Origin of the sequence: Sciscionella sediminilitoris (genome assembly GCF_000737195.2) — a bacterium.
GTDB classification, from domain to species: domain Bacteria; phylum Actinomycetota; class Actinomycetes; order Mycobacteriales; family Pseudonocardiaceae; genus Sciscionella; species Sciscionella sediminilitoris.
In genome coordinates this window covers 109853-166033 of sequence record NZ_JALM01000036.1, presented here as the reverse complement: position 1 = coordinate 166033, position 56181 = coordinate 109853, and the positions used below count along the sequence as shown (strand labels likewise).

62 protein-coding genes and 1 riboswitch (2 of these 63 only partly in view) are annotated in these 56181 nt (G+C 67.4%); of the genes, 40 read left to right on the top strand and 22 right to left on the bottom strand.

Features of this window, described 5'->3' with window-relative positions; genetic code table 11:
* From AD72_RS17250 to AD72_RS38110, 4 genes are all read right to left on the bottom strand, one after another.
* Positions 1-25: the 5' portion of a TetR/AcrR family transcriptional regulator gene (locus AD72_RS17250; RefSeq protein ID WP_231644875.1), read on the bottom strand. Its footprint begins 548 nt before the window's first position; 25 of the gene's 573 nt are visible here — the first part of the coding sequence; the start codon lies at positions 23-25; the stop codon falls past the left edge of the window.
* Positions 26-115: 90 nt separating this feature from the next.
* Complete coding sequence (locus tag AD72_RS17245) at positions 116-4018, bottom strand: DNA-directed RNA polymerase subunit beta' (protein WP_031467547.1); 3903 nt, start codon at positions 4016-4018, stop codon at positions 116-118.
* Positions 4019-4100: 82 nt separating this feature from the next.
* The gene (gene rpoB / locus AD72_RS17240; protein ID WP_031467546.1) at positions 4101-7580 is read right to left on the bottom strand and encodes a DNA-directed RNA polymerase subunit beta; all 3480 of its coding nucleotides are present in this window, start codon (positions 7578-7580) and stop codon (positions 4101-4103) included.
* Between the two features lie 508 nt (positions 7581-8088).
* The gene (locus tag AD72_RS38110; protein WP_343123722.1) at positions 8089-8373 is read right to left on the bottom strand and encodes a hypothetical protein; all 285 of its coding nucleotides are present in this window, start codon (positions 8371-8373) and stop codon (positions 8089-8091) included.
* 246 nt (positions 8374-8619) lie between these two features.
* On the opposite strand from AD72_RS38110, the gene AD72_RS38105 reads away from it, so the two are divergent.
* Positions 8620-8886 carry a GNAT family N-acetyltransferase gene (locus AD72_RS38105; protein WP_343123721.1) on the top strand — a complete coding sequence of 89 codons (267 nt, stop codon included), beginning with the start codon at positions 8620-8622 and terminating at the stop codon, positions 8884-8886.
* Here AD72_RS38105 and tenA read toward each other — a convergent pair.
* The gene (gene tenA / locus AD72_RS17230) at positions 8883-9560 is read right to left on the bottom strand and encodes a thiaminase II (RefSeq protein WP_031467545.1); all 678 of its coding nucleotides are present in this window, start codon (positions 9558-9560) and stop codon (positions 8883-8885) included. The two genes, AD72_RS38105 and tenA, sit on opposite strands and share 4 nt — an antisense overlap.
* Positions 9561-9582: 22 nt before the next feature.
* Positions 9583-9689, top strand: a riboswitch (TPP riboswitch).
* Here tenA and AD72_RS17225 point away from each other — a divergent pair.
* Complete coding sequence (locus AD72_RS17225) at positions 9680-11002, top strand: purine-cytosine permease family protein (RefSeq protein WP_231644874.1); 1323 nt, start codon at positions 9680-9682, stop codon at positions 11000-11002. (Overlaps the previous riboswitch by 10 nt.)
* On the opposite strand, the gene AD72_RS17220 is transcribed toward AD72_RS17225, so the two are convergent.
* Together AD72_RS17220 and AD72_RS17215 are read right to left on the bottom strand one after the other, a co-directional pair.
* Positions 10985-12172, bottom strand: coding sequence for a cytochrome P450 (locus AD72_RS17220; protein ID WP_031467543.1), 1188 nt, complete (start codon positions 12170-12172; stop codon positions 10985-10987). The two genes, AD72_RS17225 and AD72_RS17220, sit on opposite strands and share 18 nt — an antisense overlap.
* Before the next feature lie 4 nt (positions 12173-12176).
* Complete coding sequence (locus tag AD72_RS17215) at positions 12177-13370, bottom strand: cytochrome P450 (RefSeq protein WP_031467542.1); 1194 nt, start codon at positions 13368-13370, stop codon at positions 12177-12179.
* 91 nt (positions 13371-13461) lie between these two features.
* On the opposite strand from AD72_RS17215, the gene AD72_RS17210 reads away from it, so the two are divergent.
* The gene (locus tag AD72_RS17210; protein ID WP_031467541.1) at positions 13462-14100 is read left to right on the top strand and encodes a TetR/AcrR family transcriptional regulator; all 639 of its coding nucleotides are present in this window, start codon (positions 13462-13464) and stop codon (positions 14098-14100) included.
* Here AD72_RS17210 and AD72_RS17205 read toward each other — a convergent pair.
* Together AD72_RS17205 and AD72_RS17200 are read right to left on the bottom strand one after the other, a co-directional pair.
* Positions 14084-14530 (bottom strand): SRPBCC family protein, encoded by a 447-nt coding sequence (locus tag AD72_RS17205; RefSeq protein ID WP_031467540.1) that lies wholly within the window; start codon positions 14528-14530, stop codon positions 14084-14086. The two genes, AD72_RS17210 and AD72_RS17205, sit on opposite strands and share 17 nt — an antisense overlap.
* Positions 14531-14549: 19 nt before the next feature.
* Positions 14550-15287 carry an SDR family oxidoreductase gene (locus AD72_RS17200; protein ID WP_031467539.1) on the bottom strand — a complete coding sequence of 246 codons (738 nt, stop codon included), beginning with the start codon at positions 15285-15287 and terminating at the stop codon, positions 14550-14552.
* A 24-nt stretch (positions 15288-15311) separates the two neighbouring features.
* Between AD72_RS17200 and AD72_RS17195 the strand changes: the two genes are divergently transcribed.
* From AD72_RS17195 to AD72_RS17180, 4 genes are all read left to right on the top strand, one after another.
* The gene (locus AD72_RS17195; protein WP_082468992.1) at positions 15312-16112 is read left to right on the top strand and encodes an alpha/beta fold hydrolase; all 801 of its coding nucleotides are present in this window, start codon (positions 15312-15314) and stop codon (positions 16110-16112) included.
* A complete protein-coding gene (gene mshA, locus AD72_RS17190; RefSeq protein ID WP_031467537.1) occupies positions 16109-17368 on the top strand; it encodes a D-inositol-3-phosphate glycosyltransferase in 1260 nt (419 codons plus the stop codon). The genes AD72_RS17195 and mshA overlap by 4 nt, the downstream gene beginning before the upstream one ends.
* A gap of 27 nt (positions 17369-17395) precedes the next feature.
* Positions 17396-17869: a type III secretion system chaperone family protein gene (locus AD72_RS17185; RefSeq protein ID WP_231644882.1), complete on the top strand. Its 474-nt coding sequence runs from the start codon at positions 17396-17398 to the stop codon at positions 17867-17869.
* Between the two features lie 453 nt (positions 17870-18322).
* Positions 18323-19069: a phosphoglyceromutase gene (locus tag AD72_RS17180; RefSeq protein ID WP_031467535.1), complete on the top strand. Its 747-nt coding sequence runs from the start codon at positions 18323-18325 to the stop codon at positions 19067-19069.
* 205 nt (positions 19070-19274) lie between these two features.
* Here the strand turns inward: AD72_RS17180 and AD72_RS17175 are convergent, their stop codons facing one another.
* Positions 19275-20273 (bottom strand): hypothetical protein, encoded by a 999-nt coding sequence (locus tag AD72_RS17175; RefSeq protein ID WP_156365237.1) that lies wholly within the window; start codon positions 20271-20273, stop codon positions 19275-19277.
* Positions 20274-20311: 38 nt separating this feature from the next.
* On the opposite strand from AD72_RS17175, the gene AD72_RS17170 reads away from it, so the two are divergent.
* The 14 genes from AD72_RS17170 to AD72_RS17115 all read left to right on the top strand — a co-directional run bounded on the left by AD72_RS17170 (position 20312) and on the right by AD72_RS17115 (position 32738).
* Positions 20312-21169 carry an aldo/keto reductase gene (locus AD72_RS17170; RefSeq protein ID WP_031467533.1) on the top strand — a complete coding sequence of 286 codons (858 nt, stop codon included), beginning with the start codon at positions 20312-20314 and terminating at the stop codon, positions 21167-21169.
* Positions 21170-21438: 269 nt separating this feature from the next.
* Positions 21439-22599: a sensor histidine kinase gene (locus tag AD72_RS17165; protein ID WP_037346165.1), complete on the top strand. Its 1161-nt coding sequence runs from the start codon at positions 21439-21441 to the stop codon at positions 22597-22599.
* A 70-nt stretch (positions 22600-22669) separates the two neighbouring features.
* Positions 22670-23350, top strand: coding sequence for a response regulator transcription factor (locus tag AD72_RS17160; protein WP_020501244.1), 681 nt, complete (start codon positions 22670-22672; stop codon positions 23348-23350).
* Between the two features lie 28 nt (positions 23351-23378).
* Complete coding sequence (locus tag AD72_RS17155) at positions 23379-24338, top strand: Ppx/GppA family phosphatase (protein ID WP_031467531.1); 960 nt, start codon at positions 23379-23381, stop codon at positions 24336-24338.
* A 74-nt stretch (positions 24339-24412) separates the two neighbouring features.
* On the top strand, positions 24413-25546 hold the full coding sequence (locus AD72_RS17150) for a glycosyltransferase family protein (RefSeq protein WP_156365236.1): 1134 nt from the start codon (positions 24413-24415) through the stop codon (positions 25544-25546).
* Between the two features lie 6 nt (positions 25547-25552).
* Entirely contained in the window at positions 25553-26332 is a 780-nt protein-coding gene (locus tag AD72_RS17145; RefSeq protein ID WP_031467530.1) for a sugar phosphate isomerase/epimerase family protein, read from the top strand.
* 255 nt (positions 26333-26587) lie between these two features.
* Positions 26588-27004 carry a hypothetical protein gene (locus tag AD72_RS36645; RefSeq protein WP_156365235.1) on the top strand — a complete coding sequence of 139 codons (417 nt, stop codon included), beginning with the start codon at positions 26588-26590 and terminating at the stop codon, positions 27002-27004.
* Between the two features lie 38 nt (positions 27005-27042).
* On the top strand, positions 27043-27594 hold the full coding sequence (locus tag AD72_RS38205) for a DUF3558 family protein (RefSeq protein ID WP_082468991.1): 552 nt from the start codon (positions 27043-27045) through the stop codon (positions 27592-27594).
* Between the two features lie 118 nt (positions 27595-27712).
* Positions 27713-28819 carry a hypothetical protein gene (locus AD72_RS17135; protein WP_031467528.1) on the top strand — a complete coding sequence of 369 codons (1107 nt, stop codon included), beginning with the start codon at positions 27713-27715 and terminating at the stop codon, positions 28817-28819.
* A 3-nt stretch (positions 28820-28822) separates the two neighbouring features.
* Entirely contained in the window at positions 28823-29557 is a 735-nt protein-coding gene (locus AD72_RS17130) for an ESX secretion-associated protein EspG (RefSeq protein WP_231644873.1), read from the top strand.
* Positions 29558-29644: 87 nt separating this feature from the next.
* Positions 29645-30061 (top strand): hypothetical protein, encoded by a 417-nt coding sequence (locus tag AD72_RS17125; RefSeq protein ID WP_031467526.1) that lies wholly within the window; start codon positions 29645-29647, stop codon positions 30059-30061.
* On the top strand, positions 30058-30690 hold the full coding sequence (locus tag AD72_RS35685) for a DUF3558 domain-containing protein (RefSeq protein ID WP_082468990.1): 633 nt from the start codon (positions 30058-30060) through the stop codon (positions 30688-30690). The genes AD72_RS17125 and AD72_RS35685 overlap by 4 nt, the downstream gene beginning before the upstream one ends.
* A 1-nt stretch (position 30691) precedes the next feature.
* Positions 30692-32014 carry a hypothetical protein gene (locus AD72_RS17120; protein WP_051898707.1) on the top strand — a complete coding sequence of 441 codons (1323 nt, stop codon included), beginning with the start codon at positions 30692-30694 and terminating at the stop codon, positions 32012-32014.
* A 1-nt stretch (position 32015) separates the two neighbouring features.
* Positions 32016-32738, top strand: coding sequence for an ESX secretion-associated protein EspG (locus tag AD72_RS17115; protein ID WP_255357162.1), 723 nt, complete (start codon positions 32016-32018; stop codon positions 32736-32738).
* A 6-nt stretch (positions 32739-32744) separates the two neighbouring features.
* On the opposite strand, the gene pstB is transcribed toward AD72_RS17115, so the two are convergent.
* From pstB to AD72_RS17085, 6 genes are all read right to left on the bottom strand, one after another.
* Positions 32745-33521 carry a phosphate ABC transporter ATP-binding protein PstB gene (pstB, locus tag AD72_RS17110; RefSeq protein ID WP_031467523.1) on the bottom strand — a complete coding sequence of 259 codons (777 nt, stop codon included), beginning with the start codon at positions 33519-33521 and terminating at the stop codon, positions 32745-32747.
* A 10-nt stretch (positions 33522-33531) separates the two neighbouring features.
* On the bottom strand, positions 33532-34437 hold the full coding sequence (gene pstA, locus AD72_RS17105) for a phosphate ABC transporter permease PstA (RefSeq protein WP_031467522.1): 906 nt from the start codon (positions 34435-34437) through the stop codon (positions 33532-33534).
* Positions 34434-35390: a phosphate ABC transporter permease subunit PstC gene (gene pstC / locus AD72_RS17100; protein ID WP_031467521.1), complete on the bottom strand. Its 957-nt coding sequence runs from the start codon at positions 35388-35390 to the stop codon at positions 34434-34436. The genes pstA and pstC overlap by 4 nt, the downstream gene beginning before the upstream one ends.
* Before the next feature lie 68 nt (positions 35391-35458).
* Positions 35459-36574 (bottom strand): phosphate ABC transporter substrate-binding protein PstS, encoded by a 1116-nt coding sequence (pstS, locus tag AD72_RS17095; RefSeq protein ID WP_031467520.1) that lies wholly within the window; start codon positions 36572-36574, stop codon positions 35459-35461.
* A gap of 167 nt (positions 36575-36741) precedes the next feature.
* Positions 36742-37665, bottom strand: a complete 924-nt coding sequence (gene mshD / locus AD72_RS17090) for a mycothiol synthase (protein ID WP_037346160.1) — start codon at positions 37663-37665, stop codon at positions 36742-36744.
* Between the two features lie 10 nt (positions 37666-37675).
* The gene (locus tag AD72_RS17085; protein ID WP_037346157.1) at positions 37676-38452 is read right to left on the bottom strand and encodes a winged helix-turn-helix transcriptional regulator; all 777 of its coding nucleotides are present in this window, start codon (positions 38450-38452) and stop codon (positions 37676-37678) included.
* Positions 38453-38605: 153 nt separating this feature from the next.
* Here AD72_RS17085 and AD72_RS17080 point away from each other — a divergent pair, with 153 nt between their 5' ends.
* From AD72_RS17080 to AD72_RS17045, 8 genes are all read left to right on the top strand, one after another.
* On the top strand, positions 38606-39460 hold the full coding sequence (locus AD72_RS17080) for an LmeA family phospholipid-binding protein (RefSeq protein ID WP_031467517.1): 855 nt from the start codon (positions 38606-38608) through the stop codon (positions 39458-39460).
* Positions 39461-39499: 39 nt separating this feature from the next.
* Entirely contained in the window at positions 39500-40000 is a 501-nt protein-coding gene (locus AD72_RS17075; RefSeq protein ID WP_031467516.1) for a hypothetical protein, read from the top strand.
* A gap of 371 nt (positions 40001-40371) precedes the next feature.
* On the top strand, positions 40372-41004 hold the full coding sequence (locus tag AD72_RS17070) for a maleylpyruvate isomerase family mycothiol-dependent enzyme (protein WP_051898706.1): 633 nt from the start codon (positions 40372-40374) through the stop codon (positions 41002-41004).
* Between the two features lie 40 nt (positions 41005-41044).
* The gene (locus AD72_RS17065) at positions 41045-41527 is read left to right on the top strand and encodes a Dps family protein (protein ID WP_031467514.1); all 483 of its coding nucleotides are present in this window, start codon (positions 41045-41047) and stop codon (positions 41525-41527) included.
* 57 nt (positions 41528-41584) lie between these two features.
* A complete protein-coding gene (locus AD72_RS17060; RefSeq protein WP_031467513.1) occupies positions 41585-41992 on the top strand; it encodes a thioredoxin family protein in 408 nt (135 codons plus the stop codon).
* 178 nt (positions 41993-42170) lie between these two features.
* Positions 42171-42611, top strand: coding sequence for a DUF4395 domain-containing protein (locus tag AD72_RS17055; protein ID WP_031467512.1), 441 nt, complete (start codon positions 42171-42173; stop codon positions 42609-42611).
* A gap of 43 nt (positions 42612-42654) precedes the next feature.
* Positions 42655-43494 carry a sulfurtransferase gene (locus AD72_RS17050; RefSeq protein ID WP_031467511.1) on the top strand — a complete coding sequence of 280 codons (840 nt, stop codon included), beginning with the start codon at positions 42655-42657 and terminating at the stop codon, positions 43492-43494.
* A complete protein-coding gene (locus AD72_RS17045; protein WP_020501221.1) occupies positions 43491-43778 on the top strand; it encodes a DUF1416 domain-containing protein in 288 nt (95 codons plus the stop codon). Before AD72_RS17050 ends, AD72_RS17045 begins: the two co-directional genes overlap by 4 nt.
* Before the next feature lie 36 nt (positions 43779-43814).
* On the opposite strand, the gene AD72_RS17040 is transcribed toward AD72_RS17045, so the two are convergent.
* Positions 43815-44255, bottom strand: a complete 441-nt coding sequence (locus AD72_RS17040; RefSeq protein ID WP_051898705.1) for a MerR family transcriptional regulator — start codon at positions 44253-44255, stop codon at positions 43815-43817.
* 27 nt (positions 44256-44282) lie between these two features.
* Between AD72_RS17040 and AD72_RS17035 the strand changes: the two genes are divergently transcribed.
* Entirely contained in the window at positions 44283-45680 is a 1398-nt protein-coding gene (locus AD72_RS17035) for an MFS transporter (RefSeq protein ID WP_051898704.1), read from the top strand.
* Between the two features lie 183 nt (positions 45681-45863).
* On the opposite strand, the gene AD72_RS17030 is transcribed toward AD72_RS17035, so the two are convergent.
* A complete protein-coding gene (locus AD72_RS17030) occupies positions 45864-46283 on the bottom strand; it encodes a hypothetical protein (protein WP_156365234.1) in 420 nt (139 codons plus the stop codon).
* Positions 46284-46459: 176 nt separating this feature from the next.
* On the opposite strand from AD72_RS17030, the gene AD72_RS17025 reads away from it, so the two are divergent.
* From AD72_RS17025 to AD72_RS17005, 5 genes are all read left to right on the top strand, one after another.
* The gene (locus tag AD72_RS17025) at positions 46460-47197 is read left to right on the top strand and encodes a GntR family transcriptional regulator (RefSeq protein ID WP_031467507.1); all 738 of its coding nucleotides are present in this window, start codon (positions 46460-46462) and stop codon (positions 47195-47197) included.
* A 129-nt stretch (positions 47198-47326) separates the two neighbouring features.
* Positions 47327-47947, top strand: coding sequence for a heme-binding beta-barrel domain-containing protein (locus tag AD72_RS17020; RefSeq protein WP_031467506.1), 621 nt, complete (start codon positions 47327-47329; stop codon positions 47945-47947).
* Positions 47947-48282 carry a DUF427 domain-containing protein gene (locus AD72_RS17015; protein ID WP_031467505.1) on the top strand — a complete coding sequence of 112 codons (336 nt, stop codon included), beginning with the start codon at positions 47947-47949 and terminating at the stop codon, positions 48280-48282. The genes AD72_RS17020 and AD72_RS17015 overlap by 1 nt, the downstream gene beginning before the upstream one ends.
* A complete protein-coding gene (locus AD72_RS17010) occupies positions 48279-48872 on the top strand; it encodes a 5-oxoprolinase subunit B family protein (RefSeq protein WP_031467504.1) in 594 nt (197 codons plus the stop codon). Before AD72_RS17015 ends, AD72_RS17010 begins: the two co-directional genes overlap by 4 nt.
* Positions 48860-49702 (top strand): 5-oxoprolinase subunit C family protein, encoded by an 843-nt coding sequence (locus AD72_RS17005; protein WP_031467503.1) that lies wholly within the window; start codon positions 48860-48862, stop codon positions 49700-49702. Before AD72_RS17010 ends, AD72_RS17005 begins: the two co-directional genes overlap by 13 nt.
* Here the strand turns inward: AD72_RS17005 and AD72_RS17000 are convergent.
* Both AD72_RS17000 and AD72_RS16995 read right to left on the bottom strand, forming a co-directional pair.
* Positions 49634-50770: a glycosyltransferase 87 family protein gene (locus AD72_RS17000; protein ID WP_051898703.1), complete on the bottom strand. Its 1137-nt coding sequence runs from the start codon at positions 50768-50770 to the stop codon at positions 49634-49636. The genes AD72_RS17005 and AD72_RS17000 overlap by 69 nt on opposite strands.
* 174 nt (positions 50771-50944) lie before the next feature.
* Positions 50945-51781 (bottom strand): aminodeoxychorismate lyase, encoded by an 837-nt coding sequence (locus AD72_RS16995; RefSeq protein ID WP_031467501.1) that lies wholly within the window; start codon positions 51779-51781, stop codon positions 50945-50947.
* 27 nt (positions 51782-51808) lie between these two features.
* Here AD72_RS16995 and AD72_RS16990 point away from each other — a divergent pair, with 27 nt between their 5' ends.
* The 4 genes from AD72_RS16990 to AD72_RS16975 all read left to right on the top strand — a co-directional run bounded on the left by AD72_RS16990 (position 51809) and on the right by AD72_RS16975 (position 54412).
* Positions 51809-52240 (top strand): Fur family transcriptional regulator, encoded by a 432-nt coding sequence (locus AD72_RS16990; protein WP_082468989.1) that lies wholly within the window; start codon positions 51809-51811, stop codon positions 52238-52240.
* Between the two features lie 2 nt (positions 52241-52242).
* Positions 52243-53340: a CAF17-like 4Fe-4S cluster assembly/insertion protein YgfZ gene (gene ygfZ / locus AD72_RS16985; protein WP_031467499.1), complete on the top strand. Its 1098-nt coding sequence runs from the start codon at positions 52243-52245 to the stop codon at positions 53338-53340.
* The gene (locus tag AD72_RS16980; protein WP_031467498.1) at positions 53337-53789 is read left to right on the top strand and encodes a hypothetical protein; all 453 of its coding nucleotides are present in this window, start codon (positions 53337-53339) and stop codon (positions 53787-53789) included. Before ygfZ ends, AD72_RS16980 begins: the two co-directional genes overlap by 4 nt.
* Positions 53790-53851: 62 nt before the next feature.
* Positions 53852-54412, top strand: a complete 561-nt coding sequence (locus tag AD72_RS16975) for an RsiG family protein (RefSeq protein ID WP_026197920.1) — start codon at positions 53852-53854, stop codon at positions 54410-54412.
* Positions 54413-54609: 197 nt separating this feature from the next.
* On the opposite strand, the gene AD72_RS16970 is transcribed toward AD72_RS16975, so the two are convergent.
* On the bottom strand, positions 54610-55530 hold the full coding sequence (locus AD72_RS16970; RefSeq protein WP_031467497.1) for a DUF8083 family protein: 921 nt from the start codon (positions 55528-55530) through the stop codon (positions 54610-54612).
* A gap of 282 nt (positions 55531-55812) precedes the next feature.
* Between AD72_RS16970 and AD72_RS16965 the strand changes: the two genes are divergently transcribed.
* The gene (locus AD72_RS16965; RefSeq protein WP_026197919.1) at positions 55813-55998 is read left to right on the top strand and encodes a DUF3073 domain-containing protein; all 186 of its coding nucleotides are present in this window, start codon (positions 55813-55815) and stop codon (positions 55996-55998) included.
* A 44-nt stretch (positions 55999-56042) separates the two neighbouring features.
* On the opposite strand, the gene purM is transcribed toward AD72_RS16965, so the two are convergent.
* Positions 56043-56181: the 3' end of a phosphoribosylformylglycinamidine cyclo-ligase gene (gene purM, locus AD72_RS16960; RefSeq protein WP_031467496.1), read on the bottom strand. It continues 950 nt past the right edge of the window; the window shows 139 of its 1089 coding nt (coding positions 951-1089); the start codon falls outside the window, past its right edge; its stop codon occupies positions 56043-56045.

Sequence of the window (56181 nt, the reverse complement as noted above, 5' to 3'; positions counted from 1 at the left end):
CCGCTCCACTCATCCGCGCAGCCATGGCCTCAGGTTACTGGTTACCAACTACCGGCCCGCACGAAAAAGCCCCGCCACCCGGAGTGGGTGGCGGGGCCTTTCGCGAACTAGTCGACTAACGGAAGTCGCGCCCGAAGTCGTAGTCGTCCAGCGGGACCGCGGCGCCGGTGCCACTGCCGAACATGTCCGGCGAGTAGTAGCCGTCGTCGTAGGACGGGATGGCGTAGGCGGCGGCGCGTGCCTCCTCGGTGGGCTGCACCTCGATGTTGCGGTACTTGTTGATACCGGTACCGGCCGGGATGAGCTTACCGATGATGACGTTCTCCTTGAGGCCGACGAGCCCGTCGGAGTGGCCCTGGATGGCGTTCTCGGTGAGCACCCGGGTCGTCTCCTGGAAGGAGGCGGCCGAGAGCCAGGAGTCCGTAGCCAGCGAGGCCTTGGTGATGCCCATGAGCACCGGACGACCCGAAGCCGGATCGGTGCCCTCGGCCACGACGCGCCGGTTCTCCGCCTCGAACGAGGACCGCTCGACGAGCGAGCCGGGCAGGAACTCGGTGGTACCGGAATCGATGATCGTGACGCGCCGCAGCATCTGCCGCACGATGACCTCGATGTGCTTGTCGTGGATGGACACACCCTGCGCCCGGTACACCTTCTGCACCTCGTCCACCAGGTGCAGCTGGGCCTCGCGCGGGCCCATCACGCGCAGCACCTCGTGCGGGTCGGGCGCACCTTCGAGCAGCTGCTGGCCGACGTCGACGTGGTCCCCGTCGGAGAGCTGCATCCCGGTCGGCATCTGGGCGAGCCGCTGCCGCTTGGACAGCTTCTCGAAGACGATCTCCTCGCTGCCGTCGTCCGGGATGAGGGTGATCTTCCAGTACCGGTCGCCGTCCTCGATGCGCACCCGGCCGTCGACCTCGGCGATCGGCGCCTTGCCCTTGGGCACCCGGGCCTCGAACAGCTCGGCCACACGCGGCAGACCCTGGGTGATGTCGTCACCGCCGAGACCACCCTGGTGGAAGGTACGCATGGTGAGCTGGGTACCCGGCTCACCGATGGACTGCGCGGCGACGATACCGACGGCCTCGCCGACGTCCACCAGCTGACCGGTGGCCATGGAGCGGCCGTAGCAGGTCGCGCACACCCCGACCGCGGACTCACAGGTGAGCACCGAGCGGACCTTGACCTTGGTGACACCGGCCTCGAGCAGCTTCTCGATCGCCGGGTCGCCCAGGTCGTCACCCCGGTTGAGGATGACGTTGCCGGACTCGTCGGTGATGTCCTCGGAGAGCGTGCGGGCGTAGACCGAGGTCTCCACCGTGGTCTGCCGCACCAGCTCGTCACCGATCTTCTCGGCGACCTTCATGTTGATGCCGCGGTTGGTGTCGCAGTCGCGCTCGCGCACGATCACGTCCTGCGAGACGTCCACCAGACGACGGGTCAGGTAACCCGAGTCCGCGGTACGCAGCGCGGTGTCGGCGAGACCCTTACGCGCACCGTGGGTGGCGATGAAGTACTCGAGGACGGTCAGGCCCTCGCGGTAGTTCGCCTTGATCGGGCGCGGGATGAACTCACCCTTCGGGTTGGTCACCAGACCGTTCATTCCGGCCAGCGACCGGATCTGGGTCATGTTCCCGGCCGCGCCGGACTTCACGATCGTCGGGATCGGGTTCTCGTCCGGGAAGTGCTCTTCCATGGCCTCGGCGACCTCTTCGGTCGCGTCGCCCCAGATCTTGACCAGCTCGTTGTTGCGCTCCACGTAGGAGAGCTGACCGCGCTGGTACCGCTTCTCGACCTGGCTGGACTTGTCCTCGTAGGAGTCGAGGATTTCCTTCTTGTTCGGCGGGACGACCACGTCGGACATGGCGACCGTGACCCCGGAGCGCGTCGCCCAGTGGAAACCGGCGTCCTTGAGCCGGTCCAGGGTCTGCGCGACATGGGTCATCGAGTAGCGCTCGGCGAGGTCGTTGACGATCGCGCCCTGGCGCTTCTTCGTCATCTCACCCTCGACGTACGGGTAGTCCGCGGGCAGCAGCTCGTTGAACAGGATCCGGCCGAGCGTGGTCGAAGCCGTCCACGGCATGCCCGGCTCCCAGCCCTCCGGCTCCTCGCCGCGCGGCGGGACCCGGTCGTGCAGCCGCACCTTGATCGGCGCCTGCAGGCTGACCTGGCCGAGGTCGTAGGCCATGATCGCCTCGGCAGGCGAGGAGAAGCTCTGCCCCTCGCCGACCGGATTGGCCACGTTGCGGGTCAGGTGGAACAGCCCGGTGACCATGTCCAGACGCGGCATCGCGAGCGGACGGCCGGATGCGGGCGAGAGGATGTTGTTCGCCGAGAGCATCAGCACCCGGGCCTCGGCCTGTGCCTCCGAGGACAGCGGCACGTGGACCGCCATCTGGTCACCGTCGAAGTCCGCGTTGAACGCCTCGCAGACCAGCGGGTGCAGCTGGATGGCCTTACCTTCGACCAGCTGCGGCTCGAAGGCCTGGATACCGAGGCGGTGCAGCGTCGGCGCACGGTTGAGCAGCACCGGGTGTTCGCTGATCGCCTCTTCGAGCACGTCCCACACGGCCGGACGGGTCCGCTCCACCATGCGCTTCGCGGACTTGATGTTCTGCGCGTGGTTGAGGTCCACCAGCCGCTTCATCACGAACGGCTTGAACAGCTCCAGCGCCATCTGCTTGGGCAGACCGCACTGGTGCAGTTTCAGCTGCGGGCCGACGATGATGACCGAACGACCGGAGTAGTCGACGCGCTTACCGAGCAGGTTCTGCCGGAACCGGCCCTGCTTGCCCTTGAGCAGGTCGGAGAGCGACTTGAGCGGGCGGTTGCCCGGGCCGGTGACCGGACGGCCGCGGCGGCCGTTGTCGAACAGCGCGTCCACGGACTCCTGGAGCATCCGCTTCTCGTTGTTCACGATGATCTCGGGAGCACCGAGGTCGATCAGCCGCTTGAGCCGGTTGTTCCGGTTGATCACGCGACGGTAGAGGTCGTTGAGGTCGCTGGTGGCGAACCGGCCACCGTCGAGCTGCACCATCGGGCGCAGATCCGGCGGAATGACCGGGATGCAGTCCAGCACCATGCCCTTCGGCGAGGAACCGGTCTCGCCCTGGAAGGCGGCGACGACCTTGAGCCGCTTGAGCGCGCGCAGCTTCTTCTGGCCCTTGCCGTTGCGGATCACGTCGCGCAGCGTCTCGGCCTCGGCCGCGATGTCGTAGACCTCGATCAGCTTCTGGATCGACTCGGCGCCCATCGCGCACTCGAAGTACTCGCCGTAGCGGTCGTAGAGCTCGCGGCAGAGCACCTCGTCGGAGATGAGCTGCTTGGGCTCGAGCTTGGTGAAGGTCTCCCAGATCTCCTCGAGCCGGTCGAGCTCGCGGTTGGCGCGGTCACGCAGCTGGCGCATCTCGCGCTCGCCGCCCTCCTTGACCTTGCGCCGCACGTCCGACTTCGCGCCCTCTTTCTCGAGCTCGGCGAGGTCGGCCTCGAGCTTCTGCTGACGCGCCTCGACGTCCGAGTCGCGCTGGTTCTCGACCTGCTTGCGCTCGACGTTCATCTCGTTCTCGAGCGTGGGCATGTCGTTGTGCCGCAGTTCGGTGTTCACACTGGTGACCACGTACGCCGCGAAGTAGATGATCTTCTCGAGATCCTTCGGCGCGAGGTCGAGCAGGTAACCGAGGCGGGACGGAACGCCCTTGAAGTACCAGATGTGCGTGACCGGGGCGGCGAGCTCGATGTGCCCCATCCGCTCACGGCGGACCTTGGCGCGGGTGACCTCGACGCCGCAGCGCTCGCAGATGATGCCCTTGAACCGGACGCGCTTGTACTTGCCGCAGTAGCATTCCCAGTCGCGGGTCGGACCGAAGATCTTCTCGCAGAAGAGCCCGTCCTTCTCCGGCTTCAGGGTTCGGTAGTTGATGGTCTCCGGCTTCTTCACCTCGCCGTACGACCACTGACGGATGTCCTCGACCGTGGCGAGACCGATGCGGAGCTCATCGAAGAAGTTGACGTCCAACACGTTGGTGCGTCTCCCTTTTACGTGTTCGGAAATTCTGCCGGGCGCCGGGCGCCCTCACACTCGAGTGCGCCCGGCGAACTCGTTAATTCACCACGTCGTCGACGGACGGCGACTCATTGCGGGACAGGTTGATGCCCAGGTTCGCGGCCGCGCGCTCGAGGTCCTCGTCGTCGGAGTCGCGCATCTCGATCGCGGCTCCGTCGCTGGAGAGCACCTCGACGTTCAGGCACAGCGACTGCAGCTCCTTGAGCAACACCTTGAACGACTCCGGGATACCCGGCTCGGGGATGTTCTCGCCCTTGACGATCGCCTCGTACACCTTCACGCGGCCGACCACGTCATCGGACTTGATGGTCAGCAGCTCCTGCAGGGTGTAGGCGGCGCCGTAGGCCTGCATGGCCCAGCACTCCATCTCACCGAACCGCTGGCCACCGAACTGCGCCTTACCACCGAGCGGCTGCTGGGTGATCATCGAGTACGGGCCGGTGGAGCGGGCGTGGATCTTGTCGTCCACCAGGTGGTTCAGCTTCAGGGTGTACATGTAGCCGACCGCGACCGGGAACGGGAACGGCTCGCCGGAGCGGCCGTCGAGCAGCATGGCCTTGCCGTCTTCCTTGACCATCCGCTCGCCGTCCCGGTTCGGCAGCGTGGAGCCGAGCAGACCAGTCAGCTCGTCCTCCTTGGCGCCGTCGAACACCGGGCTCGCGGTGTTGGTTCCCGGCTCCACGTCGTAGAGCTCTTCCGGCAGGTTCGCGGCCCAGTCCGGGCTGCCCTCGATCTTCCAGCCCCGTGACGCCAGCCAGCCGAGGTGCAGTTCGAGGATCTGGCCGATGTTCATGCGTCGCGGAACACCGTGGGTGTTCAGGATCATGTCCACCGGGGTGCCGTCCTCGAGGAACGGCATGTCCTCCTCGGGCAGGATCCTGCCGATCACGCCCTTGTTCCCGTGCCGTCCGGCGAGCTTGTCGCCGTCCTGGATCTTGCGCTTCTGCGCCACGTAGACCCGCACCAGCTCGTTGACCCCGGGCGGGAGCTCGTCGTCGTCATCGCGGGAGAACACCCGGATGCCGATGACCTTGCCGCGCTCGCCGTGCGGCACCTTCAGCGAGGTGTCGCGGACCTCGCGGGCCTTCTCACCGAAGATCGCGCGCAGCAGCCGCTCCTCCGGGGTCAGCTCGGTCTCGCCCTTCGGGGTCACCTTGCCGACCAGGATGTCGCCGTCCCGGACCTCGGCACCGATCCGCACGATGCCGCGCTCGTCGAGGTCGGCGAGGACCTCCTCGGAGACGTTCGGGATGTCCCGGGTGATCTCCTCGGCGCCGAGCTTGGTGTCCCGGGCGTCGATCTCGTGCTCCTCGATGTGCACCGAGGTGAGCACGTCGTCGCGGACCATCCGGTTGGAGAGGATGATCGCGTCCTCGTAGTTGTAGCCCTCCCACGGCATGATCGCCACGAGCAGGTTCTTCCCGAGCGACATCTCGCCGTTCTCGGTGCACGGCCCGTCCGCGAGCACCTGGCCGACCTCGACGCGGTCTCCCTCGTCCACGATCGGCTTCTGGTTGATGCAGGTGCCGTGGTTGGAGCGGCGGAACTTCTGCAGCTGGTAGGTGTTCCGGGTGCCGTCGTCGGCCATCACGGTGAGCAGGTCGGCGGACAGCTCCTCGACCACACCCGCCTTCTCTGCGGTGATCACCGCACCGGCGTCGACCGCGGCACGCAGCTCCATGCCGGTCCCGACCAGCGGGGCCTCGTTGCGCAGCAGCGGCACCGCCTGACGCTGCATGTTCGCACCCATCAGGGCGCGGCTGGCCGCGTCGTGCTCGAGGAACGGGATCATCGCCGTCGCCACCGACACCATCTGGCGCGGGGAGACGTCCATGTACTCGACCTCGGAGGGGTTCGCGAGGTCGGTCTCGCCGCCCTTCCGCCGGACAAGGACCGTCTCCTCGACGAAGTTGCCGTTGTCGTCGATCGGCGCGTTCGCCTGCGCCTTGACGTAGCGGTCTTCCTCATCGGCGGTCAGGTACTCGATCGTGTCGGTGACCACACCGTCCACGACCTTGCGGTACGGCGTCTCGATGAAGCCGAACGGGTTGACCCGCGCGTACGAGGACAGCGAACCGATCAGACCGATGTTCGGGCCTTCCGGCGTCTCGATCGGGCACATCCGGCCGTAGTGGCTCGGGTGCACGTCGCGGACCTCCATCTGGGCGCGCTCCCGGGAGATACCACCCGGGCCGAGCGCGTTCAGCCGACGCTTGTGGGTCAGCCCGGCGATCGGGTTGACCTGGTCCATGAACTGCGAGAGCTGCGAGGTACCGAAGAACTCGCGGATCGCGGCGGAAACCGGGCGGATGTTGATCAGGGTCTGCGGCGTGATGGCCTCGACGTCCTGGGTGGTCATCCGCTCGCGGACCACGCGCTCCATCCGGGAGAGACCGACCCGGATCTGGTTCTGGATCAGCTCGCCGACGGTGCGCAGGCGGCGGTTCCCGAAGTGGTCGATGTCGTCGATCTCGATCGGGATCTCGTTGTCGCCCTCGCCCATCGAGGTCTCGGCCGCGTGCAGCCGGACCAGGTACTCGATGGTCTGCGCGATGTCCTCTTCGGTGAGCACGCCGGTCTCGTACGGCTGGTCGATACCGAGCTTCTTGTTCAGCTTGTACCGGCCGACCTTGGCGAGGTCGTAGCGCTTGTCCTTGAAGAACAGGTTCTCCAGGAGGGTCTGCGCGGACTCCTTCGTCGGCGGCTCACCAGGACGCAGCTTGCGGTAGATGTCGAGCAGCGCCTCGTCGGTGCCCGCGGTGTGGTCCTTCTCGAGCGTGGCCATCATCGTCTCGGAGAACCCGAACCGCTCGCGGATGCCCTCCGCGGTCCAGCCGAGCGCCTTGAGCAGCACGGTGACCGGCTGGCGGCGCTTGCGGTCGATGCGGACGCCGACCGTGTCCCGCTTGTCGACATCGAACTCGAGCCACGCACCCCGGCTCGGGATGATCTTGACGTTGAACACGTCCTTGTCGGTGGTCTTGTCGACCGACTGGTCGAAGTAGACGCCCGGGGAACGCACGATCTGGGAGACGACGACACGCTCGGTGCCGTTGATGATGAAGGTGCCCTTGTCCGTCATCACCGGGAAGTCACCCATGAACACCGTCTGTGATTTGATCTCACCGGTGGTGTGGTTGGTGAACTCCGCCGTGACGAACAGCGGGGCCGCGTAGGACATGTCCTTGTCCTTGCACTCCTCGACCGACGCCTTGACTTCGTCGAAGCGTGGGTCGGAGAAGGACAGCGACATCGATCCAGAGAAATCCTCAATCGGGGAGAGCTCGGTGAGCACCTCCTCGAGGCCGCCTACCGGGTTGTCCTCGCCGGCGTTGACCCTGCGCTCGAACCATGAGTCGGCGCCCGTGAGCCACTCGAACGACTGGACCTGCAGATCGAGCAGGTTCGGCACGGCGAGCGGTTCGTGGATCTTGGCGAAGGAGACCCGCTTCGGGGCTCCGGGGACATCTGGGGAGTTGGTCGCAGTAGTGGCCTTGGTCGCGCGGGAGACTGCCAAGATGCGTCCTTCCGGGGACTCGCGAGTAACTGCCTGGCTGCTACCAGCTAAGCAGTGCAACTGTCAAGGGTGCGGTTTGCGCCCAGCATCCTAACGTCCTATACCTGAACGCACGGGAAGAGGGCAGCAAGAACCCAGTCTAGCCGCTATCACGTCGGCTGTCTACACGCAAGCATCGCGCCCCGATGTCGCATGCCGTGGAAGCCGCCCGGAAGACCGGCCATCCACGGGAAATAGCGTGAACTGCCGGGCGCGATTCGTCAAGGCGCCACACCCCTCAATCGCCGAGTTGGCCTACTCCACAGCGCCCCGTAAGCCGGGATTCACGGAGACCCCGCTCAACACGCACTGTGGAGCGGCCTTACACGGTCGGCACACTGGTGAGCATGCCTGACGGCCACTCGATCGAGTGCGAGCTGACCATCCGCCCGCTCACGGCCGGTGAGGAACCGCTGTTCGAGTCCATGCCCGATCCGGGCCTGGTCGGGCTGGCGGCCTTCGGGGAGAGCTACACGGCGATGGTCGCGCGCGGGCAATACCGCCCGGAGTGGACCTGGGTGGCGCTGCGCGGGGACCGGGTGCTCGCCCGCGCTGCCTGGCTCCCCGGCCCGGACGGTGAACCGGACGTGCTCGACTGGTTCGACTTCTCGGAGTTCGAGGCCGGGGTGGCGCTGCTGCGCACGGCGGCGATCCGGGCCGAGTACTGGATCGAGCTGCCGCCGGACTGGCGCACCGACGCGCGGGTGCACGCGGCCGCGCAGGCGCGCATCGAGGCCGCCCGCGCGGTCGGCATGCACGTGTTCGTCGAGCGCCACGTCTACCTGTGGACCCCGGCGCACGGGCTCCCGGAACGCCCGGGCCGCCTCGAGTTCCGCCCGGAGCCCGAGGACGCGGTGTTCGAGGAGTACTTCCGGCGCGCCGCCCGGGACAGCCTCGACGCACACACCGCGCGGGCGGTCGCCGCATCCGGTCCCGAAGCGGCCGCGCGGGCCGAACTGGCCCTGCTACGTGCCTGCCGAGCCCGCGCTCCTGGTGGCTGGTGGGCTGCACGCGCGGCGGTGAACCGGTCGGGTTCGCCATTCCCGCGCGCAATCCGAGCGGCCCGATCATCGGCTTCGTCGGCGTCCTCCCCGAGCACCGTGGCCACGGCTATGCCTGCGAACTGCTCGCCGAGGCCACCCACCTGCTCGCCGGGCACGGCGCCGAGCGGATCAAGGCCGCGACCGATGCGGGGAACACCCCGATGGCCGCGGCCTTCGCGCGGGCCGGTTATCCGATCGAGCGCGCACGCCTCGACCTGGCCTAAACCCACTGCGCGGTTGGCCAGCCCTCCATGCGGTAGGCCGAGTCCCAGAACATCCACTCGTACTCGGTCGCGGTGATGAACGCGGCGAGCATGTTCGCCTCGGTGGTATCCCCGACCCGGTCGGCCGCCGCGTCCACGGCGGCGCGACAGGACTGCACGGCGCGGCCGAACTCCTCGTCCGCGTAGGTGTCGATCCACGCACGGTAGGGGTTGTCCGGCGCCGCGGTCTCCGCGATCGCGAGGCCGACCTCGTGGTACACGGCGAAGCAGGGCAGCAGCGCGGCGATGAGTTCGCTGTAGCTCGCGGTCTGCGCGGTGGCCAGCAGGTAGGAGGTGTAGCCGAGCGCGGTCGGCGAGGTGCGCACCGCCTCGACCTCATCCGGGTCGATACCGAAGCGTGCGAAGTAGTCGGCGTGCAGTCCGCGCTCGGTGACCACGGCCTCGTTGGCGGCGGCGGAGAAGAAGGCGAGGTCGGCCGGGTCCTCGGCGCGCGCGGCCGCCACCGCGAGCGCCCGCCCGAAACCGACGAGATAGCGCGCGTCCTGCACCAGATAGAACTGGAATCGCTCACGGGAAAGCGTTCCCTCGGCCAGTTCCTGATTGAAGGGTAACCGCGTCATTTCACCGCGTAATTTCTTCGTGGCCGCATCGGCCCGCGCGCAGAATCCACTCACCCCGCCAGCGTAGACTCCGGCGCGGAACACCCGCGGGAGCTTGGTTACCAGGCTGAGAGGACGGAAATTCCGTCGACCGCACGAACCTGACCGGGTAATGCCGGCGTAGGGAGTTTTTCGTGGCTGGGCACACAGATTCCATGACGCACGAGGTCGCGCCGACGCTCGAGGGGCCGACGCCGAAGACGCTGCGCGCCGGTGATCAGGGCGCGTTCTGGGTGAACCTCGCGGTGAGCCTGCTCGGGTTCACCGGCGCCTCCGCGGTGTTGATGCCCGCGGGCTCCGCGCCGCTTTCCCCGATCGCGGCGCTGGTCGCCACGATCGTCGGTACCGTGCTCGGCTCGGTGATGCTCGGGCTCTCCGCGGTACCGGGCGCGCGGACCGGCGCGCCCTCGATGGTGGTGCTGCGCGGACTGTTCGGCGCGCGACTCTCGGTGCTGCCCACCGTGCTGAACATCCTGCAGATGATCGGCTGGGGCACCTTCGAACTCCTCGCGATCGCCTCCGGTGCCCGCGCGGTGTTCGGCGGCGGCCCGCAACTGCTCTACGTGCTGATCGCGGCCGCGCTGACGATCACGATGACGATCTGGCCGCTCGGCGCGCTCCGGGTGCTGCGCAAATACGTGACCGTCGCAGTGGGAATCGCGCTGGTGTACCTGTTCGTGCAGTTCGCGATCCGCCCGATGCCCGCGCTGACAACGGGTTCCTGGCACGGTTTCTGGCTCGGCGCGGACGCCGCGCTCGCGGTCGCGGTCTCGTTCATCCCAATGGCCTCGGATTTCTCCCGGCATTCGCGCACCGTGAAGGGCGCGCTCGGGGCACCGGTGATCGGCTACTCGATCGCGCAGATCGCCTGCTATGCCGTGGGTCTGCTCGCCCTGGTGCAAATGGGGAACTCGGGCGGGGAATACGACCCCTATGTGGCGATCCCGCTCGGTGCGGTTTTTCTCGGCGTGATCGTGCTCCGCGAGGTGGACCAGTCCTTCGCGAACGTGTACTCCACCGTGATGTCGGTGCAGAACCTGTTCCCGCGCGCGGATCGCCGCATCCTCAGCATCGCGATCGGGCTGCTGTGCACCGTGCTCGCCGCCGTGCTGGACATCGGGCAGTACACCGATTTCCTGAGCCTGATCGGTTCGGTCTTCGTGCCCATGTTCGGGGTGCTCGCCGCGGACTACTTCCTGCGCGGCTGGCGATCCTGGAACACCTCGACGGACGCGCCCTCGCGCTGGGGCATGCTGCTGGCCTGGCTGCTCGGGCTGGCCACCTATCAGTTGATCAACCCGGGCGCGGTCGGCTGGTGGTCCCGGTTCTGGACCTGGTTCGGCCACGCGATCGGCTTCAGCCCGGCGAGTTGGATGAGCGCCTCGCTGTTCTCCTTCCTCATCGCCGGGCTGGCCGCGTTCGCATTCGGCAGGATCAGGTCACCACGTCACCGGTAGTTCGTAGACCCCGAAGACCTGCCCATCGTATTTGAACGGGATTTCCTCGAGCTCGGGGACGATCCGCAGATCGGGAATCCGGCTGAACAGGGTGTCGATCACGATCTGCAGTTCCAGGCGTGCCAGGTTCTGCCCGAGGCACTGATGCGGGCCGTACCCGAACGCGATGTGATTCCGGCTGCCCCGCTCGATGTCCAGCGTGTCGGGTTCCGGAAACACCTCGGGATCTCGATTCGCCGTACTGCTGAGCGCGAGGACACCCTCGCCCTCGCGGATCAGCACCCCACCGAGTTCGACATCCTCGGTGGCGACCCGGGCATTGGCGAATTCCGCGATCGTGAAATAGCGCAGCAACTCCTCGACGGCCGGCAAGGTCTGATCCGGATCCGCCTTGATCTTGGCGAGCGACTCGGGATGTTGCAGCAACGCGACGGTGCTCAGCGAGATCATGTTCGCCGTCGTCTCGTGCCCGGCAACGAGCAACAGAAAAGCGAGCTCGACAAGGTTTTCCTCGTCGATGTCGCCCTCGTCTCGTTGTTTGTGGATCTGCCGGGAGAGCAGATCCTGTCCAGGCTCCCGGATCTTCTCGGTGACCAGTTTCCCGAGATACTCGATCAGTTCGTCACGTGAGCGAAGCCGTTCATCGGCCTCTACCGCCCGGTTGAGCAATCGGCCGGACCGGGCTTGGAAGAAATCGTGATCGGCATACGGCACGCCGAGCAGTTCGCAGATCACGAGCGAGGGAATCGGCAGCGAAAGGGCGCTCACCAGATCGACCGGGCGCGGACCGGCGAGCATCGCGTCGATGTGTTCGTCGACGATCTGCTGAATACGCGGGCGAAGCTCCCGCAGCCGCTTCACGGTGAATTCGCCGACCACCGCGCGCCGTGCCGGACCGTGCTGCGGCGGATCCATGCCGATCAACGAGATGCGGATCGGCTTCATGTCCTCGGTGATCCGCTGCTGGAACGGGAAGTTCGGATGATTCCGATCCGAACTGAACCGCGGATCGGTGAGCATGGCGCGAATGTCCTCGTGCCTGGTCGCGGCCCATACCGAACGGCCGAAGAGGCGAACTCGGGTGACGGGCGTTTCGGCGCGCAGGTCCGCGTACTCCGGTGGCGGCGAGAACGGGCAGGTACGTTTGCGTGGGAAGGTCAGTTCGGTCATGCGATCACCAGGTCACCGGAAGTTCTTTGATGCCGTAGATCGTGGCCTGATCCTTGAACGCGATTTCGTCGATTTCCTGGGTGAGCCGCAGCCCGGGAATCCGCGCGAACAGGGTGTCGATGACGATCTGCAGTTCCATCCTCGCCAGGTTCTGCCCAAGGCATTGATGCGGGCCGTACCCGAAGGCGACGTGATGGCGCGCGCCGCGTTCGATGTCGAACTCATCCGGTTCGGCGAAGGCGGCCGGATCCCGGTTCGCCGCGTTGCTCAGTGCGAGCACGCCATCGCCCGCGCGGATGAGCACCCCGCCCAATTCCACATCCTCGACCGCGAACCGGGAATTGGCGAGTTCGGCGATCGTGAAGTAGCGCAGCAGTTCCTCCACGGCTGCCGGGGTCTTTCCCGGATCCGCCTTGATGGCCTCGAGATCGCCCGGCCGGTTCAACAGCAGCACGGTGGAGAGCGAGATCATGTTCGCGGTCGTCTCATGCCCGGCGACAAGCAGGATGAACGCGAGCCCGACGAGTTCGGCATGCGAGGGCGCGTGCTCGGTGATCTGCCTGCCGAGCAGATCGTCACCGGGATCACGCTGCTTGGCACGCACCAAGTCCTCGAGATACTCACCGAGCTCGGCTATCGCGGCGCGGCGTTCGTCGGCCGGGGTGCGCCAACTGATGAACTTGGTCGAGCGCTGCTGGAAGAATTCGTGATCGGCATAGGGAACCCCGAGTTGTTCGCAGATCACCAGTGAGGGAACCGGAAGCGAGAGCGCCTGCACCAGATCCACCGGCCGCGGACCGGCCAGCATCGCCTCGACGTGCTCGTCCACGATGCTCTGGATCCGCGGCCGCAGTGCGCGCATCCGCTTCACGGTGAACTCGCCGACCACCTTGCGCCGGGCGGGACCGTGCTCGGGCGCGTCCATGGAGATCATCGAGGCCGGTATCCGCTCGAATTGCTGTCCGGGCACCATTCGCGGAAACTTCGGGTTCTTGCGGTCGGAGCTGAACCGTGGATCGGTCAGCATGGCGCGAATGTCCTCGTGCCTGCTCAGCGCCCACACGCGGCGCCCGTCGGGGAGGCTGACCTTGCTGATCGGGGTTTCCTCGCGCAGTTGCCGGTACTCCGCGGGCGGGGCGAACGGGCAACTGCGGGTGCGTGGGAAGGAGAGGGTGACGTCTTCGGCGAGCTCGGTCACGGGACCACCTCTATCTGGATGAAGTTCTTCCACTTCCACCGTAGCGATGTGGAAGGAAATCGTCCAGATCTGCGTCTGGAATAATCCGGACATGGCGCTACGTGCCGACGCCCAACGCAACCTCGAACAGATCATCGCCGCGGCGAAACAGGTCTTCACCGAACAGGGCCCCGAGGTGCCGATGGAGGAGATCGCGCGCGCGGCCGGGGTCGGGGTCGGCACCCTCTACCGGCGGTTTCCCGACCGCGAAGCCCTGATCAGGGCGGTGACGAGGGCGAACTTCGACGCGGTGCTCGACGAGACGCGCAGCGCGATGGCCGAGGAACCGACGGCATGGGACACACTGCGGCGGTTCTTCCACCTCTCCCGCGAACTACGCCTCTCGGTACAGCTGAATCTGGTGCACATGAGCACCAGGCGGTTGCTACTCGAGGACACCGACGCCATCGGCAGACGAGACGAAATGTTCGAACTGGTCGAGCAGATGGTGGCCGCGGCGCAGCGGGAGGGAACCCTGCGCGCGGATGTGGGCGCCGGGGACATCGCGATGCTGGTTTCCCTGCTCGTCGGTCAGACCCGCAGGGAATGGACACCTGCGGCGTTGCTCGGCGTGGAGCGCGCGATCGCGCTGATCCTCGACGGACTACGCGCGGGAACGGGAACCGAACTGCCCGGGCAGCCGGTTCCCGTGACGGAGATCGCGCCGCAGAAGGCTACCGGGAACTACTGAGGATCCCGGACAGTTTCTCCAGCTGTGCCTCATAGATCTTGCGCATCCCCAGCGGGGCGAAGGTCTTCTCGAAGAAGCCACCGATCCCGCCAGCGCCGTTCCAGGTGGTCTCCACGGTGACCGCGCTGCCTTCCCCTGCGGGACGCACGGTCCACTTGGTCACCATCGAGGAATTGCGGTCCGATTCCACGAGTTCCCGCTCGCCCCCGGTGCGCACCTCGAACACACAGTCCCGCACCCGCTTCTTGGTCGCCTGCAGCTTCCAGGCCACCACGGTGCCCTCCCCCTTGCCACCCTCGCGCACGGCGTACTCGGAGAAGTTCTCGGTCAGCATGTCCTTGCGCGTCTGCTCGTAGTCCGAGAGCGCGGCGAAAACCGCATCGGGCTCCGCGGCGATCTGGGCTTGCGCGGAAACGAAAACCTGTGCCATGTCGTCATGCTAGACGGGCTCAGGAGTGTCGGTACGCCTGCGTCGCGGTGAGCTGATCACGTGCCTTGACCACGATGGTGTCCATGTTCACGTGCGGCGGCCTGGTCACCGCGAACCCGATGACCTCGGCGATGTCCTTGGCCTGCAAGGGAGTCATCCCCTCGTACACCTTGGCCGCGCGCTCGCTGTCCCCGGCGAAGCGCACCAGGGAGAACTCGGTCTCCACCATCCCGGGCAGCACCTCGGTGAACCGCACCGGCTCGCCGTTGTGCTCGAACCGCAGCGTGCGGTGCAGCGCGGATTCGGCGTGCTTGGCCGAGGTGTACCCGGAGCCGTTCGAGTATGCCTCGAGCGCGGCGACCGAGGTGACCGTGACCACGTGCCCGTCCCCGGACTCGACCAGCCTCGGCAGCAGCGCCTTGGTCACCCGCATCGTGCCGAGCACATTGGTCTCCCACATCCAGCGCCAGTCGTCCTCCACGGCCTGCGCGACCGGAGCGGATCCGTGTGCCCCTCCCGCGTTGTTCACCAGCACGTCCACCGGCCCGAACGCGGCGCAGAACCGCTCGACCGACTCCGGATCGGTGACGTCGAGCCGATGCGCGGTGCCGCCGATCTCCCGGGCCAGTTCCTCGATACGTTCGGTGCGCCGCGCCCCCAGTACGACGTGAAATCCCTGTGCGGCGAGCTCTGTGGCGGTCGCCGCACCGATGCCCGAACTCGCGCCGGTGACCACGGCCGTCCGTTGTGATGCCATGGCACGCGATTCTAGGGTGAGCGCGTGGAAGGCGAACTGAGCTGGGTGACCAGCAAGAGCGGTAACCGGATCGCGGTCCGGACCGCCGGAACGAACGGGCCACCCGTCGTGCTGCTGCACGGCTGGGCGCAGACCGGGCGCTGCTGGCCGCAGGAACTCGCCATGGGGTGCCGATGCCTCGCGGTGGATCTGCGCGGGCACGGTGACTCCGAGGACGCCGGAGAGTACGCGGACAGCGCGGCCTGGGCCGCCGACCTGGCCGCGGTGCTGGACACCCTGGACGAACCCGCGGTGCTCGTCGGCTGGTCCTACGGCGGGCTGGCGATCACCGACTACATCCGGCACTTCGGCACCAGCGGGGTGCGCGGACTGCTACTCACCGGGGCGATCACCGAGATCGGCAAGGATCGGCCTGGCGGGCGGATCGGCGCCGTGATGCGCGAGGCCATTCCGGATGCGCTGTCCACCGACCCGGCGACCGCGGTCCCCGCGCTCGCCCGGTTCGTCGAGGGGCTGACCGTGCGCCCGGTGCGCGGAGCGCTGCACCAGGCACTGCTCGGGGCCGCGCTCAACGTCGACCCGCACGTGCGCGCCGCCCTGTTCGCGCGCACCGTCGACTCGCGCGAAGTACTCGCCGGGATCGATGTGCCGGCCGTGCTCGTACACGGTGCGCAGGACGCCGTGGTCGCGCCGAGCACCACCGAGTACGCGGCGAGCCTGATCCCGGGTGCGCAGACTCACATCTGGCCGGATGTGGGGCACCTCCCCTTCCTGGAGCGCGCCCAGGAATTCCACACCATCCTCGCGCGGTTGCTCGCACTATGAGCTTCGCGTATCCCCGCCGCGTCGGTGTGCTCTCCATGCACACCTCCCCGCTCGAGCAGCCGGGTACCGGTGACGCGGGCGGGCTGAACGTCTACGTGCGCCAGACCGCGACCCGGATGGCGCGCCGGGGTATCGCCGTCGAGGTGTTCACCAGGGCGAGCTCGGCTGACCTTCCCCCGGTCGCCGAGCTCGCGCCCGGGGTGACCGTGCGGCACGTGCCCGCGGGCGGATTCGACGGACTGGCCAAGGAGCAGCTGCCCGCCCAGCTGCAGGCTTTCGCCGAGGGCGTGCTCGATTGCCGCGCTGACCCCTTCGACGTGCTGCACTCGCACTACTGGCTCTCCGGTAAGGCGGGATTGCTCGCCCGCAGGCGTTGGCGGGTGCCGCTCGTGCACAACGCGCACACGCTCGCCAAGGTGAAGAACGAACAGCGCGCCGAGGGGGAGAGCGCGGAACCGGAGGTGCGGGTGGACGGCGAGCAGACGCTTGCCGAGGGCGCCGACCGGCTCGTGGCGAACACCGAGGTCGAGGCGGCCCAGCTGGAGCGCCTCTACGGGGTCGCCGCCGACCGGGTCGCCGTCGTCACCCCGGGGGTCGACCTGGATGTGTTCACCCCCGGGGACAGGGACCGGGCGCGCGCCGAACTCGATATCGCCCCGGACACCCTGGTGCTCGGCTTCGTCGGACGGATCCAGCCGCTCAAGGCCCCCGATGTGCTGCTGCGCGCGGCCGCAGCCCTGATCCGCGAAACGCCGAGCCTCGCCGAGAAACTGCTCGTGCTCATCGTCGGCGGGCCGTCCGGTTCCGGGCGCGCCATGCCCGCGCAGCTGCGTGAGCTCAGCCGAACCCTCGGCATCGACCACCTGACCAGGTTCGCCGCGCCACGCGCCGGTGCCGCGCTCGCCACCGTGTACCGCGCCGCCGATGTGCTCGCCGTGCCCAGTTACAACGAATCCTTCGGTCTCGTCGCGCTCGAGGCGCAGGCCTGCGGAACCCCCGTGGTCGCGGCCCGGGTCGGCGGACTGCCCATCGCGGTCGCGGACGGCAGCACCGGGTTGCTCGTCGACGGGCACGCCGTGCAGCGCTGGTCCGCCGCGCTCGCCCGGCTGCTCACCGAGCCCGCGCTGCGCGGCCGCTATGCCCTCGACTGCGTCCGGCACGCCGCACGGTTCTCCTGGGAGCGCACCACCGACGCGCTGCTGCGCGGTTACCGTGCCGCGCTCGGCTCGGCGACGGACCTGCGAACACCCGCTTAGAGTGGCGGTGTGCATGAACTGGACACCGTGATCGAGAACGTGCTCACCGAGGGTGAGATCACCTACGAGCACAAGGGCGAAGGGCGGTACTTCCTCACCCTGCCCGGCACCAAGAAGCTCCAGACGAACTGCTGGCTGCACCGCACCGAGCACAGCCTGCTCATCGAGGCGTTCGTCTGCCGCAAACCGGACGAAGCGCACGAACAGGTCTACCAGTTCCTGTTGCGGCGCAACGCGAAGCTCTACGGCGTGCACTACACGATCGACGACCGCGGGGACATCTACCTGATCGGACGCCTCGGTCTCCCCATGGTCACTCCCGGCGAACTGGACAAACTGCTCGGCCAGGTGCTCGAGGCCTCGGACGGGGATTTCAACACCCTGCTCGAGATCGGGTTCGCCGGCTCGATTCGGCGGGAGTGGGACTGGCGGGTCTCCCGCGGCGAATCGCTGGCGAACCTGCGTGCCTTCGAGCACCTCATCCACCGCGAAGGCGATTAACTGGGGCAAGCGATTGGGGAAGCGGAGCGGCCCGGTCAGAGGGGGAGTCGGATACACGGGCCGCCCCGCTACGTCCCCGCCGTCACGACATACCTACGCGGCCGGGAGGAGCCACGTAGTCGGCGGGCTAGCGGCTCGACGGGGGGAAGGCGAACCGCATTGATTGCTTCCGCCGACCAGGGAGTGCGTGGGAGCCGATCCGCGGAAGCCGCAGATAACTTCGCACGCTGGAGTGTTCCATCACAAGATGCTTAGGTACCTCGTTCGGGTGTATTTTTCTACCTTGAGTAACGACGAGGTCACGATGAACCGCTATCGTGCTGCCTATTGTGTGGCAGGTCACAGAGTCACCACCCACAATCGTGGATCTTGGGACTCACCCGGCCAGGGTGACCGGACGCGGTGGGTATTCCGTTCAAGGCACCGGTAACGGCTTCTGGCAGGCTTGGCAGCATGGCAGCAACCTCGACACTCGTACTGCTCCGACACGGGGAGAGCACCTGGAACGCGGAGAACCTGTTCACCGGATGGGTCGACGTTCCGCTGTCCGCGAAGGGGCGCGCGGAGGCCGAACGCGGCGGTGAACTGCTGCGTTCGCGGGACATCACCCCGGACGTACTGCACACCTCACTGCTGCGCCGAGCAATCACCACGGCGAACATCGCGCTCGACGGGTGCGAGCGGCACTGGATCCCGGTGCGCCGGGACTGGCGGCTCAACGAACGGCACTACGGCGCACTGCAGGGCAAGAACAAGAAGCAGACCCTGGACGAGTTCGGCGAGGAGCAGTTCATGCGCTGGCGCCGTTCGTACGACACCCCGCCGCCGGAGATCGCACGGGGCAGCGAGTTCAGCCAGGACACCGACCCGCGTTACGCCGACATCGCGGGCGGGCCACTCACCGAATGCCTCGCCGACGTGGTCGCCAGGCTGGTGCCGTACTGGGAATCCGCGATCGTGCCCGATCTGCGCGCCGGGCAGACCGTGCTGGTCGCCGCGCACGGCAACTCGCTTCGGGCGCTCGTCAAGCACCTGGACGGGATCTCCGACGCCGATATCGTCGGCCTGAACATCCCGACCGGCATCCCGCTGCGCTATGAACTGGACGCGGATCTGCGCCCGGTCAATCCCGGCGGGGAGTACCTCGACCCGGATGCCGCAGCCGAAGCCGCGGCCGCGGTGGCCAACCAGGGCCGCTGAACGGGCTGTCGCAAGGTCGCGCTTTCAACGCGGCGGAGCCGCTTCACCACCCAAGCAACTCGCTCCGCGGCGGGTTCTCGGGTGTTCCCTCGCGAGGACAGCGCCGACGTGGTGTACCGGCGTACATGAGGAGACGATCCCGGAGCGAGGGGACGCCTGAGGTTCCGCTACCCGTACCGGCGGACAAGCCGACCAGAAGCCGCTGTCACAGGTTCTGGACGTTCGACACGAGCCACTGGTCGCCGATGCGCTGCATGCGCAGGGCGACCGTGCTCGGTGTCGTGCCCTTGTCCCCGTTCGGCGCGGTGACATCGGAGTTCATCGCCACGAGCACATCCGCGGTACCCGCAGGCAGATCCAGCCGCTGCACCCCGGCGACCACGGTGTGCGCCTCGATGACCGTTTCCCGTTTGGCGATCTTGTCCGCGTTCGCCGCTTTCCCGGCCACCGCCTGATCGTGCAGCTTTCCGGTGGTCATGGCGATGGTGGCGGACAGGCTCTTGTCCGGGTCCCGGTAGTCGCTGGAGGCGAACCGCTCGGCATCGGTCATCGCGGCGGAGAGCACGAGATCGCGTTGCGCGGCCAGCTGCATCGGCGGCAGATCCGCCCGGTTCGCGGGGCGCAGGTCGCCGACATTCGGGCGCGGAACGGGCTTGTCGAACTTCGCGTCGGTGTCGGTGATCTGCCAGAGCGCACCCTGATGACGCGCGGTCACCAGCATGCGTGCGGGCAGGTCATGGGTCTGGCCCTCGCTGCGCACCTTCTCGGTCAGGGCCACGAGCACGGTCGCGGTGTTCCCGGTCAGGTTCGTCACCGCACTCTCGGTCACCTTGGTCGTCACACTCGTCGCGGGCTTGCCCTGCAGACCCGCGAGCGAGCGCTCCAGGTCCGCCCGGGCCTTCCCGACGACCACGCCGTCCACGGCCGACTTGTGCTGCGCCAGCTTCGTCGAGTCGTAGGAGTACGCCGCACTGATCGCCGAGGACACCTGATCGGCGGCCTGTCCGGTGCGTGCGGGGGCGACAAGCGCGAGGTTGGCGGGCAGCGGACCCGGGGCGCTCGACGAGGGCGGCGGCTGCTCCCCGGTACTCGCCTGCTTCTTCCCCGCAGGCAGCAACAGATAGACGATCCCGCCCGCGGCGAGCACGAGCAGCACGATGACCACGGTGGCGACGACTCGGCGCGAACCCGGCTTCGATGTCACGGAGGTCATTGTGTACTCGAGTGTGGTTGGCTTGGGACATGGCACGTGATTTCGATCTCGGCGGCACCCGGGTCAATCGGATGGGGTTCGGCACCATGCGGCTTCCCGGCTGGCCGATCGGACGGCGCAGCGACGCCGAGGCGGCACACACGATCCTGCGGCGCGCGGTCGAACTCGGTGTCGATCACATCGACACGGCGTGGTTCTACCGCAGGGACGGGGCCAGCTCGAACACCTTCATCCGGGAGGCACTGCACCCCTATCCCGAGGGACTGGTGCTCGCCACGAAGATCGGCCCGCGCTTCGCCGAGGACGGACACACCCCCGCAGACCCCGCACACACCCTCGGCGAACTGCGCCGCGATCTCGAAGCCAACCTGACCGAGCTCGGTACCGATCGCATCGGACTGGTGAACCTGCGCCTCGGCGGGATCGACGGGCCCTTCGACGGGGACGCCCACGAACCCTTCGAGGCGCTCGCGACCCTGCAGTCCGAGGGGCTGATCGGCGCGCTCGGGCTCTCCAATGTCACCGAGCGGGTGCTCGATCAGGCGCTGGCCATCGCGCCCGTGGCCACGGTGCAGAACTCCTTCAACCTCGCCGACCAGTCCGACGCGGCCTTCGTCGACCGGTGCGCCGAGGCGGGGATCGGTTATGTGCCGTTCTTCCCGCTCGGCGGGCACGTCAACCCGGACATGCTCGAGCAGCCCGGCTTGGTCCGGTTCGCCGAGGAGCGCGGCGAGACCCCGGCCCGCATCGCGCTGGCCTGGTTGCTGCACCGGGCGCCGAACCTGCTGCTCATTCCGGGCACCTCGACACCCGCGCACCTCGAGGCGAACGTGGGCGCGGCGGACATCGAGCTGACCGAGTCCGAGGTCGACGCGCTGCGGGCCTGACGAACTCCCTTTGCAGAGATTTCTCTGCAAAGGGAGCCCTGCACAGGTGATTTTGCAAAGAAACTTCTGCAAACATCTCCCTGCAGTGCGGTATCCGGCCGTCCGGCCCGCGTCGCAGCGGTGACCGGCAGGTGAACGTGAACGGAACAATTCGCTCGGGAAATGTCGAAGCGGTCACTCATTCGCGCGTGAACTAGCCCGACCGGGTGGGAACGCGCTTACGATGCGGCCGTGGAACCTGCATCCGGACCCGCATCGGGGCCGAAACCGTGACGACGGCGGCGACCGTGCTCGCGATCCTCGCGGCGTTCGTGCTCGGCCTCGCCATCGGCGCTGTCCTTCGCGGGAAGCGACGGCGTAGGCAGCGCCCGCAGCAGCACGGGCCGACCGTGGCCGATCTGGTCCACGAGGTCGTACAGTCCGGACACAACGGCGTCGTGGTGCTCGGCGAGTTCGGCGATGTACTGCTCCACAACACGCGCGCGGCCGAGCTCGGCGTGGTTACCGACAACCGGGTGGACAGCTCCGCGCGCACCACGGCGGAACGGGTCGCCCGCACCGGTGTGACCGAACAGGTGGACCTCACCCCGCAGGTGCCCCAAGCAGGCCGGGCGCCCCAGGCGGTGCTCGGCGAGGTGCGCAGGCTGCTCGACGGCTTCACCGTCATCGACGTCGCCGACCAGTCGGACACCGTGCGCCTCGAAGCGACCCGCCGCGACTTCGTGGCGAACGTCAGCCACGAGCTCAAGACCCCGGTCGGCGCGATGGCCCTGCTCGCCGAGGCCCTGCTGGACTACGTGGACGATCCCGCCGAGGTACACCGGTTCGCGGGCAAGATCCTCGACGAATCCAATCGGCTCGGCCGCCTCGTCAACGAGCTGATCTCCCTTTCCCGGCTGCAGGGCGCGGAACGGCTGCCCGAGCTGCAGACCGTGAAGGTGGACGAGGTGGTCCACGAGGCACTGCACCGGGCCGCGCTCGCCGCCGAATCACACCAGATCACCATGACCACCGACGAGGACTCCGGGCTCACCGTGGACGGTGACCATTCCTTGCTCGCGACCGCGCTGGCCAACCTGCTGGACAACGCGATCGCCTACTCCCCGGAAGGCAGCGGGGTCTCCATCTCCCGGCGCGAATCGGGCGGCTACGTGGAGATCGCGGTGACCGACCGGGGCATCGGGATCGCGCGCGAACACCAGGAGCGCGTGTTCGAACGGTTCTACCGGGTCGACAAGGCGCGTTCCCGGGCCACCGGCGGAACCGGGCTCGGACTGGCCATCGTCAAACACGTCGCCGCGAACCACGGCGGTTCGGTGCGCCTGTGGAGCCAGCAGGGCACCGGTTCGACGTTCACCATCCGCATTCCCGCGGTGCCAGTGCAGCCACCCGCACCAGTTCAGCTAGCCGAACACGAAGGAGCGCTATGAGCGAGTTTACGAGCGAATCATCGATACAGCGCCCTCGCGAAGTGCCGAGCTCCGACAGGGAGGGAGGGCGATGAGCAGGGTTCTGATCGTCGAGGACGAAGAATCGTTCGCCGATCCGCTCGCGTATCTCCTGCGCAAGGAGGGGTTCACCCCCTCGGTCGCGACCACCGGACAGGAAGCGCTCGACGAGTTCGACCGCAACGGGGCCGACATCGTGCTGCTCGATCTGATGCTGCCCGGAATGAGCGGTACCGACGTCTACCGAACACTTCGCACCCGTTCGACGGTCCCGGTGATCATGGTGACCGCGCGGGACAGCGAGGTGGACAAGGTCGTCGGGCTCGAACTCGGCGCCGACGACTACGTGACCAAGCCGTACTCCGCGCGCGAACTGATCGCCCGCATCCGCGCGGTCCTGCGCAGGGGTGGGGAGAACGAGGAAACCGGCGGACAGGTGCTCGCCGCGGGGCCGGTGCGCATGGACGTCGAGCGGCACGTGGTCTCCGTGTCCGGAACCGAGGTGTCGCTGCCCCTCAAGGAGTTCGACCTGCTCGAGTACCTGCTGCGGAACACCGGGCGGGTGCTCACCAGGACCCAGCTCATCGACCGGGTGTGGGGCGCCGACTACGTCGGGGACACCAAGACCCTCGACGTCCACGTCAAACGTTTGCGCGGCAAGATCGAGCCGGACCCCTCCGATCCGCACTACCTGGTGACCGTGCGCGGGCTCGGTTACAAATTCGAGGCTTAGCCAGTCCTGGGGAGTACCGTTAGCCCTCGTGCGATTAGGAGTCCTCGACGTCGGCTCGAACACGGTGCACCTCCTCGTGGTCGACGCCCACCGCGGAGCACATCCGACGCCGATGAGCTCGGAGAAAACCGTGCTCCGGCTCGCCGAGAAGATCAACTCCGCCGGGAACCTCAGCAAGGCGGGCGCGGACGAACTGGTGAGCACCATCGCCGCGGCGCGCGCCTCGGCCGCCGAACTCGGTTGCGAGGACCTGCTCTCCTTTGCCACATCCGCGGTGCGCGAGGCGAACAACTCGGCCAAGGTGCTCGAGCGGGTGCGCGAGGAGACCGGGGTCGAGCTGCGGGTGCTCACCGGGGAGGACGAGGCACGGCTGACCTTCCTCGCCGTCCGGCGCTGGCTCGGCTGGTCGGCAGGCCAGCTACTGGTGCTCGACATCGGCGGCGGCTCGCTCGAGATCGCCAGCGGTATCGACGAGGCACCGGAGAGCGAATGGTCGCTACCGCTCGGCGCAGGGCGGCTCACCAGGACCAAGTTCAGTCACGATCCGCCGAAACGCGCCGAGGTCAACGAGCTCCGCGATTGGGTCGATGAACAACTGCACCCCGTGGTCAAGAAACTACGAAAGAACGGTGCACCCGACCGGGTGGTCGCCACCTCGAAGACATTCCGCTCGCTGGCCAGGCTGACCGGGGCCGCGCCCTCCTCGGAGGGACCGCGGGCGCGCCGGACGCTCACCCACACCGGGCTACGCCAGCTCATCTCGTTCATCTCCCGGATGTCCGCGGCGGACCTCGCCGAGCTCGAGGGAGTCGGCGCGAACCGGGCCCACCAGCTCGTAGCCGGGGCACTCGTCGCCGAGTCCGCGATGCGCGGATTACGGGTCAGCGAGCTGGAAATCTGTCCGTGGGCACTGCGCGAAGGTGTGATCCTGCGCAGGCTGGACCAGACCAATGGGGCAGAGCAGACTGCGATAATGCTCAAGCCATGATGGCCCGGTGTTGGCGAGCAAGGCCACATCGACCACACTGGTGGTAGACGGAAACACAAGGCACGGTGGAATGGATGAGTTCTCGAGACGACGAGTCGAATACGCGGCAGCGCACCGTCGCTGAACTGCTCGCCCAGCACGGTGGGTCGCAGCAGCAAGGCGAGGCAGCGCGCGGGCGCCGTCGTCGCGCCGAGGATGCGGCGGAGGACACCGCGCCGCAGGCGATCATCGAACGGGTCCGGGGGGACACGGGCACCAACATGTCGCCGGTCGCGCACACCGCCAACGGGCACCCCGCGCCGCCGCAGCCCCGCCCACAGCCGCAAGCACAGCCGAGCCCCCAGCCGAAGCCGAAGCCGAGCCCGCAGCCACAAGCACAGCAGCCGCAGCAGCAGGCCGCCGGCGCACCGGTTCCCGCGCGGCCACAGCCGAGCGGGCGGTTGCCGATCAAACCGCCGACCAGGGCGATGCCCCCGGTCGAGGAGCCCGAACAACAGGCCGGGTTCCCCGAACCACCGGAGTACGACGATTACTCCGATCCGGCGAAATACACCCCGCCCCCACCGCTGCCCGAGGACGCGCCGAAACCCCAGCGTGCCTCGATGACCGCGCGCCTCGCCGGGGCACCCCCGGAGCCGCTGACCGAACAGATCCAGGCGATCCCCGAGGCACCGCTGCAGGGCCGGCCGTCCGCGGTCGAGTCCACCGGGTACTACACCCCGGACTTCGACGATGAGGACGAGGACGAGGCGCCCGGCGAGCAGACGGCGTTCCACCCCGTTCCCGACCTCGAGGACGACGAGGACGAGAACTACGCAGAGTCGGCGGACTACGACCAGTCCACGCACTACGATGAGCCCGCCCAGTACGACGAAGCGCAGTACCTCGACGAGGACGAGTACGAAGCCGCCGAGGACGAGGACTACGACTACGAGGAGGAGCCGCGCGGTGCCCGCGAATGGCTCACCCTCGTCGGCCTCATCGCCGCCGGGGTCGTCGGCGGCGGTCTCGTCTGGCTCGGCTTCGACTGGTTGTGGAGCTACAGCAAGATCATCGGCGTGATCGCGGCCATCGTGGTCACCCTGGCCATCGTCTTCCTCGTGCGCAAGGCATGGCGCGCCAAAGACCTGCAGACCACCATCTTCTCCGTGGTCGTCGGTCTCATCGTCACCGCGACACCGGCCTTACTGCTCTACCTCGGGTCGTAGCGGCCCGTGATCCCGATCGGCCTGTCCACCGCCTCGGTGTGGCCACGTCGGGCCGAAGCGGGGTTCCGGTACGCCGCGGAGCTCGGGTACGACGGGGTCGAGGTGATGGTCTGGGGAGACCAGGACAGCCAGGACAGCGCTACACTGCGCCGATACCTGCGCGGCTACGGCATGCCCGTGCTCTCCCTGCACTCCCCCTCGTTGCTGATCACCCAGCGCGTCTGGTCCCCCGACCCCACCGTGCGGCTGCGCCGATCCGTCGAACTCGCCGCCGAGCTCGACTGCCCCACCGTCGTCGTGCACCCGCCGTTCGTCTGGCAACGCCGCTACGCCAAACGGTTCCCCGAACTCGTCGCCGAACTCAGCGAGCGCACCGGGATCGCCATCGCAGTCGAGAACATGTTTCCCGCCAAGCCACTGCGCAACGTCGCCGTGCACGCCTTCCACCCCTCCATCGACCCAACCGACGTCGGGTACGCCGACTACACCCTCGACCTCTCACACACCGCCGCGGCCGGGATGAACGCCCTCGAACTCGCCGCGCGCATGGGCACCGGACTGCGCCACGTCCACCTCGCCGACGGCACCGGACTCCCCCGCGACGAACACCTCATTCCCGGACGCGGCACCCAGCCCTGCGGCGAGCTCCTCGACACGCTCAGCGAGACCGGCTTCCCAGGATCCGTGATCATCGAGGTCAGCACCCGCACCGATCGCAGCGACGCCGAGCGCACCACCAACCTCGCCGAAGCACTGCTGTACACCAAACTGCACCTCGCCCGCTGACCCTCGTCACACAGACGGTGGAACCTCGCACTATCCTGTTTGATGTATAGACATCATTCGGATATGCTTACTCCAGCTTCGGGAAAACGGCAAGATGCAAATCAGTTCGATATCTAATCGATACATCTTGAATGAGATGTTTCTCTACCTGCACAAACAACGAATACAGCCATGAACTTTGCAATTCACACTGTTCACAAACAATGACGGCGGGTGTTAGCCTGCCAAGTCTGAAGCTCGTGGGGAGGGCTTGAGATGGCACACGACGAAGACGTGAGCGGGCCGGTCGGCGAGGGCGCGAAACCACCGAGCAAATCCGATCCCCCGCCCGGCAAACAGCCACTAGCGGAACCCCATGCCGCAGGCCCGGCGCTGCACCTCGATCCGGTCGAGGCGGGCAAGGCGATTACCCACCTGGACAACGCCATCGACGCCCTCCAAGACGCGTACAACAAATCGGGCAACATGGAGAACATCAGCGGCCCGGGCCACGAAAGGGCTAGCACTGGCTTCGCCGGTGCGGCGAATCATGTCGGCGCGCAAAAACGCACAGAAATCGTAGAAGACATGCGCGGACTTAGGGTTATGCGCGATGAACTGAACAAAACGATCGACAGTTATCACCAAACCGAGCACACGAATGCGGACAATATTCGAAAGCCCGGGCGATAAATGTGCATTGTCGAAGAACATGCGTCGCGATCGCCATCATGGGCACACTGGCAATAACATCCTGCGGCGAGCCTCCCAGGGCACCACACTCAAACTCCCCCCTCGACAGCAAACCGGCGTTGCCGAACCATGGCGCCCCTAGAGTGCCAAACCCGATCGATGTCTCAAAGTACAAGTCTGAACCGTGCACAACACTGACAACCAGACAACTCCAAACTCTAGGACTCGAAACCTCAGGAACATCAGAGCCTCGCGATCCTTCTGGTCCACAGTGCACTTGGAACGGACCCCGCGACGTCAAAGTCAATATGGTGTTCATCCCAAATCCTGGCGGGCTCAGCGACCTGTATGCGATAAGAAATCGCTTCTCTCGCTTCTCCCCACAGCCGCCAATCAACGGATTTCCATCAGTGCTCGTCAACAACGAGGCCAATCAAGTCCCGAACGGAATATGCGCCTACCAGGTCGGAATTAACGACCATGATGCGATATCATTACGGATACTGGAGACCCCAGGCGGCGACCCGTGTGGCGACGCAAAAAATATAACCAAAGGTGTCACTAGGACCATAAGACATGGGGGGCAGTGAAATGTCGAACTATCCCGGAGCTACTGGGGATATGGATGGCGCAGACATCTACGAAGGTATGCGAGCGCATGCAATTGGCCTTGGGCCACTTCTGCGCGCTACAGCTGCTGCCAGCACCATGAACAACTTCACCACTGAAGCCGTCGCTCACCTGCGAAAATGCCAGAACGCGATAGCCGCCGGCATCCGCGGCGCGGCGGGCGATGCCGCACATCAGGCGGCGAAGCCGTTTCTCGACCGGCTGGCGCGGCATCAGGAGGACCTGGCCTCCTTCCAGCGAACGACGACCAGTCAGGCCGATGGGTTCGAGTTCCAAGCCGGCCAACTCAAGGAGATGCCGAAGGAACCGCCGGGTTTCGTCGCCACGCTGGAGACCTCGATGGCCTTCTGGCGGGACAACGATCCCTGGAATGACAGCACCGCGTGGTTGGCCGCGGATGCCGAGAACCGGCTGGCGTTCCGGAATTACGGTGCGCAGAGCCAGATGCTCGCCGGTGCCCTGCCCGGAGAAAGCCCCGCACCGGTGAATGCGTTCGCGAATCTGGAGATCTACAACCCGAAACGATCACCGGGCGGTGGCGATCACCGGGATCCGCCGCGCATGGCAGGAGGAGGACACGAACCTGGCCGCATCCCGCACCCGCGCGGAACCCGACCAGCCGAGCATGCTGCCGTACCCGAATCCCGACCCTCCGCCCCGGGCAACCGCGTACCTGAACCCGAAGCACCTGAATCCGGCAAGGACCGGACCGATCCCGAGGGCGGGCACGAACACGGCAGTACAGCCAGACCTGGTGAGCTGAACACGGCCAGCAGTAACCAGCACGGCATCGGTGGCTTGTGGGAACCACGCAGCCCGGGTGTGCAGTACTCGGGCAATGCCTCGACCGCCGAACCCACACCCGGTGTGCCCGGCGGCACCACATGGCGGCTCGGCGGCGAACAGGTACCTGGCGAGAGACCGGGTGGCCGGTCCGGACGATCACCCGCCTCGGGACCACGTTCCGGTTCGGGCACCTCCGGGGAACGGGCCATCTCCAGAACAGCCAGAGAACAGGTCGGCGGCCGCGCCCGGGAGGGAACGAACGGTGCACCGCCACCCGGTCAGAACACCAAGAAGGACGAGGAAGAACGCAAGGGACCGCGCTTCCTGGTCACCGAGGAACACGGCAACGAGATCGTCGGCGAACTGCCACCGACCGCTCCCCCGGTGATCGGCGAGTGACACATGGCGCGGGGGACGATGTCGATCTCCCACACCGCCTACGAGGTGCTGTGGGAACGAGCCGAACTGGGCGCGATGCCGGCCTCGATCGCGATCCACTATCCACTGCGCACCCTTGCCAACGGCGCAACCCTCGCCCGTGAGGCCTTCACCGAACTCGCCGCGAGCGGCCTCGCCGAGGACACCGAACCGCATCCCGAACTCATCGCCGCCCTGCGCCGGCTCGCCCGCGCACCGCGGCGGTACGCACTCATGATCATCACCAGGGACCATCCGCACGGCGAAGGCTCCCTGCTCGCGATCGATGATCCCGCTGCTGTCCTCGCCACCCTCGACGAGGAACACCTGCACATCCGGTCCCTGTCCATCGACATAGCGATCCCGACACTGCTCGCCGAGCTACCGGCAGCACCGCCGGGGCAGGGAAAATCCCTGGTCTTCCACGAGGACGAACTCAGCGCAGACGGGCACGTCCAGCCGCGAGGCGAGCAGGACAGCATCCTCGTGCCGCCGAACACCGTGGCCACCCAAGCGGACAGCTACCTCCACCTCATGCGAAGACCACGACGCCGACTCAGTTACCTATACCGACCGGTAAGGCAACCGATCGTGATCGTCGACCTCGAATCCCGAGGACGCTGGCTCGTGCACAACGACAACGGCTGGATAACGACCGCGCCCGGAACCGATGGGAACCTCACTGACCTGCTGTGCGTCCGACCGGAGGACACGCACTGAGCACCGCCTGCACCGCCCAGAACGCGTTGTCCGAGAGTAACCACGGCGCTAATATGCATATGTTCGATACAAGCGAGGGGAACAGGGATGGCCGACGAGGACGGGCACCGACTAGGCGGGGCGGACCCGAAGCCGCAAGCGCAACAGGCACCACCAGCGCAGCAGCCAGGTGGCGCTCCGCCACCGCATGCCTCCGGCAAGAAGCTCTACGTGGACCCGGCCGAGGCGGGGCAGGCACTGTCGTACCTGGACCAGGCGATCGAGAAACTCCAGGAGTCCTACCGCAAGAGCATCAATTTCCAAAGAATCCAGAAGCCCGGTAACGAGAATCCCAGCGATGGCTTCTCCCAGGTCGCCAAGAACGTTGGCTTACAGAAGCGCGACGAGATCCTGCAGGACATCAACGGTCTTCGCGCCATGTACCAGGAGTTGAAGGCAACCTTGGACAATCACCACGAGACCGAGCACGCCAACGCGGACAACCTTCGTAGGATGCAGCGATGACGGCACGACTTCGCACGGCGGCCGCCGGGGTATCCCTCGCGGCCATCGCACTCTTCGCGACCAGCTGCAGCAGCGCCACCGCCGGTAAACCGGGAGCGGATGGCTCATCGCCGCCCTCGTCCGGCAACGGCGGGCAGGCGACGCTGCCGCACGACGGAGCCCCCAAGGTCCCGAACCCAGTCGATGTCTCAAAGTTCAAGTCCGCCCCCTGCAACGTTCTCACCGCGAGCCAACTACAAACCCTGGGCGTGCAGGGACGAACCAAGTCCGAGCCACACGGGTCCACCGGACCACAATGCACCTGGGGCAATGGCGGCGCCGAAGGCGTGCAGGTCAATCTCACGTTCATACCCAATTCCGGTGGCCTCAGCGACTTGTACAACATGAGCAAGAAAAAGGGCTACTACTCCCGGTTCGAGCCACAGTCACCAGTCAATGGTTTCCCGTCAGTCTTGATAGAAGACGACAAAACGCAAGTGTCGAGTGGATCCTGCAGCTATGCACTCGGCATGAACGACCATGATGCAGTCAATGTGTTGATTCAGGAACCGCCGGGTGGCAATCCCTGTGACGACACCAAGCAGGTAGCACTGAGTGCCACAAAGACGATGAAGAATGGGGGTTCGTGACATGGCTGGTGAGAAACCGGAGGCTCCGGTCAACACGAATATCGATACTGGGATTCGTCAGGACGCGACCGGCGGCGACATCTTCAATCAGATGCGGAAGAACGTCAACGGACCAGGCTCCCTGCATGACGCCGCGCGCACCGCCAAGGAGATAGCAGACGGCCACGACGAGGTTCTCGACCTCCTGAAGAAGTATCAGAACGCGATCGCGTCGGGTGTCCGAGGCGACGGTGGCGACGCCGCACACAAAGCAGCGCAGCCGTTCATCGACCGCGTGAACTCGCGGCAAAGCGATATGTCGACCTACAACATCATGACGGACCAACAGGGCGAGGGGTTCAAGACCTATTCCGGCCAGCTCGAGGAAATGCCGGAGAAGCCGCCTGGGTTCTGGGACAAGGCGGGCGGCACACTCGCGTTCTGGAAGGACTCGGATCCCTGGAACGACGGGGATTCGTGGAACAAGGCGAATTCGCTGAACAAGCTGACGTTCCAGAGTTACGGTTCGCAGAGTCAGTCGCTGGCCGGGGCGATGCCGGGTCAGGGCCAGCCTCCGGTGGACACGTTCGCGAATCTGGAGATCTACAACCCGAATCGCACGCCGGGCGGCGGGCACAACGGCGGGGTGGATCCGGGCACGGGCGGCCCGGGTGGCGGGCACAACGGCGGCCAGGGCTACTCGACGAACCCGACTCCGGGAGCACCACCTCCGTCCGGCGGTCATGTTCCTTCGGGACACAGTCCTTCGCTCCCGGGCGGCTCGGGTGGCGGCCCGAACGGACCCGGTGGTCCGGGCTCGATCCCGCCCGATGTTCCGCCGATCGGCAGTGGTGACCCGCGTGTGCCGCTGCCGGGTCAGACGGACACGTCCAGCGGTGGCGATTCGGGACTCGGCAATTCGTGGAACTCGAGTCTTCCGGGCTACGGCTCGAATTCGCGCTCCGGCAGTGGTTCGGACCTCGGCGGGCTCGGCGCGCTCGGCGGCGCCGGAATGGGTGCCGGTATGGGCGCGGGCATGGGCGGCGATTCGACGCGCGGCGGCTCGGGTGGCGGTCTCGGCCGCGGCGGTATGTCCGGCGCGGGCCCGCGTTCGGGTGCCGCTTCCGGTGGCGCGCTCGGCGAGGAGGGCGCGGCCGGTGGCCGTGGTGCCGGTGCGGGCGCCGGACGTGGCGGCGCAGGAGGCGGTGCACCGTTGGGCGGCCGTGGCGGCAACAAGAAGGAGGACGAGGAGCACGAGACTCCCTCGTACCTGATCACCGAGGAACACGGCGACGAGATCGTCGGGGATCTGCCACCGACGGCGCCACCGGTAATCGGCGGCTGATGTGCTCAGAGGACCTGTTTCCCTCTCCCATGCGGCTTATGAGGTGCTCTGGGAGCGGGCGAGTCTCGGCGTGATGCCGACCTCGATCGCGATCCACTATCCGCTGCGCACCATGGACAACGGTGCGGCACTGGCCAGGCAGGCGTTCGCGGAGCTCAACCAGGCGGGCCTGGCCAAGGGCGACCAGGTGCACCCGGACCTGGAGGACACGCTGCGCAGGCTGGCGCGGTTGCGGCAGCGCTACGCGGCGATGATCATCACTCCGGATCACCCGCACGGCGAGGGCACGCTGGTGGCGCTCGACGGTGAGCAGGCGATCCTCGCCACCCTGGACGACCGCCTGCTGCACCTGGCCCCGATCCCCGCGGCACAGGCGATTCCCGCGCTGCTGAGCCGGATTCCGCGCTATACCCCGGGGAACGGGAAGTCGCTGACCTTCCGCGAGGACGAGCTCACCGAGGAGGGACGCAGGGCGGCACGGCAGTCCTCCTCCGAGGGCAGCATCATGGTTTCGGCGAATGTGACCGCGACGGACGCGGACCGCTATGTCGAGCTGATGAGCAAGCCGCGGATCGGGGTCATCTACCTGTACCCGCCCGCCGGGAACCCCGTGGTGGTCGTGGACTTCGAGCAGGAGGGGCGCTGGTTCGTGGTGAACAAGGACGGCTGGGTCAGCAGCGCGCCCGGCACGGACGCGATGCTGGCCGAGCACCTGCGCGGATAGTCCGCTCTATCCGAAGCGACCGGAGATGTAGTCCTCGGTCGCCTGCTCGCCGGGGTTGGAGAAGATCTTCTCGGTGTCATCGATCTCGATGAGTTTGCCAGGCTGGCCGACCCCGGCCAGGTTGAAGAAGGCCGTCTGATCGGACACCCGCGCCGCCTGCTGCATGTTGTGCGTGACGATGACGATCGTGTACTCCTTCTTCAGCTCGGCGATGAGGTCCTCGATCGCGAGGGTGGAGATGGGGTCGAGCGCGGAGCACGGTTCGTCCATGAGCAGCACGGCGGGCTGCACGGCGATGGCCCGCGCGATGCACAACCGCTGCTGCTGACCACCGGAGAGGCTGCCACCCGGTTTGTTGAGCCGATCCGAGACCTCGTTCCACAGGTTCGCCCCGCGCAGCGCCCGCTCGGCCACTTCGTCGAGCCGCGATTTGTCCCGCACCCCGGCCAGGCGCAGCCCGGCGATTACGTTGTCCTTGATGGACATCGTGGGGAACGGGTTCGGCCGCTGGAACACCATCCCGATGGTGCGCCGCACATCCACCGGATCCACGCCGCCCGCGTAGATGTCCTCGCCGTCGAGCAGCACCTCGCCTTCGACGCGTGCGCCCGGCGTGACCTCGTGCATCCGGTTCAGCGTGCGCAGTACGGTGGATTTGCCGCAGCCGGACGGGCCGATGAACGCCGTGACATTGCGCGGTGGCACGGCGAGGGTCACATCCGCGACGGCCTGGAATTTGCCGTAGTAGATGTTCAGGTCCTTGGCATCAAGTCGTTTCGCCATCGCAGTGCCCTTATTTCGTCTTGATCGCGGAGAACCGGGAGATCACGGTGGCGATCAGATTGAACAGCATGACAAGCAGGATCAGGGTGAGCGCGGCACCCCAGATCCGCAGTTGCCCGGCCTCGGTCGGATTGGTGAACTGGTTGTAGATGAACAACGGCAGCGAGGTCATATTGCCGTCGAAGATGTTGAAATTGATCGACTGGCTGTACCCGACGAGCACGAGCACCGGAGCGGTCTCACCGAGCACCCTGGCCAGCGCGAGCATCGAGCCGGTGACGATCCCGGAAAGCGCGGTGGGCAGTACGACCCGCACGATCGTCTTCCATTTCGGAATACCGAGCGCATAGGAGGCCTCGCGCAATTCCTGGGGAACGAGCCGGAGCATTTCCTCGGTGGACCGCACCACGACCGGGAGCATCAGCAGCACGAGCGCGAGGGAGACCGCGAACGCGGACTGTTCCAGGCCAAAGGTGGAAATCCACAGTGCGAAGATGAACAACGCGGCCACGATGGAGGGCACCCCGGAAAGAATGTCCACCATGAACGTGGTCAGCCGGGCGAGCCAGCCGCGGCCGTACTCCACCAGATAAATGGCGGCGAGGATGCCGATCGGCACCGCGATCACCGCGCACACCAGCGCCTGGGCCAGTGATCCGTACAGCGCGTGGTAGATCCCGCCGGCGAACTGGTCCGGGAGCACGCCCTTGAGCGAGTGCGTGAACCAGTCCGGGGAGACGAGCGCGCGCCAGCCCTTGACCACCACGGTGGCCAGCAGCCACACCAGCGGCACGAGCGCGATCAGGAAAGCGAGGCTGACCAGCACCGTCGCCAGGTGGTTGCGCGCCTTACGGCCGGTGGAGAGGTGATGGAAGACCGGTGGCCGCGCGGGTCGCTCCAGCTCGGTCACGCTCATGACTTCTCCTTCTTCGGCTTGGCGATCGAGCGCGCGATCGCGTTCACCACGAACGTCAGCAGGAACAGCACCAGCCCGGCCGCGATGAACGCGCCCGTCGGCAGCGGTTCGGAGAACTCCGATGCGGCCGAGGCGATCTTCGAGGCGAAGGTGGAACCGCCGTCGAAGAAGCTGAACCCGGACGGCGAGGTCGCGGTGTGCAGGATCATCAGCACCGCGATCGTCTCACCGAGCGCGCGGCCGAGCCCGAGCATCGAGGCGGCGATGAACCCGCTCTTCCCGAACGGCAGCACCGTGGTGCGCACCATCTCCCATTTCGTCGCCCCGAGCGCGAGGGCGCCCTCGATCTGGTTGACCGGGGTCTGCCGGAACACCTCGCGGGTGACCGAGGTGATGATCGGCAGCAGCATCACCGCAAGCACCACGCCCGCGGTGAAGATGTTCCCGCCACCGGCGAGCGAGACGTTCCCATCGGAGAACAGCGGGAACCAGCCGAGCCCGGCGTTCAGCGCGCGCTGCACCGGTTCGATCGCGGGGCCGAGCACCAGCACGCCCCACAGGCCGAACACCACCGAGGGCACCGCGGCGAGCAGGTCCACGAGATAGCCGAAACCCCGCGCGAGCGAGCGCGGGGCGTACTGGGTGAGGAAAAGCGCGATACCGAGCGAGATCGGCATCGCGAGCACCAGGGCGAGCAGCGAGGACAGCACCGTGACCACGAGCATGTCCCGGATGCCGAAGGCGAGCTTGCCGCCCGTGGTGTCGAACCGCCAGTCGGTGAGGAAGTTCGTCGAATCGGCCAGCAGCGAGGGCACTGCCTTGATCAGCAGGAAGAACCCGATCAGCACGATGGCCACGACGATCACGAGACCGGATGTCGTTGTCAGGTACCGGAAAACCCGGTCCCCGACCCGTTTCGGCCGCTCGCCGCCTTCTTGTTCCTGCTCGCCCATGCCGCCCATCATGCTGCCCGTCTCCCGCTCCTGACCAGCAGGGCGGGAGACGGCCTCATCGCGCATCGTCACTGGATAGCGTTGATCGAGGCAAGCAGCTTGTCCGAGAACTGCTTGGGCAGCTTCACGTAACCGTTCTGGTCGAGCCCTTCCTGGCCACCCTGCGCGGCGACCGAGAGGAAGGCCTTGACCGCCTTACCGGTGTCCGCGTCCGGGTACTTGGAGCAGGCGATCTCGTAGGTGGCCAGCATCAGCGGGTAGGCGCCCGCGGTCTTGGTCCCGTAGATCGAGTCGAGGTTCAGCTCGAGGTCCTTGCTGTTCTCGTCCTTGAACTTCGCCGCATCGACGGCCTTCGCCGCGGATGCCGCGTTCAGCTCCACCGGCTGCCCGCCACCGGAGTTGACGATCTTGGCCACGTTGAGCTTCTGGGCCTGGGCGAAGGACCACTCGTTGTAGGTGATGCCGCCCTTGGCGTTCTTCAGCGCCTGCGAGGTGCCGTCATTGCCCTTGGCGCCCTCACCGGTGCCACCGTTGAAGGACTTGCCGGTGCCCTTGTCCCAGCCACCCGCCGTCTTCAGGTACTTCTGGAAGTTGTCGGTGGTCCCGGACTCGTCGCTGCGGAAGATCACGGTGATCTTCTGGTCCGGCAGCTTCTTGCCCGCGTTGAGCTTGGCGATCTCCGGGGCGTTCCACTTGGTGATCTTGCCGGAGAAGATCCCGGCCAGCGTCTTGCCGTCCAGCGCGAGGTCGTTGACGCCGTCGAGCTTGTAGGTGATCGCGATCGGCCCGAACACCATCGGCAGGTTCCACGCCGGGGCACCGCAGCGCTGCTTGGCCTTCTCGATCTCGCCCTTCTCCGCGGAGAGCGCGGAGTCCGAACCGGCGAAGTCGGTCTGCTTGCCGATGAACTCCTTGACGCCCGCGCCGGACCCGTTGCCGTTGTAGTTGATGTCCTGGTCCGAACAGGTCGCCCCGAATGCCTGAGTGAACCGGGACATGGCGTTCGCCTGCGCGGTCGAACCGCTCGCCTTGAGGGTCTTCTTGCCACCGCAGGCCACGTTCGCCGATTTCCCGGCCGCCTGTGCTCCCGCCGCGCCGGAGTTGTTGTCCGAGCCGCAGGCGGCGAGCATGACCGCGCTCGCCGCGACGACCGCGAGCACGGCCGATTGGCGCTTGAGCTTCACCTGATTCCTCCACTGCTGGATCGGGTGCCGCGGTCATCGGCACCGTATGCGACGGACAGTAAGCATCGCCGATGGACACGAACCGGGCTGAAGGTGAACAACCGGTGAATACGTGCCCCGGAGTGGGCTAGCCCACTGGCTCCGTCACAACGCGTAGTCCAGCGCATTCAGTGGGAATACTGCACGTCGACATCCCAGACCCGGAACCCGATCCGCTCGTAGACCCGGACCGCGGCGGGGTTGTCGGATTCGACATAGAGCATCGCTGTGTGTAATCCCCGCTGGCGGAGATGCCGCAATCCGGCGATGGTCAGCGCCCGCCCGAGCCCGCCGCCCTGCGCGCCGGGGTCCACGCCGACCACATAGACCTCGCCGACCGGTTCGCCCGAATCATCGGCGACCACCCGCTCGTGCACCTTCGTCCAGTGGAACCCGATCAGCCGCTCATCCCGCTCGGCGAGGAAGAACCCGGCCGCGTCGAACCAGTCCTCGTTCTCCTCGCGCATCAGGTCCGCGACGCTGAGCTCACCCTGCTCCGGATGCCAGTCGAAGGCGCGCCGGTTCACCTCGATGAGCGCCTGTTCATCGCGACCCGGCACGAAGGTGCGCAACCGGGCCCCATCGGGAAGCACGGGTTCGGGCAGTTCCGCGGCACTCAGATCGAGCCGCATCCGCAGCAGTTCGCGCGCCCTGGTGAACCCGCGATTGCGCGCGATCGCGGCCGCGGCCGGGTGATCGCCGTGCGACCAGACCCGCAACCGGTCGCCGTCCCCGTCCCCCGCGGCGATCCCGGCATCGTCGAGCAAGGCACCGGTCAGCTCCTCGCCGACCCCCGTGTTCCGGTGTTCCGGATGCACGAACAGTTCGGCGACCGCGCGCCCGAACGCGTCCGGGCTACCCTCGAAATACGCGAAGCCGAGCAGTGTGCCGTCCGCGCGTTCGGCGAAGCATTTCCGGCCCGCCCTGATCTCATCGGGAATTCCCGATCCGGTGAGCATCGGCCGCCCGTCCGCGGCATAAATGGCGGCGAGCAGCTCGCGCAGCCGCACGGAACGGGCCTGTGTCAGTTCTGTTTCCCAGCTAATCGGCACAGTGCCACATCTACCGCAAAGTCGGCAGTACCGGGAACCGGGCGCCCTCGGACGCGTTCCTAGTCGCCTGATCGGCCTCCTGTTCGGCCTGCTCGGCATGTTCCCGCCGGGATCCGGCACGCGGCGGGCGCACGAACTTGTAGCCGACGTTGCGCACGGTGCCGATCATCTGCTCGTGCTCGGGGCCCAGCTTCGCGCGCAGCCGCCGCACGTGCACGTCGACGGTCCTGGTGCCACCGAAGAAGTCGTAGCCCCACACCTCCTGGAGCAGTTGGGCCCTGGTGAACACCCGGCCCGCGTGCTGCGCGAGGTATTTGAGCAGTTCGAACTCCTTGTAGGTCAGGTCGAGGATCTTGCCGCGCAACCGTGCCGAATAGGTGTTCTCGTCGATCATCAGCTCGCCGAGCTTGATCAGCCCGCCGTCCGGAGCCTCGGCGGCACCACGGGAACGCACCAGCCGCAGCCGGGCGTCCACCTCGGCGGGCCCCGCGGCGGGCAGCAGGATGTCGTCCACGCCCCATTCGGCGTTCATGGCGACGAGTCCGCCCTCGTTGACGATCGCGATCACCGGCGCCTCGACCCCGCTCGCACTGAGCAGTTTGCACAGGCTCTTGGCCGAGGCGAGATCGGCACGCGCGTCCACGAGCACCGCATCGTGCGGACCGGCCGCGAGCAGCGCGGACACCTCCGGAGCGAGGGTTTTCACCTCGTGCGGGAGCAGTCCGAGCGCGGGCAGCACCGAGTTCGGCTCGGGATCCGAGGTCAACAGCAGTAAATCGATGCTCATATTCGGGCGGCTCCTCGAAGTATGCGCGATACCCGCTGGTATACAGCGGATTAAGCCTGAAACAATAGCGCGAGCAATGGGCAACGGACAGCCCCGCGACGACTAAGGTCACACCAGAGTGCGCACTCGGTAACGGAATCGAAACGGGAGTTCATGGCGACGCAACAGGAACCGAGGCGACGCAGGCGCGGACTCCGCCGGACCGTCATCACCCTGATCGTGGTCATCGCCGTGCTCATCGGCGCGGATTTCGGCTTCGGCTCCTATGTGGAATACCGGGTTTCCAAACTGCTGCGCGCCCAGCTGCACGTGCAGGACGATCCCCGGGTCTCCGTGCACGGATTCCCGTTCACCACCCAAGCACTCGCCGGGGACTACGGCAACATCACCGTGGACGCGAACGATGTCCCGGCCACCCCGACCGTGCGCGACCTCGCCTTCAACATCAACCTGCGCCACGTCCAGGTGCCCATCGGCCAGCTCACATCCGGCAAGGTCGACAAGATCCCCGTGCAGGAGCTCGACGGCAGCGTCAAGGTCAGCGCCGCGGACATCGCGCGGATGCTGCACCTTTCCGACATCAAGCTCGCCAAACAGCCCATCAACGCGGTGCTCGGCAACGCCAGCCCGGTCAGCGAGTCGAACCCCAACCCGGACGCCTTCAACAACGATCCGACCCATCGCGACACCAGGGCCGGGTTCTCCCTCACCGCGAGCACCTCGCTCGCCGGGCAGCGCACCGCGATCACCATCTACGGGATGATCACCCTGCAGGGCGGGCAGATCGTGGCCACCCCGAAGAAGCTCAAGCTCACCAACGCCTTCATCAACAGCTCGCTGCCCGCCTCGATCAGTCACCGGCTGCTCGGCAGGTTCGCCTTCCGGGTGGACCCCGGCACCCTGCCGTTCTCGGTCACCCCGACCAGGGTGGGCGTCACCGAGGACGGCGCCCTCTCGGTGACCGGTAAGGCGCGAGACGTGGTGCTCAACGGCAATCTGGCGCGCTGAGCGGTCGACACCGCTCGAGTTTGCAAGTACTGTGCAAGTATGAGCGCGCCCGAGGTGAATTTCTCCGACCTGTCGAACCGGCCGGTCGATGTTGCTTTCCAGGTGGAGAACTCCGCGAGCCGCTCGGTTCGCATTCGCAGGCGGGGACACGAGACCAAGGATCTCTGGCTGACCACCGCAGATCGGGCGGATCAGGAACACCAGGTGGCCTCCATGACCACCAGGCTGTTCGTCGCGATGATGCAGCACGACGAACAGGCGAGGGCCCTTGTCGTGCAGGTGATCCCGGAGGCATTCCCCTGGGTGCGTTTCCTGGCAACCGAGGATGTGCGCGCATTCGCCCTCGAACTCGTACAGACCCTGCGTGCCGCCGACTCCATCGCGAATCCCGCCCCCGTCACACAACTGGTCGCGGAGTGGCAGCACACCGCCGAGGTCAACGCGGATCCCGAACTACGCGGAATCCTGCGATCCGACGGCGAGGACCACGGCGCCGTCGAGCCGCCCGCTGCGCGGATACATGAGCCCCAAGCGCAATGACCGAGTAGCCCCGCCGCCGACCGCTCAGGAATGGGACATCCGCTACGCGAAAAGCGAAGCGGTCAAGGGATGGGCCGCACTGGAACAGCAAGCGCCCAGCAATATCGCCGAAGCGTGGCGGATCATGCGAACGGCATCACCGGCTCAAGGGCGAACTGGCCAATGGCCTGCACGGCGGTCGTCAACTCCCCCAGTGGCAGTTGGAGGTCACGGGAGCGGGCCGAATCTGGTATCTGCTCGATACGGACAACCGCACCGTGTGGGTGCAGTACGCCTCGACCGGGCACCCGAAACGTACCGAGTGACCAGTCCTGATCGGGCGCGCTCCTTCGTCGGTACGGCGAACCGATCGCCGAGCACGGGAGCAGGCCATGCCCAGTCAGGACGCCACGACTATTCAGGACGTCACACGAACTCAGGACCTCATCGCCGCCGAACGCTTCGAGCTCGCCGAGCTGCTGAGCGGACTCACCGAGCAGCAGTGGGACGCACCCTCGCTGTGCACGGGCTGGCGGGTGCGCGAGGTGGTCGCCCATATGACGCTGGCCTTCCGGCACGGTGAGCACGATTACCCACTGGAAGCACTGTCGAGCCCGGAGGAGGTGAACCGGGCCGCGGACGAGTGGGCCCGCCGGGACGCGGCCCGCCTGACCCCGGCCGGGCTCGTCACCTCGCTGCGGGAGAACGCGCGGCATCCCTGGCGCCCTGGCGGGCTGCTCGAGGGCGCTCTCACCCACGACGTGGTCCACGGCCTGGACATCACGCTCGCGCTCGGCATCGACCGGCGGGTCCCGCTCGACCGGCTGCGCATGGTGCTCGACACGCTCGTCCCGGACCGGTACACGTTCTTCGGCACCGAGCTCAGCGATATCGAACTCCGTGCACAGGACCTAGACTGGCGGTTCGGCAAGGGAAGGCCCTACCGCGCACCGGCCCAGCGGCTGGTGCTGCTGCTCTGCGGGCGGGTACACGCCGGGAACAAACCGGGCGCCCGCACTCGTTGAATAAATTGGAATCATTCCAAAAAACTCTAGGAGTGCGCCAATGACCAGCACGAAACCCATCACCAGCCCGATCGGCCAGGCGGAGACCGAGATCACCGGCGCGTCCCTGCGCAGCGCGCTGCTCGATCTGATCGACCTCAGCCTGTTCGGCAAGCAGGCCCACTGGACCGTGGTCGGCGAACACTTCCGCACCGTGCACCTCCAGCTCGACGAACTGGTGGACACCGCACGCAACTACGCGGACGAGGTCGCCGAGCGCGCAGCCGCGATCGGTGTCCCGGTCGACGGACGCGCGCAGACCGTGGCCACCGGCTCCGGGGTCGAGAACATCGATGCGGACTGGCATCAGGACCGCGCGGTCATCGAGGCCGTCGTGGCCGCGCTGACCAGCGTCATCGATCGGATGCGGGCCCGGATCGAGGAGACCGAGAAAAGCGATCCGGTCACCCAGGACCTGTTCATCGAGATCGCGCGGGAACTGGAGAAGGCCCGCTGGATGTGGCAGGCCCAGCTGGCGAGCTGAACCCCATCGGGTGATGCACGGGGAATAGCCGCGCCCGGCAGGACGTTCGCCATGCCCATGACGGGTGTGTGGGTCCTGCTCGGCGCGGTGGTCCTCGCCGTGCTCGCCGGTGCGCTGCTGCGGGCACGCTCGGGAAAGGTCCGCGCGGCGCGCACCGCGACGGTTCCCGAAGCGGTGCGCGAACTGCTCGACGAGACCGGGGTGACCCTGGTCCAGATCTCCACCGAATTCTGCGCGGACTGCCGCAGGGCCCGCAGCACGCTCGAGCGGTTCGCCGAGGAGAACGACTCGGTCCGGCATGTGGAACTGGACGTCACCGATCGCCCCGAACTCGCCACCGCGCTGCGGGTGACGAGCACCCCGACCACGCTCGCCGTGGATCCGCGCGGGGCCGAGTTGTTCCGGTTCAGCGGGCTGCCAGTGCCGGAAACCCTGCGGGAGCAGTGCGCCCGGCAGTTCGCATGAGCAACCATCTCAGCTTCTGGACACACTGCCCGTATCCGGCCGATCTCCCCTAGCCTTGTCCTCATGCACAGGCACCTGACCCGGCGACGCGTGGTGGACTACCGCCGCGTGGCATCCAGCTTGTGTCGTTGACTCGACCTATTCGTCCCTGTTCGAGTCAGGCTTGTAGGAGGCTGGGGTGTCGGAGAAGACAGCCACGCGTGAGCAGCCCGTAGACGTGCGCGGGCCGCGGTTCGCCGCGTGGGTGACGACCGTGGTGCTCGCTGTCGTGCTCCTGACCCAGTGGTGGTGGCTGCTCGCCGCGCAGCTGCTGATCTTCGCGATCGGCGGTTTCGTCGGTCTCCGCTACAGCCCCTATTCCTGGGTGTTCCGCACCCTGGTCGCTCCCCGGCTCTCCCCGCCGACGGAACGGGAACCGACTCCGCCGCTGCGGTTCGCGCAGTCGGTCGGGTTCGTGTTCGCCGCGGTCGGCCTCGCCGGATTCCTCACCGGACTGAATTGGCTCGGATTGGTCGCGACGGCGCTGGCGCTGATCGCCGCACTGCTCAACGCGGCGTTCGGTTTCTGTCTCGGCTGCCGGATGTACCTGTTGTTGCACCGGATATCTCCTTCCCACTGAGGCCTGCAAGGCCCTGTTCAACGCAAGAGAGCGAGAATTTTCGATGAGCCGTGAAGACGTTCTTGTCTCGACCGAATGGGCCGAGAACAACCTCCAGGCCACCGGGGTGGTGTTCGCCGAGGTCGACGAGGACACCACTGCCTACGACGGCGGGCACATTCCCGGTGCGGTCAAGATCGACTGGAAGACCGAACTGCAGGACCCGGTCCGGCGTGACTTCGTGGACCAGGACGGATTCGAAAAGCTGTTGTCCGCCAAGGGAATCAGCAATGACGACCTGGTGATCCTGTACGGCGGCAACAACAACTGGTTCGCCGCCTACGCGTACTGGTACTTCAAGCTGTACGGGCACGACAACGTCAAGCTGCTCGACGGCGGGCGCAAGAAGTGGGAGCTCGACGGGCGTGCGCTGGACAAGGGCGAGGTGAACCGCCCGGCGACGCAGTACAAGGCGGCCACCCCGGACACCTCGATCCGCGCGTTCCGCGATGAGGTCGTCGAGGCGATCAACACCAAGAACCTCGTGGATGTGCGTTCCCCGGACGAGTTCAGCGGAAAGCTGCTCGCCCCCGCGCACCTTCCGCAGGAGGCCGCCCAGCGTGCGGGCCACATCCCGAGCGCGCTCAACGTTCCGTGGGCCAAGGCCGCGAACGAGGACGGCACCTTCAAGTCCGATGACGAACTGCGCGAGCTGTACAAGACCGAGGGGCTGGACGAGTCCAAGCCGACGATCGCCTACTGCCGCATCGGTGAGCGCTCCTCGCACACCTGGTTCGCGCTGCACGAGCTGCTCGGGCTCGCGGATGTGAAGAACTACGACGGGTCGTGGACGGAATACGGCTCGCTCGTCGGTGTACCCATCGAGACGGGAGACGGAAAATGAGTGACGGCTGCGGCGCGCCCGTGCAGACGGCTACCCCCGCCGATATCGACACGAACGGTCAGGTCGTGCTCGCCGGCAAGACGGTCGGCGGCGCCTACGTCCGGCTGCTCAATGCCGACGGCGAATTCGCGGGCGAGGTGCAGGCCTCCGCGGACGGCGACTTCCGGTTCTACGCCGCGCCGGGCACCTGGACGGTGCGCGCGCTGCACCGCACCGGGAACGGCGAGGCCTCGGTGACCGCGCAGGGCCCTGGGCTGCACCAGGTCCCGATCGCGGTCGGCTGAGCCACCGAGCATTTCCCCCGGCCCCCATCGGCGCGGTCATTCCGCCGATGGGGGCTTTTCCTGTGCCGCATCCGCGCCTTCCCTGCCCAGCAAGGTGTCCGTCCACTGCCGCAGCACCGAGCAGTGCGCGATCGGGTCCTGCCGCGTGCACCCGCGAATGTGCGCCAGATACTCGCGCGCCTTGCGCAGCCGCTCGTATTGGGCGTCCACCTCGGCGATCCGCGCGTCGATGGTGTCCCGCCAGGTACCCGGGGAACTCGGGGACAGCAAGGCATCGAGATCGTCCAGGGTCAGCATTCCGCTCTGCTGCAACAGTTTCACCGCGGCGAGCCGGTGCTGCGCGTCCGCGTCGTAATAGCGGACCCCACCGCGCCGCGAGCTCGCCGCGACCAGCCCGCGCTCCTCCCAGTAGCGCACCGTGGAGGTCGGCACCTCCAGCAGTCGCGCGATCGCACCGATCGGAAGGCTTGACTTCAAGTCAGCTTGAGGCGACACGCTTCGAGCATGACCGAGACGACCGCGCTGGGCAACAGGCAACAGCTGCGCCGTGCCCCGATTCCCATTCTCATCGCCCTTTTCGGCTCCAGCTTCATCGTGCTGCTGGACACCAGCATCGTCGTGCTCGCCGCTCCCGCGATCCGCGCGGATCTGCACATGACGGTCTCCGGCGCCTCCTGGGTCATCGACGCGTTCACCCTCGTGCTGTGCGCGGCGACCATCACCGGCGGGCTGCTCACCGACCGGTTCGGCCGGTTGCGGGTGTTCGGCTACGGGGTCGCCCTGTTCACCCTCGGATCCGTGGTGTGCGCGCTCGCCGGAACGGTCGGAGTGCTGCTGCTTGGCAGGGTGCTGCAGGGCCTCGGCGGCTGTATCACCGTCCCCGGGGCGCTGGCGCTGCTCGCCCAGCTCTACCCGGATCCCGTGCGACGCGCGAAAATGATCGGCTGGATGGCTCTTTCCACCAGCGTCGCGCTCGCGCTCGGGCCCATCCTCGGCGGCATCCTCACCGAACGGTTCGGCTGGCCGGTGAACTTCTGGATCAATGTGCCGATCGGGATCTTCGTGCTCGCGCTGTGCGTGCTCGGCCGCCGCGGTGTCCGGACGATCCGGGAGAACCGTCCGCTCAACCCGCTCACCCAGCTGCTCGCCATGATCTGGCTGTTCGCGCTGACCTTCGCCGTGATCAATGCCGGGCATTCGGGCTGGGCCGATGTTTCCGTGCTCGTCCCGCTCGCGGTCGCCCTCGTGTTCGGCGCGGTGTTCGTGCTCGCCGAGCGCCGTTCCAGCCATCCCATGCTCCCCGTGTCGTTGTTCGGTGAACCGGTCTTCCGCTCCGCGGTCATCGCCGGTTTCGGTCAGGGCTTCGCCGCCAACAGCCCGTTTTTCATCCTGTCGCTGTACCTGCAGCAGGGCCGCGGGCTCTCCGCGATCCTCGCCGGGGTGCAGTTCCTGCCCTATGTGCTCGCGGTCGGCGCGGGCAATGTGCTCGTCGGCAGGCTGACCGCGCGGTTCGGGGCCGCGCGGCTGCTCGTGCTCGGGTACCTGGTCAATGCCGGCGCGCTGGTCGGCCTGCTCACCGTGGACGCGCACACGGAGACCGTGCTGCTGAGCCTGTTGTTCGTGCTGCTCGGCATCGGCAACGGGCTCTCCATCGGGCCGGTCAACATCCTCGCGGTCAGCGTCGCCGGGCAGCGGCAGGCCGGTGCGGCCGCGGCCACGGTGAACGTCAGCAGGCAGTTCGGCATCACGCTCGGCATCGCCACCCTCGGCGCCCTCGCCACCGGAGCCGGTTCGCTCATCAGCGGCATGCATCTCGGCATGCTGCTCGCCGCGGTGCTCTGCGCGCTCATCGCGACGATCACCCTGATCCTCAACCGCAAGGGTCTGTTTCAACCGGCGTAGCCGCTTCACCACCCACGCAACCGGCACCGCGGCGGGCTCTCGGGCGTCTCCTCGCGAGGAAAGCGCCGCCGTGGTGACCGTGTTGGTTTCTCGGGACCAATCCATGAGAAGGCCATCCCGGAGCGAGGTGGCGCCTGAGGTTCCGCCACCCGCGCCGCCACGCAAACCAATCCGCGACAACTCCTAATTCCAGCAGGGCTGGATGGGTTTGAGGTCGGGCGCCAGTTCCAGCGCGCACGCCTGCCAGGTGCGCGCCTGGGTGTAGGCGATCATCGCCTCGTCGAAGCCGAGCAACGGCGGCTCCAGGATGTAGAGCTGCTGCACCCGCGCCATCATCTGCCGCGCCGCCTCCGCGATGTCCTGTTGCCCGGCGAGCAGTTCGGCTGCGGCGCGGCGCACCTGCGCGCGGGTGTCCCGCAACTGATCGAACGGCTGCTCCCGCGCCTCGCGCATCAACCGCGCATGACATTCCTCGGAGCGCGCGTACCTGCGCCAGCGCGCGGCGACCTCTGCCCTGTCGATGTGCACCCTGCGCGCCTGCTGCACGCTCTCGTCCTCGTCGAGCTGCGGATCCCCGGTGTTCTCCGGTTTCGGTTCCACCACGTTGTGTCCCGTTCTGCCACGCACTCTCCACGGAGAGGTGACTTCTCTTGCGAACCACCGACCGATCGGTGGTATAGATCTATAGGCGACAGCAACTATATGGGGGCGGTTGGCGGACACGCCATGGGCTACGGGGGAAGACCACCTGAATGGAGGCATCAGTAGAGTGAGCAACTATGGCCGCGAAGTACGGCAACATCGTCGTCGACCTGCGCGCCCGGATCAGGTCCGGGGAGCTGCGCGTCGGCGACCGCCTGCCGCCGGAGAACGACCTCTCCGCCGAGTACAACGTGTCCCGCATGACGCTGCGCAAAGCCCTCGCGGATCTGCGCAATGAGGGGCTCATCGTCTCGGTGCACGGTATCGGGAGCACCATCGCCGACCCGCAACGTCCGCTGCGCCTGCACCGGCTCGCCGGCGGCAAGGTCAAGGGCGTGAAGGCGGTGACCCGGGACGACGCGCTCGCCGACACCGCGAGCAAGGACTTCAAGCACACGACGACCGAGGTGCGCTTCGAACCCGCGGACCGGATGGTCGCCGAGGCGCTGGGGATCGAGCAGGGCGTCGAGGTCACGGTGCGCGTCCAGGTGGTCCGGGACGAGCAGTCCACGGTGCAGCTGCACACCATGTACCTGCCGCGCACGGTCACCAGGCGCACCGCGCTGGAGAAGACCGACGCCGGTGAGGGCGGGGTCACCGCGCGGCTGACCGAGGCCGGACATCAGCCGACCAAGTTCCGCGAGACGGTGAGCTCGCGGATGGTCACCGACACCGAACGCGGCCACTTCGGCGGATCGGTCGGGCTCGTGCTCGCCGTGGAGCGGGTGGCGATCGCGAAGAAACCGGTCCAGGTCAGCTATCTGGTGATGCCCGCGAACCGGTTCGAGGTCTCCTACGAATGGCAGGCCGAGTAGCAGCCTGTTCCCGGAGCGATATCCTGGACCCGTGGCGATCTTCTTCGAAGTACTGCTTGCCGTGATGACCGTGGTCATCGTCTGGGCGTCCTGCTACATCGTGTACCGCCTGCTGGCAGACGGCAGGCGATGACGGGACCGACGAGCGGCAACGAGGCCATCGAGGCAGCAGCGGCGCGCGCAGAGCACACGGCGGGCCGCAACCTTCCGCGGTTCGCGGACCTCCCGGTCGAGGAGGACACCGCGAACCTGCGCGAGGGTGCGGACCTGCACGACCGGTGTCTGGCACTGCTCCCGCTCATCGGGGTGTGGCGGGGCACCGGCGAGGCCGACTACCCGACCATCGAGCGGTACCGGTACGGCCAGCAGATCGTGTTCTCCCACGACGGGCGCCCGTTCCTGCACTACGAATCGCGGTCCTGGTTGCTCGACGAGGACGACAAGGTGATCCGGCAGGCCGCGCGCGAGACCGGATGGTGGCGCCCGCAGGAGGACGACACCATCGAGGTGCTGCTCGCGCACAACACCGGGATCGTGGAGATCTACTACGGCAAGCCGCGCAACCAGACCTCCTGGGAGATCGGCACCGACATCGTGATGCGCACCTCTAGCGCCAAGGAGGTCAACGGGGCGACCCGGCTCTACGGGATCATGCCCGGCGGCGACCTCGGCTACGTCGAGGAGCGCGCGATGGCCGGCCAGGAGCTGCAGCCGCACATCTCCGCACAGCTGACGAGAGTGGTCGGCTGATGGCCGGCCACGAGATCATCACCGAGCGGCCCGGTTACCGGGTTCAGGTGCGTATCGACGGCGAGACGGTCGCCGATTCGGAACGCGCGGTCACCCTCGCCGAGACGGGGTACCCGCTGCGTCACTATCTTCCGCGCGCCGATGTGCGCATGGAACTGCTCACCCGCTCGGAGACCTCGACGCACTGCCCGTTCAAGGGCGATGCGGAGTACTTCGGCTACCCCGGTTACCCGGACGTGGCCTGGTCCTATGCCGGGGAGAACGCCCTGCGTGCGGACATCACCGACCTGATCTGTTTCGCCGACGAGCGAGTCGAGGTCACCGCGGAACGGTGAAGCTACTGCCCTACGGCACCGATGGCGTGCTCGCCGAGTTCGATTCGATCGAGCAGGTGCGGGCCGCCCATCGGGCCGTGCTCGATTCCGGTATCGAAGCGAGCGAACTGGTTCCCGCGGCGCGCACCCTGCTGGTCACCGGCGCCGAACCCGAGCGGGTGCGTTCGGTGCTCGCCGGGGCCGGGACCCACGTCGGTGAGCCGGGCAAGCTCGTGCGTGTTCCGGTGCGCTACACCGGACCCGATATCGAGCTCGTCGCGGAGACCGCCGGGTGCACCCTCGCCGAGGTGGCCGAGCTGCACGCGAGCGTCGATTACACGGTCGCGTTCTGCGGATTCTCCCCCGGATTCGGTTACCTGACCGGACTGCCCGCCGCGCTGCACCAGCCGCGCCTGCCGAGCCCGCGCACCAGTGTGCCGACCGGATCGGTCGCGATCGCCGGGGAGTTCAGCGCCATCTATCCGCGTTCCTCCCCCGGTGGCTGGCGACTGCTCGGCGCCACCGATGTGGTGCTGTTCGACCCGAGGGCAGCCGAACCCGCCCTGCTCCGGCCCGGCGATCTGGTCAGGTTCGAGCCATGCGCCGACTGACCGTGCTCGAGGCGCGCCCCGGAGCTCTGATCCAGGACATTGGCCGGCCCGGTTACGCGGCGCTCGGGGTACCGCCATCGGGGGCGCTCGACGCACCCGCGCTGCGGCTGGGCAACCGCCTGCTGGGCAATCCGGAAGCGGCCGCGGGCATCGAGGTGCTGCTCGGCGGACTGCGGCTGCGCGCGGACGCACCGGTCACGGTCGCGGTGACCGGAGCCGAGGTTCCGGTGCGCGGACACGATATCGGCGCACCGATCTATCTGCGCGCGGGCGAATCACTCGAGCTCGGCACCGTGACCAGGGGAATGCGCTGCTATGTGACCGTTCGCGGGGGCATCGAGGTGCCCGTGGAGCTCGGCAGCCGGGCCACCGACACCCTCTCCGGGCTCGGTCCCGCGCCGCTGCGGGCGGGGGACGTGCTCGACATCGGCACCGTTGCGGATCTGCCGCACGGCGAGGACGGGGTGCCGATCGGGCCCTTCCCGGATGCGCTCACCCTCCCGGTGCTGCCCGGCCCGCGCGCCGACTGGTTCCATCCGGAGCTCGGCAGCGGGCTCTGGCACCTGTCCGCGACCAGTGACCGGATCGGGGCCCGGCTCGAAGGGCCCGCACTGCGCAGGCTTCCCGAGCGGGTGGGCGTGGAACTGCCGAGCGAGCCGATCCGCACCGGGGCGATCCAGGTACCCACCGACGGGGTGCCGCTGGTGTTCCTCGCCGACCACCCGACGACGGGCGGTTACCCCGTCGTCGGGATCGTGGACTCAGCCGCGCTCCCCGCGATCGCCCAGGCGCGCCCAGGGACCGCGATTCAGTTCAAGGTACGGCAGTAGCAGCAGGCCGACCGGGTACACCAGGTAGCCGTACCGGCTCGACGGGGCGAGCAGTACGGCGAGCAGCAGGCCGAGCGCGAGCCAGCGCGCCGCGTGCACCACATCCCGTGGCGGCCTGCGCAGCATCAGCACCCCGAGTAGCAGCGCGGCGAGCGCGAGCAGGCCGCCCGCGATGGCGCTGCCGCCCGGCACCAGGCTGGCGAGCAGGTGCCCCGGCAGCGGACTGCCCGCGGTGAGCCGCACATCCAGGCCACCGAGCGGTAGCTCGATCGCGTTGAGCACGAAGGCGTGCGGGTCGGCGATGATCACCGGGACCAGCAGCACCAGCAGCGGGAGCAGGACACCGGCCAGGGCACGCAGTCCGGCGCGCATTCCGCCGCGCGCACAGGTGAACACGAGCAGCACGATCACCGCGGGCCAGGCGAGGGCTTTCATGGCGGCGGCGAACCCGATGAGCAGCCCGGCCACGGCGAACCGGTCCCGCCCGGCGAGCACCAGGCCGAGGCAGACGCAGCCGAGCACCGGAACATCGGTGGCCCCGGTGACCAGTTGCAGTGCCACGAACGGGCAGCACAGCAGCGCGAACACCAGCCGCCGATTGCGCAACAGGCCGAACAGCAGGACCGCGGCGAGCCCCAGATACAGCCGCGGATCGGTGGCCGGGCCAGCGCCGAACAGCGCCGAGGGCAACCCGAAAAGGGCCAGCCCGGGCAGGTAGACATTGTAGGAATTCGGGTCCCCGCTCCCGCTCAGCCGCGGAAACGGGGTCCCGGTTTCGAGCCAGCGGGCCGCGGCCTCCCGGAGGATCGCGATCTCCGGATTGGCCGCCCCGATCGCCAGCTCGATACCGAGCGGGACGAGCAGCGTGCCGAGCGCCAGCAGCACGGCGGCCGGGGCCCGCCTCGGCAGCGGGGCCGCGAGCAGCGCGCCCGCGTACCCGAACACCGCGGCGAGCGCCCAGATCCGGTGCGGTTCGAGTCCGGTGACCGCTGCGTAGACCCCGGCGAACACCGCGCTCGCCAGCAGCGCGGCGAGCAGCAGCGTCCTGGGACTCAGAGTCCGTTTCATGATGGCCTCCGTCGCGAGCGGGAGCCAGCGTGGCAGATGCCCTGCGGGACACCCGCACCCAAGATCAGCAAGGCGGAGGATCGAGCCATAGCGGAGCTATGGTGATTGCGCGCCTTCGCCGCGAGGCGCCGCGCTGGCCCCGCGCAGCAGGTGGTGCCATCGTGAAATGGGCTCCTAGTACTCCGCTTCGTAGAGCGCGCACAGCTGCTCGTGCAGCGCGGAGGAGTCCCCGAGCTGCTTGCCGTCCAGGGTGTGCACACGGGTGATCTTGCGGACCGAGGAAGCGACCATGACCAGGTCGGCGGTGAACAGGTCCTCGACCGCGATGGGCTCGGTGGTGCAGGTCCAGCCCGCACGCTCGGCAGCGCGGAACAGCCCCGCCTGCGTGGTGCCCGGCAGGATGCCGATCTGGGCGGGCGGGGTGCGCAGGGTGTTCCCGGAGGCGAGCACCACGGTCGAGGTCGGCCCTTCGAGCACGGTGCCGTCGCTCGCGGTGAAGATGACCTCCTGGGCACCGCGGCGCTTGGCTTCCCGACCAGCGGCCATGTTCAGCGCGTAGGACAGCGACTTCGCCCCGAGCAGCAGCCACGGGGCGCGCTCGGCCAGCCCCGGGTCGATACCGCGTTCCAGGGTCACCGCGGAGACCCCGGTGCGCCGCAGTTCGTGCACCTGTTCGCCGATCGACATGCCGAGGGCGAACCCGGTCACCTCATCGGTGTCCTCGGGGCCGCGGGTGTACACGAGCTTCAGCGCGCACTCCGGCTCGGTCCAGCGCTCCAGCACCGCCTCGACGGCGTGCTGCCAGGCAACGCGATCCGGTTCGGGCAGCTCGAGCTTGGCCGCGGAGGCCGCGAGCCGGTCGAGGTGCAGATCGAGCTCCCGCGGTTTCCCGTCCACCACGAGGATCGTTTCGAAGACCCCGTCCCCGCGCATGAGACCGAGATCATCCACCCGAATGTGTGCCGCTTCGGGGTCGGCGACCGTTCCGTCGAGCATTACCAGTACACGCATGTCCGCAACGTTAGTACGCTTGAGGGTGTGGAGGCCGAGCAGGCAGGACTACGCAACACGCTGCATCGCAACGGGTTGCGGATGACTCCGCAGCGCCAGCTCGTGCTCGACGCGATCGCCGAACTGGAACACTCCACTCCGGAGCAGATCTGCGCCCAGGTACGCCGCAGGGCGAGCGGGGTGAACATCACCACCGTCTACCGCAACCTGGAACTGCTCGAGAATCTCGGGCTCGTCACGCGCACCCATCTCGGCCCGGGTGCACCGATCTACGCGGTCCCCGAACACCGGCACGTGCACCTGGTGTGCCAGCGCTGCGGGGCCACCGAGGAGGTCGGCACGTCCGTACTCGAACCGCTCGCGGGAACATTGCGTGAGCGCGCCGGGTTCGTACTGGATACCAACCACGTCGCGCTCACCGGGCGCTGCGCCGGCTGTGTCAGGAAAAACTGTGTCTGAGGATGCCTGTGTCTGAGGAAAGAAGTGTGAGCTCACCGCTACTCGAACTGCCCGGAGCCATTGCCAACCCGGACGACTCACCGGACCATGGCGTCGCGTGGCATTTCGGCGACCCGTTCGGCGAACAGCGCACCGCGGCGCGTTCCGCGGCCGTGCTCGACCGCTCGCATCGCGGGGTCGTCGCGGTCACCGGGGACGACCGGTGTTCCTGGCTGAACCTGCTCACCTCGCAGCTGCTCACCGAACTGCCCGAGGGCAGCGGCACCGAGGCACTGGTGCTGGACAGCCACGGCCGCGTCGAGCACCACGCGGTCCTCGCCCATCTGAACCGAACGGTTTACCTGGACAACGAGCCCGGTCGCGCGGAGCCGCTGCGTGAGTACCTGGAGTCGATGAAGTTCTGGTCGGCCGTGGAGACCTCGATCGCCGAGCTGGGCGTGCTCACCCTGCTCGGCCCCGAGGTGGGCGGGCTCGTCGACTTCGAGCTCCCGGACGAGCCGTACGCGGTGCGCGAGCTTCCCGGTGGACAGGGCCTCGTCCGCGCCATGCCCGGCTCCTACGACCTGCTGGTGCCGCGCGCCGAACTGGCCGACTGGTGGCGGCGCATCACCGAGGCCGGGGTGCGCCCGACGGGCACCTGGACCTACGAGGCGCTGCGGGTGGAGGCACTGCGCCCCCGGCTCGGCGTGGACACCGATGAGCGCACGATCCCGCACGAAGCCCGCTGGGTACCGAGCGCGGTGCATCTGAACAAGGGCTGTTATCGCGGACAAGAGACCGTGTCCAAAGTGCAGAACGTCGGCCAGCCGCCGCGCAGGCTCATGCTGCTGCACCTGGACGGTTCGCCCGAGGTGCTGCCGCAGACCGGCGATCCGGTGCTCTCCGGGACCAAGACGGTCGGCCGGGTAGGCACCGTGATCACCCACCACGAACTCGGCCCGATCGCGCTCGCCCTGCTGAAACGTTCCGCCCCGGTGGACGGCGAACTGATCGCGGGCGCCGAGGACCGCGCCATCCAGGCGGCCGTGGACCCCGATTCGGTCCCCGCCGAGCATGTGGCACCGGGCAAGGCGGCCGCTGCGGCACTACGGGGCAAGTGACCGTCATCGCGGTGGCCCCACGCAGCACCGAGCGCCTGGCCACCAGCATGGCCGACTGCGCTCGGGTCGGCGCCTCGGTACTCATCCCACCGCCGGGTGCCCGGGCGGCCGAGCTCGCGGCGATCCGTACCGAGACCGGGCTGCTCGTCGCGGGCGAGGACGTGACACTGCGGCACCAGTACGTACTCCCCGAAGGTGACCTGCACACCGTCGCCGAGCTGCTCCGCTCGCTGCCCGGGGACGCCGTTCCGGTGCTCGGCGGCGGGGTGGATGTGCTGCTCGCGGCCCTTTCCGCGCACGCGCACCTGCGGGTGGGCAGCGCGGACACCCCGGACGGCGAGGACCCCCGCCTGGTGGCGTTCGCCGCAGGTCTCGCACGCTTGTCCGGACGCGCACCGATGTCCCCCGACTCCGCGAAAATACTGCTAGGGACGGAACCAGTACCGTAAGTTCTGCGGAAAAGTTCCGACCACACCGACCATGTGCACCCGGCATATCGCAGGATGGAGCCGTGATGGAGGTCCGCCCTGGGGGACGCAGGCGCATCGACCGCGTTCTCGCCCCCGACTACACGACGAGATCCGCCGTGCGCCCGCTCGCCGAGGTCCGTGAGCTGCGCGATGAGGCAGCCCAGGAGGAGACCGACCTCTCCTACCTGCGGCGGCTCCTGCACGCGCGGATGGACATCGTGCGCGCCGAGCAGCGCAGGCGCGAACACGGCGGGGACGAACCCGTCGTCGACCAGCTCGCCGACATCCTCTCCCGCAACGCCGTCGGTCCGGCGAAGGGCTCCGGACGGTTCTCCGAGCTCACCCCCTCGCGCGCCGAGGCACACCGGCGCCACGTCGAAGCGCTCATCTCCGATGTCGACCTCTCCGACGTCGGCTCGCTCACCGATGAACAGCTCGACCGGGCACTCGCGGCCTACCAGGCCGAGGAGGACTCGGTGTCCGGCTTCCGCAAACAGGTGCAGCAGGTGGTCGACGTGCTCAACGACGAGATCGCGGGCCGCTACCGCAAAGGCAGCGCGAGCGTGGACGAACTACTCGACGCCGAACGCACCGAGGACTGAGCCGTTCTTCTCAGCGGCGAAGCCGCGCTTTCCCTCCATCCACGCAACCGGCACCGCGGCGGGTTCTCAGTCGTTCCCTCGCGAGGACAGCGCCGACGTGGTGTATGGGCATACATGAGGAGGCCGATCCCGGAGTGAGGGGGGGCGTCTGCGGTTCCGCCACCGGACCACCCACGCAACCCAACCCCAGGAACCTCCTAGTTGGCCCTTTCGAACATGGCCAGATCACCCCAGAAATCCCGCAGCCGTTCATAGCGCTCGCCGACCTCGTCCCCGTCGCCGCGTTCCAGTGCGTCCACGATCCGCTGCACGTCATCGGCGCTGGTGTCGGCGAGGATCTGGTCGTCGTCCATGAGCTGCACCAGTCCGCCGTAGTCCAGCTCGAGCACCGAGTCCTCGTCGAAGTGCCGCAGCCACCGGTCGGTGTCGTTGAGTATCCGCGCCGGCCCGTTCTCCCCGATCGCCTCACCGGCCACCTTGCCCGCCCGGGCGACCCTGGACCTGGCGGATTCCATGGTCACGGTCCAGCGCACGGCTCGCGCCGGATCCTCGCGCGGGGCCAGCCGCACGTACCGCTCCTCCTGCTCGACGAGCGCGAACCAGGGCAGCGGAACCGTGTAGGTGGAGGAAACCGAGTGCACCGCGCCGGAGGGCAGCTGGGCCATCACCGAGGAAGCCCTGGAGCGCACCACATCGGAGGAGGCGTCCACCGCGGCCGAGGACAGCGGGGTCGGCGCTCCGGAGAGGAATCCCACGAGCGCGGCTGCCGAGCGCGGGCGCATGTCGAGCGGGCACACCAGCGGGGCGAGCTCGGCGACCTCGGCGCCTTCCGTGCCGAAACCCGTTCCCCGGTCGAGATCGGTGACCTCGGTCGGGTCGAGCACGAGCACGTCCTGCGGGGCGTTCGGGTTCGGCCTGCCGTCGGAGAACTCGCCGGGAAGCAGCCGTCGCGGCACGGCGAGCTGGGAACGCAGCCACAGCTCCCGCTCCCGTTCACCGATCCCGGCACGGGTGAGCGGATGCTCGGAGAGCCCACGACGCAACCGCGCGGCGAACTCGTCGGAGAAGGCCGTCAGCGGTTGGTATACGCGCAGGTAGGCGACGAACGGGCGGGGCACACCCTAAATCGTGCCACGCGCGCGATACGGGCGCCGTGGTGGTACCAGTACGCCCGTCCTATCAGGGATCGATTCTGTGAGCGTTCCCACATTCGCGGGACAGCCGGGACGCATCTCGCCAGGGCAACCGAATCACCAGGGAATGTCGGGACACACACAGGCAAGCCACGTCGCGCCAAACCGCGTCGAACCTGTACGGTAGTTACTACGAAACATGTCCAGTAGATGCAGGGCCGCCGTTCCCCCGGCCGCCCTGCCCCTTGCATGAGGGGGTCGAGCCAGATGGGGCGCGGCCGAGCGAAGGCCAAGCAAACGAAAGTGGCACGGGAGCTGAAGTACAACAGCGGCCCGGACACGGACCTTGATGCCTTACAGCGCGAGTTGTCCAGTTCCAAGTCCACGCAGGACGATGATGCCTACGAGGACAAGTACGGAGATCCGTACGACGACTACGACTACCGACGTTGACCGAGTAGTGAACCGGTGCCGCCCTCGGCGGCACCGGCCATCGGTCAGAACCGTGAGTGGTTCCCTCGGAGCAACACGGAAACATCGTCGGACTCGTCGATGTCCTTGCTGGGCTTGATCTCACCAAGCACCCAGCCGGGCACGTGTCGTGCCGTGAGCACGGCAAGCGCCCGGTCGACATCC

Coding starts and splice junctions, on each gene's coding strand:
- AD72_RS38110 (WP_343123722.1), bottom strand. CDS start 8,373: ATGCCGACCGCGCGGGCGGCCTCGATGCGCGCCTGCGCGGCCGCGTGC.
- AD72_RS16995 (WP_031467501.1), bottom strand. CDS start 51,781: ATGCGTGTACTGGTAATGCTCGACGGAACGGTCGCCGACCCCGAAGCG.
- AD72_RS38205 (WP_082468991.1), top strand. CDS start 27,043: ATGGGCACACTGGCAATAACATCCTGCGGCGAGCCTCCCAGGGCACCA.
- AD72_RS17075 (WP_031467516.1), top strand. CDS start 39,500: ATGAGCGCGCCCGAGGTGAATTTCTCCGACCTGTCGAACCGGCCGGTC.
- pstC (WP_031467521.1), bottom strand. CDS start 35,390: ATGGGCGAGCAGGAACAAGAAGGCGGCGAGCGGCCGAAACGGGTCGGG.
- AD72_RS17020 (WP_031467506.1), top strand. CDS start 47,327: ATGACGGGACCGACGAGCGGCAACGAGGCCATCGAGGCAGCAGCGGCG.
- AD72_RS17205 (WP_031467540.1), bottom strand. CDS start 14,530: ATGGCACAGGTTTTCGTTTCCGCGCAAGCCCAGATCGCCGCGGAGCCC.
- AD72_RS17135 (WP_031467528.1), top strand. CDS start 27,713: ATGAACAACTTCACCACTGAAGCCGTCGCTCACCTGCGAAAATGCCAG.
- AD72_RS17125 (WP_031467526.1), top strand. CDS start 29,645: ATGGCCGACGAGGACGGGCACCGACTAGGCGGGGCGGACCCGAAGCCG.
- pstB (WP_031467523.1), bottom strand. CDS start 33,521: ATGGCGAAACGACTTGATGCCAAGGACCTGAACATCTACTACGGCAAA.
- AD72_RS16965 (WP_026197919.1), top strand. CDS start 55,813: ATGGGGCGCGGCCGAGCGAAGGCCAAGCAAACGAAAGTGGCACGGGAG.
- AD72_RS17060 (WP_031467513.1), top strand. CDS start 41,585: ATGACGGGTGTGTGGGTCCTGCTCGGCGCGGTGGTCCTCGCCGTGCTC.
- AD72_RS17035 (WP_051898704.1), top strand. CDS start 44,283: ATGACCGAGACGACCGCGCTGGGCAACAGGCAACAGCTGCGCCGTGCC.
- AD72_RS36645 (WP_156365235.1), top strand. CDS start 26,588: ATGGCACACGACGAAGACGTGAGCGGGCCGGTCGGCGAGGGCGCGAAA.
- pstA (WP_031467522.1), bottom strand. CDS start 34,437: ATGAGCGTGACCGAGCTGGAGCGACCCGCGCGGCCACCGGTCTTCCAT.
- AD72_RS17180 (WP_031467535.1), top strand. CDS start 18,323: ATGGCAGCAACCTCGACACTCGTACTGCTCCGACACGGGGAGAGCACC.
- AD72_RS17085 (WP_037346157.1), bottom strand. CDS start 38,452: ATGAGCATCGATTTACTGCTGTTGACCTCGGATCCCGAGCCGAACTCG.
- AD72_RS17130 (WP_231644873.1), top strand. CDS start 28,823: ATGGCGCGGGGGACGATGTCGATCTCCCACACCGCCTACGAGGTGCTG.
- AD72_RS17080 (WP_031467517.1), top strand. CDS start 38,606: ATGGCGACGCAACAGGAACCGAGGCGACGCAGGCGCGGACTCCGCCGG.
- AD72_RS17065 (WP_031467514.1), top strand. CDS start 41,045: ATGACCAGCACGAAACCCATCACCAGCCCGATCGGCCAGGCGGAGACC.
- AD72_RS17050 (WP_031467511.1), top strand. CDS start 42,655: ATGAGCCGTGAAGACGTTCTTGTCTCGACCGAATGGGCCGAGAACAAC.
- AD72_RS17000 (WP_051898703.1), bottom strand. CDS start 50,770: ATGAAACGGACTCTGAGTCCCAGGACGCTGCTGCTCGCCGCGCTGCTG.
- AD72_RS17070 (WP_051898706.1), top strand. CDS start 40,372: ATGCCCAGTCAGGACGCCACGACTATTCAGGACGTCACACGAACTCAG.
- AD72_RS17150 (WP_156365236.1), top strand. CDS start 24,413: ATGAGTTCTCGAGACGACGAGTCGAATACGCGGCAGCGCACCGTCGCT.
- AD72_RS17045 (WP_020501221.1), top strand. CDS start 43,491: ATGAGTGACGGCTGCGGCGCGCCCGTGCAGACGGCTACCCCCGCCGAT.
- AD72_RS17005 (WP_031467503.1), top strand. CDS start 48,860: ATGCGCCGACTGACCGTGCTCGAGGCGCGCCCCGGAGCTCTGATCCAG.
- AD72_RS17160 (WP_020501244.1), top strand. CDS start 22,670: ATGAGCAGGGTTCTGATCGTCGAGGACGAAGAATCGTTCGCCGATCCG.
- AD72_RS17025 (WP_031467507.1), top strand. CDS start 46,460: ATGGCCGCGAAGTACGGCAACATCGTCGTCGACCTGCGCGCCCGGATC.
- AD72_RS17120 (WP_051898707.1), top strand. CDS start 30,692: ATGGCTGGTGAGAAACCGGAGGCTCCGGTCAACACGAATATCGATACT.
- AD72_RS17200 (WP_031467539.1), bottom strand. CDS start 15,287: ATGGCATCACAACGGACGGCCGTGGTCACCGGCGCGAGTTCGGGCATC.
- AD72_RS17170 (WP_031467533.1), top strand. CDS start 20,312: ATGGCACGTGATTTCGATCTCGGCGGCACCCGGGTCAATCGGATGGGG.
- AD72_RS17210 (WP_031467541.1), top strand. CDS start 13,462: ATGGCGCTACGTGCCGACGCCCAACGCAACCTCGAACAGATCATCGCC.
- mshA (WP_031467537.1), top strand. CDS start 16,109: ATGAGCTTCGCGTATCCCCGCCGCGTCGGTGTGCTCTCCATGCACACC.
- AD72_RS35685 (WP_082468990.1), top strand. CDS start 30,058: ATGACGGCACGACTTCGCACGGCGGCCGCCGGGGTATCCCTCGCGGCC.
- ygfZ (WP_031467499.1), top strand. CDS start 52,243: ATGCCTGTGTCTGAGGAAAGAAGTGTGAGCTCACCGCTACTCGAACTG.
- AD72_RS17220 (WP_031467543.1), bottom strand. CDS start 12,172: ATGACCGAACTGACCTTCCCACGCAAACGTACCTGCCCGTTCTCGCCG.
- AD72_RS17015 (WP_031467505.1), top strand. CDS start 47,947: ATGGCCGGCCACGAGATCATCACCGAGCGGCCCGGTTACCGGGTTCAG.